The 57,091-nt window shown below is 65.8% G+C and carries 52 protein-coding genes (1 of these 52 cut by a window edge); 22 read left to right on the forward strand and 30 right to left on the reverse strand.

Annotation, left to right across the window (positions count from 1 at the left end):
* Nucleotides 1-115 precede the first annotated feature (115 nt).
* The gene (locus WS68_RS15505) at nucleotides 116-892 is read right to left on the reverse strand and encodes an enoyl-CoA hydratase (protein ID WP_059571654.1); all 777 of its coding nucleotides are present in this window, start codon (nucleotides 890-892) and stop codon (nucleotides 116-118) included.
* 129 nt (nucleotides 893-1,021) lie between these two features.
* On the opposite strand from WS68_RS15505, the gene paaN reads away from it, so the two are divergent.
* From paaN to paaK, 4 genes are all read left to right on the forward strand, one after another.
* Nucleotides 1,022-2,728 (forward strand): phenylacetic acid degradation protein PaaN, encoded by a 1,707-nt coding sequence (gene paaN, locus WS68_RS15510; RefSeq protein ID WP_059571655.1) that lies wholly within the window; start codon nucleotides 1,022-1,024, stop codon nucleotides 2,726-2,728.
* Nucleotides 2,729-2,825: 97 nt separating this feature from the next.
* Nucleotides 2,826-3,617 (forward strand): 2-(1,2-epoxy-1,2-dihydrophenyl)acetyl-CoA isomerase PaaG, encoded by a 792-nt coding sequence (gene paaG, locus WS68_RS15515; protein WP_059571656.1) that lies wholly within the window; start codon nucleotides 2,826-2,828, stop codon nucleotides 3,615-3,617.
* A gap of 67 nt (nucleotides 3,618-3,684) precedes the next feature.
* On the forward strand, nucleotides 3,685-4,077 hold the full coding sequence (paaI, locus tag WS68_RS15520; RefSeq protein WP_082710080.1) for a hydroxyphenylacetyl-CoA thioesterase PaaI: 393 nt from the start codon (nucleotides 3,685-3,687) through the stop codon (nucleotides 4,075-4,077).
* A 43-nt stretch (nucleotides 4,078-4,120) separates the two neighbouring features.
* The gene (paaK, locus tag WS68_RS15525; protein ID WP_059571658.1) at nucleotides 4,121-5,419 is read left to right on the forward strand and encodes a phenylacetate--CoA ligase PaaK; all 1,299 of its coding nucleotides are present in this window, start codon (nucleotides 4,121-4,123) and stop codon (nucleotides 5,417-5,419) included.
* A gap of 261 nt (nucleotides 5,420-5,680) precedes the next feature.
* On the opposite strand, the gene mltA is transcribed toward paaK, so the two are convergent.
* Nucleotides 5,681-6,796 carry a murein transglycosylase A gene (mltA, locus tag WS68_RS15530; RefSeq protein ID WP_059571659.1) on the reverse strand — a complete coding sequence of 372 codons (1,116 nt, stop codon included), beginning with the start codon at nucleotides 6,794-6,796 and terminating at the stop codon, nucleotides 5,681-5,683.
* A gap of 28 nt (nucleotides 6,797-6,824) precedes the next feature.
* On the opposite strand from mltA, the gene WS68_RS28970 reads away from it, so the two are divergent.
* Nucleotides 6,825-6,968 (forward strand): hypothetical protein, encoded by a 144-nt coding sequence (locus WS68_RS28970; RefSeq protein ID WP_231753033.1) that lies wholly within the window; start codon nucleotides 6,825-6,827, stop codon nucleotides 6,966-6,968.
* A 58-nt stretch (nucleotides 6,969-7,026) separates the two neighbouring features.
* On the opposite strand, the gene apaG is transcribed toward WS68_RS28970, so the two are convergent.
* Complete coding sequence (gene apaG, locus WS68_RS15535; RefSeq protein WP_059571712.1) at nucleotides 7,027-7,401, reverse strand: Co2+/Mg2+ efflux protein ApaG; 375 nt, start codon at nucleotides 7,399-7,401, stop codon at nucleotides 7,027-7,029.
* Between apaG and WS68_RS29380 the strand changes: the two genes are divergently transcribed.
* From WS68_RS29380 to trpE, 4 genes are all read left to right on the forward strand, one after another.
* Nucleotides 7,327-7,530: a hypothetical protein gene (locus tag WS68_RS29380; protein WP_082710081.1), complete on the forward strand. Its 204-nt coding sequence runs from the start codon at nucleotides 7,327-7,329 to the stop codon at nucleotides 7,528-7,530. The genes apaG and WS68_RS29380 overlap by 75 nt on opposite strands.
* 52 nt (nucleotides 7,531-7,582) lie before the next feature.
* Nucleotides 7,583-8,269 (forward strand): ribulose-phosphate 3-epimerase, encoded by a 687-nt coding sequence (rpe, locus tag WS68_RS15540; RefSeq protein ID WP_059571660.1) that lies wholly within the window; start codon nucleotides 7,583-7,585, stop codon nucleotides 8,267-8,269.
* Nucleotides 8,270-8,280: 11 nt separating this feature from the next.
* On the forward strand, nucleotides 8,281-8,994 hold the full coding sequence (locus WS68_RS15545) for a phosphoglycolate phosphatase (protein ID WP_156429525.1): 714 nt from the start codon (nucleotides 8,281-8,283) through the stop codon (nucleotides 8,992-8,994).
* Nucleotides 8,995-9,359: 365 nt separating this feature from the next.
* Nucleotides 9,360-10,853 (forward strand): anthranilate synthase component I, encoded by a 1,494-nt coding sequence (gene trpE, locus WS68_RS15550; RefSeq protein ID WP_059571662.1) that lies wholly within the window; start codon nucleotides 9,360-9,362, stop codon nucleotides 10,851-10,853.
* Between the two features lie 20 nt (nucleotides 10,854-10,873).
* On the opposite strand, the gene WS68_RS15555 is transcribed toward trpE, so the two are convergent.
* Genes WS68_RS15555 through WS68_RS15565 form a run of 3 tightly spaced genes read right to left on the reverse strand, consistent with a single transcriptional unit; the run spans nucleotide 10,874 to nucleotide 13,774 of the window.
* Complete coding sequence (locus tag WS68_RS15555) at nucleotides 10,874-11,692, reverse strand: class I SAM-dependent methyltransferase (protein WP_059571663.1); 819 nt, start codon at nucleotides 11,690-11,692, stop codon at nucleotides 10,874-10,876.
* The gene (locus WS68_RS15560; RefSeq protein WP_059571664.1) at nucleotides 11,689-12,855 is read right to left on the reverse strand and encodes a cysteine desulfurase family protein; all 1,167 of its coding nucleotides are present in this window, start codon (nucleotides 12,853-12,855) and stop codon (nucleotides 11,689-11,691) included. Before WS68_RS15560 ends, WS68_RS15555 begins: the two co-directional genes overlap by 4 nt.
* Before the next feature lie 16 nt (nucleotides 12,856-12,871).
* Complete coding sequence (locus WS68_RS15565; RefSeq protein WP_059571665.1) at nucleotides 12,872-13,774, reverse strand: LPD16 domain-containing protein; 903 nt, start codon at nucleotides 13,772-13,774, stop codon at nucleotides 12,872-12,874.
* A 436-nt stretch (nucleotides 13,775-14,210) separates the two neighbouring features.
* On the opposite strand from WS68_RS15565, the gene WS68_RS15570 reads away from it, so the two are divergent.
* The 5 genes from WS68_RS15570 (at nucleotide 14,211) to WS68_RS15590 (ending at nucleotide 18,241) form a co-directional block, all read left to right on the forward strand.
* Nucleotides 14,211-14,801 (forward strand): aminodeoxychorismate/anthranilate synthase component II, encoded by a 591-nt coding sequence (locus WS68_RS15570; protein WP_059520679.1) that lies wholly within the window; start codon nucleotides 14,211-14,213, stop codon nucleotides 14,799-14,801.
* A gap of 18 nt (nucleotides 14,802-14,819) precedes the next feature.
* On the forward strand, nucleotides 14,820-15,851 hold the full coding sequence (gene trpD, locus WS68_RS15575; protein ID WP_059571666.1) for an anthranilate phosphoribosyltransferase: 1,032 nt from the start codon (nucleotides 14,820-14,822) through the stop codon (nucleotides 15,849-15,851).
* 71 nt (nucleotides 15,852-15,922) lie between these two features.
* The gene (trpC, locus tag WS68_RS15580) at nucleotides 15,923-16,708 is read left to right on the forward strand and encodes an indole-3-glycerol phosphate synthase TrpC (protein WP_059571667.1); all 786 of its coding nucleotides are present in this window, start codon (nucleotides 15,923-15,925) and stop codon (nucleotides 16,706-16,708) included.
* Nucleotides 16,709-16,726: 18 nt separating this feature from the next.
* Nucleotides 16,727-17,368, forward strand: coding sequence for a CYTH domain-containing protein (locus tag WS68_RS15585; protein ID WP_059571668.1), 642 nt, complete (start codon nucleotides 16,727-16,729; stop codon nucleotides 17,366-17,368).
* A gap of 57 nt (nucleotides 17,369-17,425) precedes the next feature.
* Nucleotides 17,426-18,241, forward strand: coding sequence for a uracil-DNA glycosylase (locus WS68_RS15590; protein WP_059571669.1), 816 nt, complete (start codon nucleotides 17,426-17,428; stop codon nucleotides 18,239-18,241).
* A 246-nt stretch (nucleotides 18,242-18,487) separates the two neighbouring features.
* Here WS68_RS15590 and WS68_RS15595 read toward each other — a convergent pair whose 3' ends face one another.
* From WS68_RS15595 to WS68_RS15610, 4 genes are all read right to left on the reverse strand, one after another.
* Nucleotides 18,488-19,084: an FMN-dependent NADH-azoreductase gene (locus WS68_RS15595; RefSeq protein ID WP_059571670.1), complete on the reverse strand. Its 597-nt coding sequence runs from the start codon at nucleotides 19,082-19,084 to the stop codon at nucleotides 18,488-18,490.
* Between the two features lie 300 nt (nucleotides 19,085-19,384).
* The gene (locus WS68_RS15600) at nucleotides 19,385-21,190 is read right to left on the reverse strand and encodes a M61 family metallopeptidase (RefSeq protein ID WP_059571671.1); all 1,806 of its coding nucleotides are present in this window, start codon (nucleotides 21,188-21,190) and stop codon (nucleotides 19,385-19,387) included.
* 120 nt (nucleotides 21,191-21,310) lie between these two features.
* Entirely contained in the window at nucleotides 21,311-22,036 is a 726-nt protein-coding gene (locus WS68_RS15605; protein ID WP_059571672.1) for a DsbC family protein, read from the reverse strand.
* Nucleotides 22,037-22,148: 112 nt separating this feature from the next.
* A complete protein-coding gene (locus WS68_RS15610) occupies nucleotides 22,149-23,330 on the reverse strand; it encodes a UbiH/UbiF family hydroxylase (RefSeq protein ID WP_059571673.1) in 1,182 nt (393 codons plus the stop codon).
* Between the two features lie 235 nt (nucleotides 23,331-23,565).
* Here WS68_RS15610 and WS68_RS29275 point away from each other — a divergent pair, with 235 nt between their 5' ends.
* On the forward strand, nucleotides 23,566-23,691 hold the full coding sequence (locus WS68_RS29275; protein WP_082710082.1) for a hypothetical protein: 126 nt from the start codon (nucleotides 23,566-23,568) through the stop codon (nucleotides 23,689-23,691).
* 170 nt (nucleotides 23,692-23,861) lie between these two features.
* Entirely contained in the window at nucleotides 23,862-24,227 is a 366-nt protein-coding gene (locus WS68_RS15615; RefSeq protein WP_059571713.1) for a hypothetical protein, read from the forward strand.
* A gap of 367 nt (nucleotides 24,228-24,594) precedes the next feature.
* Here WS68_RS15615 and WS68_RS15620 read toward each other — a convergent pair whose 3' ends face one another.
* Both WS68_RS15620 and WS68_RS27695 read right to left on the reverse strand, forming a co-directional pair.
* Nucleotides 24,595-25,125, reverse strand: coding sequence for a lysophospholipid acyltransferase family protein (locus WS68_RS15620; RefSeq protein WP_059571674.1), 531 nt, complete (start codon nucleotides 25,123-25,125; stop codon nucleotides 24,595-24,597).
* Nucleotide 25,126: 1 nt separating this feature from the next.
* Nucleotides 25,127-25,402: a hypothetical protein gene (locus WS68_RS27695; protein ID WP_156429527.1), complete on the reverse strand. Its 276-nt coding sequence runs from the start codon at nucleotides 25,400-25,402 to the stop codon at nucleotides 25,127-25,129.
* A 204-nt stretch (nucleotides 25,403-25,606) separates the two neighbouring features.
* Between WS68_RS27695 and ychF the strand changes: the two genes are divergently transcribed.
* Nucleotides 25,607-26,701, forward strand: a complete 1,095-nt coding sequence (gene ychF / locus WS68_RS15625; protein ID WP_059571675.1) for a redox-regulated ATPase YchF — start codon at nucleotides 25,607-25,609, stop codon at nucleotides 26,699-26,701.
* 179 nt (nucleotides 26,702-26,880) lie between these two features.
* Here ychF and WS68_RS15630 read toward each other — a convergent pair whose 3' ends face one another.
* The 13 genes from WS68_RS15630 to WS68_RS15690 form a co-directional block, all read right to left on the reverse strand.
* Nucleotides 26,881-27,762: an SMP-30/gluconolactonase/LRE family protein gene (locus WS68_RS15630; RefSeq protein ID WP_059571676.1), complete on the reverse strand. Its 882-nt coding sequence runs from the start codon at nucleotides 27,760-27,762 to the stop codon at nucleotides 26,881-26,883.
* Nucleotides 27,763-28,032: 270 nt separating this feature from the next.
* A complete protein-coding gene (locus WS68_RS15635; protein ID WP_231753034.1) occupies nucleotides 28,033-28,311 on the reverse strand; it encodes a hypothetical protein in 279 nt (92 codons plus the stop codon).
* A 37-nt stretch (nucleotides 28,312-28,348) separates the two neighbouring features.
* Complete coding sequence (yjfF, locus tag WS68_RS15640) at nucleotides 28,349-29,425, reverse strand: galactofuranose ABC transporter, permease protein YjfF (RefSeq protein WP_059571677.1); 1,077 nt, start codon at nucleotides 29,423-29,425, stop codon at nucleotides 28,349-28,351.
* Nucleotides 29,422-30,480: an ABC transporter permease gene (locus tag WS68_RS15645; protein ID WP_059571715.1), complete on the reverse strand. Its 1,059-nt coding sequence runs from the start codon at nucleotides 30,478-30,480 to the stop codon at nucleotides 29,422-29,424. Before WS68_RS15645 ends, yjfF begins: the two co-directional genes overlap by 4 nt.
* Before the next feature lie 14 nt (nucleotides 30,481-30,494).
* Nucleotides 30,495-32,009: a sugar ABC transporter ATP-binding protein gene (locus WS68_RS15650; protein ID WP_059571678.1), complete on the reverse strand. Its 1,515-nt coding sequence runs from the start codon at nucleotides 32,007-32,009 to the stop codon at nucleotides 30,495-30,497.
* 92 nt (nucleotides 32,010-32,101) lie between these two features.
* Nucleotides 32,102-33,064 (reverse strand): ABC transporter substrate-binding protein, encoded by a 963-nt coding sequence (locus tag WS68_RS15655; protein ID WP_059571679.1) that lies wholly within the window; start codon nucleotides 33,062-33,064, stop codon nucleotides 32,102-32,104.
* A 100-nt stretch (nucleotides 33,065-33,164) separates the two neighbouring features.
* Nucleotides 33,165-34,163, reverse strand: a complete 999-nt coding sequence (gene araH, locus WS68_RS15660; protein WP_059571680.1) for an L-arabinose ABC transporter permease AraH — start codon at nucleotides 34,161-34,163, stop codon at nucleotides 33,165-33,167.
* Nucleotides 34,164-34,231: 68 nt separating this feature from the next.
* On the reverse strand, nucleotides 34,232-35,746 hold the full coding sequence (araG, locus tag WS68_RS15665) for an L-arabinose ABC transporter ATP-binding protein AraG (protein ID WP_059571716.1): 1,515 nt from the start codon (nucleotides 35,744-35,746) through the stop codon (nucleotides 34,232-34,234).
* A gap of 234 nt (nucleotides 35,747-35,980) precedes the next feature.
* The gene (locus tag WS68_RS15670; protein WP_059571681.1) at nucleotides 35,981-36,985 is read right to left on the reverse strand and encodes an arabinose ABC transporter substrate-binding protein; all 1,005 of its coding nucleotides are present in this window, start codon (nucleotides 36,983-36,985) and stop codon (nucleotides 35,981-35,983) included.
* Nucleotides 36,986-37,074: 89 nt separating this feature from the next.
* Nucleotides 37,075-38,067: a Gfo/Idh/MocA family protein gene (locus WS68_RS15675; RefSeq protein ID WP_082710083.1), complete on the reverse strand. Its 993-nt coding sequence runs from the start codon at nucleotides 38,065-38,067 to the stop codon at nucleotides 37,075-37,077.
* 20 nt (nucleotides 38,068-38,087) lie between these two features.
* Complete coding sequence (locus tag WS68_RS15680; protein WP_059571682.1) at nucleotides 38,088-39,017, reverse strand: dihydrodipicolinate synthase family protein; 930 nt, start codon at nucleotides 39,015-39,017, stop codon at nucleotides 38,088-38,090.
* Between the two features lie 394 nt (nucleotides 39,018-39,411).
* Complete coding sequence (locus WS68_RS15685; RefSeq protein ID WP_059571683.1) at nucleotides 39,412-40,989, reverse strand: aldehyde dehydrogenase (NADP(+)); 1,578 nt, start codon at nucleotides 40,987-40,989, stop codon at nucleotides 39,412-39,414.
* Nucleotides 40,990-41,027: 38 nt separating this feature from the next.
* Entirely contained in the window at nucleotides 41,028-42,776 is a 1,749-nt protein-coding gene (locus WS68_RS15690) for an IlvD/Edd family dehydratase (RefSeq protein WP_059571684.1), read from the reverse strand.
* Between the two features lie 140 nt (nucleotides 42,777-42,916).
* On the opposite strand from WS68_RS15690, the gene WS68_RS15695 reads away from it, so the two are divergent.
* Nucleotides 42,917-43,912 (forward strand): LysR substrate-binding domain-containing protein, encoded by a 996-nt coding sequence (locus WS68_RS15695; RefSeq protein ID WP_059571685.1) that lies wholly within the window; start codon nucleotides 42,917-42,919, stop codon nucleotides 43,910-43,912.
* 382 nt (nucleotides 43,913-44,294) lie between these two features.
* On the opposite strand, the gene WS68_RS15705 is transcribed toward WS68_RS15695, so the two are convergent.
* From WS68_RS15705 to xylA, 4 genes are all read right to left on the reverse strand, one after another.
* The gene (locus WS68_RS15705) at nucleotides 44,295-45,494 is read right to left on the reverse strand and encodes a sugar ABC transporter permease (RefSeq protein WP_059571687.1); all 1,200 of its coding nucleotides are present in this window, start codon (nucleotides 45,492-45,494) and stop codon (nucleotides 44,295-44,297) included.
* Entirely contained in the window at nucleotides 45,491-47,050 is a 1,560-nt protein-coding gene (gene xylG / locus WS68_RS15710; protein WP_059571688.1) for a D-xylose ABC transporter ATP-binding protein, read from the reverse strand. Before xylG ends, WS68_RS15705 begins: the two co-directional genes overlap by 4 nt.
* Nucleotides 47,051-47,362: 312 nt before the next feature.
* Nucleotides 47,363-48,391: a D-xylose ABC transporter substrate-binding protein gene (gene xylF / locus WS68_RS15715; RefSeq protein WP_059571689.1), complete on the reverse strand. Its 1,029-nt coding sequence runs from the start codon at nucleotides 48,389-48,391 to the stop codon at nucleotides 47,363-47,365.
* Nucleotides 48,392-48,517: 126 nt separating this feature from the next.
* Nucleotides 48,518-49,840, reverse strand: coding sequence for a xylose isomerase (gene xylA / locus WS68_RS15720; RefSeq protein WP_059571718.1), 1,323 nt, complete (start codon nucleotides 49,838-49,840; stop codon nucleotides 48,518-48,520).
* Between the two features lie 322 nt (nucleotides 49,841-50,162).
* Here xylA and WS68_RS15725 point away from each other — a divergent pair, with 322 nt between their 5' ends.
* A complete protein-coding gene (locus tag WS68_RS15725; RefSeq protein WP_059571690.1) occupies nucleotides 50,163-51,371 on the forward strand; it encodes a XylR family transcriptional regulator in 1,209 nt (402 codons plus the stop codon).
* A 595-nt stretch (nucleotides 51,372-51,966) separates the two neighbouring features.
* A complete protein-coding gene (locus WS68_RS15730) occupies nucleotides 51,967-53,058 on the forward strand; it encodes an aldose epimerase family protein (RefSeq protein ID WP_059571719.1) in 1,092 nt (363 codons plus the stop codon).
* A gap of 22 nt (nucleotides 53,059-53,080) precedes the next feature.
* Here WS68_RS15730 and gabP read toward each other — a convergent pair whose 3' ends face one another.
* Nucleotides 53,081-54,478: a GABA permease gene (gene gabP / locus WS68_RS15735; RefSeq protein ID WP_059571691.1), complete on the reverse strand. Its 1,398-nt coding sequence runs from the start codon at nucleotides 54,476-54,478 to the stop codon at nucleotides 53,081-53,083.
* A gap of 325 nt (nucleotides 54,479-54,803) precedes the next feature.
* Here gabP and WS68_RS15740 point away from each other — a divergent pair, with 325 nt between their 5' ends.
* Nucleotides 54,804-55,133, forward strand: coding sequence for a DUF3761 domain-containing protein (locus tag WS68_RS15740; protein ID WP_059571692.1), 330 nt, complete (start codon nucleotides 54,804-54,806; stop codon nucleotides 55,131-55,133).
* 383 nt (nucleotides 55,134-55,516) lie between these two features.
* A protein-coding gene (gene ettA / locus WS68_RS15745; protein ID WP_059571720.1) for an energy-dependent translational throttle protein EttA crosses the window boundary here: on the forward strand, nucleotides 55,517-57,091 show its 5' portion. 93 nt of this gene lie beyond the right edge of the window; only the first 1,575 of its 1,668 coding nucleotides appear in the window; its start codon is at nucleotides 55,517-55,519; the stop codon falls past the right edge of the window.

A 57,091-nucleotide genomic window follows, 5' to 3' on the forward strand; every position in this document is an offset into this window, starting at 1 on the left:
GCCTCGTTTCCGTTTCCGTGAAAGAGGCGTGATTCTAGTCAGCCCGCGCCCTTCGCGCAACCCCATATCGAAAAAAATTTCGTCGGCGGCTTTATGCACGCCGATATCCATGCAATCAACGATGCTTGAACGCCGGCTTGCGCTTTTCAACGAATGCGGCCATTCCTTCCTTCTGATCTTCGGTGGCAAACAGCGAATGGAATAAGCGTCGCTCGAAATGCACACCCTCGGCCAACGTCGTCTCGTAAGCTCGATTAACTGCTTCCTTCACCATCATCACGGCCGGCAGCGAAAACTCAGCAATCGTCGCGGCAGCGGCAATCGACTCATCAAGCAACTTGTCAGCGGGCAGGATCCGCGAAACCAACCCAGCGCGCTCCGCCTCCTCCGCATCCATGAAACGCGCGGTCAGACACATGTCCATCGCCTTCGCCTTCGATACCGCACGCGTCAGACGTTGCGTGCCGCCCGCCCCTGGCATCACGCCAAGCTTGATTTCCGGCTGGCCGAATTTCGCCGTGTCCGCTGCGAAAATGATGTCGCACATCATTGCCAACTCACAGCCGCCGCCCAGCGCAAATCCCGCGACAGCCGCGATGATCGGCTTGCGGATCTGCCGCACGGTCTCCCAGTTGCGCGTGATGTAATCGCCTTTGTATGCATCCATGTACGAGTACTTGGCCATCATGCCGATATCGGCGCCAGCAGCAAACGCCTTCTCACTGCCGGTGATGACGATCGCACCGATACCTTCATCAGCATCGAACGCCTTCAATGCCGCGCCCAGTTCGTCCATCAACGCATCATTCAGCGCGTTCAACGCCTTCGGGCGATTCAGCGTAATCAGCCCGACCCGGCCGCGCGTCTGCGTCAGGATATTTTCGTAAGCCATCTATTCCTCCTCGATCAAGGCAGCGCGAAACATCGCGCACACGCAAATAATTTGATGCTACCATTCATCGACCAACCGGTCGGTTAATTAATCGACATCGATCACTTCATCGCACATTAGGCTGCCGTCATGACACACTCCTTGTTCACAAAGCACGAAGCCACGCTGAAGCAAGCCCTTTCCGCGATCGAAACGCGCGGCTATTGGAGCCCGTTTGCCGAAATGCCGAGCCCCAAAGTGTACGGGGAAAGCGCGAACGCAGACGGTGAAGCCGCCTTCAAAACGCAGCTCAATCAGCCGTTCACACTCGACCAGCCCGCGTCGGGCGGCACGGTTGGCGCCGAGCAATCGCCATACGGCTTCGCACTCGGCATCCGATACCCGAAATCATCCCCCGACGAATTGATCGCCGCAGCCGCAAACGCGCAACCTGCGTGGCGCGCCGCCGGCCCGAGCGCCTGGGCAGGTGTCTGCCTCGAAATCCTTGCCCGCCTGAATCGCGCGAGTTTCGAAATCGCATACAGCGTGATGCATACCACCGGCCAAGCATTCATGATGGCGTTCCAGGCAGGTGGGCCGCACGCGCAGGACCGCGCACTCGAAGCCGTCGCCTACGCGTGGCAGGAACTGCAGCGCATTCCTGCCGATACGTACTGGGAAAAGCCGCAAGGCAAGAATCCGCCGCTTGCGATGCACAAGCGTTATATGGTCGTGCCCCGCGGCACGGGCCTTGTGCTCGGCTGCTCGACGTTCCCCACGTGGAACGGCTATCCCGGCATGTTCGCCGACCTCGCCACCGGCAACACGGTGATCGTCAAGCCACACCCCGGCGCAATCCTGCCGCTCGCAATCACCGTACGCATTGCGCGCGATACGCTACGCGACGCGGGCTTCGACCCGAATGTGGTCACGCTGCTCGCAACCGAAGGCGACGACGGCGCTCTCGTTCAAGCGCTCGCGCTGCGCCCCGAAATCAAATTGATCGACTTCACGGGCAGCACGCCGAACGGCAACTGGCTTGAACGAAACGCTCATCAAGCGCAGGTGTATACCGAGAAAGCGGGCGTCAATCAGATCGTGATCGATTCCGTTGACGATCTGAAAGCCGCCGCCAGGAACATCGCGTTCTCGCTGTCGCTCTACTCGGGCCAGATGTGTACTGCGCCACAAAATATCTACGTACCTCGCGACGGCATTCGCACTGCGGACGGGCACATCGGTTTCGACGAAGTCGCGCGGGCGATTGCCGATGCCGTGAAGAAGCTGACCGGCGATCCGGAACGTGCGGTCGAACTCATCGGCGCGCTCCAGAACGAAGGGGTCGCGACGCGCATCGACGCAGCGCGCAAGCTCGGCCCAGTGCTCATCGACAGTCAAGCACTCGTTCACCCGGCATTCGACACCGCCCGCGTGCGCACACCGCTGGTGTTACAGCTCGACGCAGCAGACCATGCGAAGTTCACGCAGGAATGGTTCGGCCCGATCTCGTTCGTCATCGCGACCGATTCGACTGCGCAATCGCTTGACCTCGCTGGTTCGATCGCAGCCGAACACGGCGCGCTCACGCTTTCCGTCTATAGCACGGATGACGCTGTCGTCGATGCGGCGCATGAAGCCGCCGTGCGCGGCGGCGTCGCGCTGTCGATCAACTTGACGAGCGGCGTGTTCGTCAACCAGTCCGCGGCTTTCTCGGATTTCCACGGGACCGGCGCCAATCCGGCCGCGAACGCATCGCTGTCCGACGCCGCATTTGTCGCGAATCGCTTTCGTGTCGTGCAAAGTCGACACCATATTGCGCCCAAGGCCGCTCCCGCGGAAGCCGGCCAAACGGCATAGCCCGTTCGGCCAGGCTGTCTATCACGCCGTCGTTCGCTACGATGCATGAATCCCCGAGGAGCCGTGCAAGCCTATCTCGACTGACAGGAGACATTCGATGTCCTATCAAGCGATTCGTGTCGAAATCGATCAGGCCGCACACGTTGCGACGATCGAACTCAATCGGCCCGACAAGCTCAATAGCTTTACGCGTGCGATGCATGGCGAACTCCAATCGGCATTAAACGATGTGCAAGCCGCGAACGCGCGCGCGTTGATTCTCACCGGCGCGGGACGCGGCTTCTGCGCTGGCCAGGATCTCGCCGACCTCGATTCCTCGCCCGACTCGGTAACCGATCTCGGCGCGCTGATCGAAGCGCAATTCAATCCGCTGATCCGCCGGCTACAGGCGCTGCCGCTGCCCGTCATCGCGGCCGTCAACGGCACTGCTGCGGGTGCGGGAGCCAATCTCGCATTGGCGTGCGACCTTGTGATCGCGGCTCAATCGAGCAGCTTCATCCAGTCGTTCGTGAAGATCGGCCTCGTTCCCGACTCGGGCGGTACGTGGTTTCTGCCGCAACGCATCGGCTTTGCGCGTGCGCTCGGCCTCGCGCTGACAGGTGAAAAACTCTCTGCCGAGCAGGCGCAGCGCTGGGGACTCATCTGGCGCGTCGTCGACGATGGCGAACTCATCGACACGGCCACCCAGCTTGCCCGTCAACTTGCCCAACAGCCGACGCGCGCCATTGCCGCCATCAAGCAGGCAATGCGCGCGGGCATGACCAACACGCTCGACCAGCAGCTCGACCTCGAACGAGACCTGCAACGCGAGCTTGGGCAATCGCACGACTATTCGGAAGGTGTCCGGGCATTCATCGAAAAGCGCGCGCCCCGATTCGAGGGGCGCTGAGATGCCCGAGTATTCCGCAACCGGCGCGCTGCCGGCCGAAGCGCTCGCCGAAACCGTCGCCCAGGCGATGTATGCCGCCGACACCTGCAGCCGGGCGCTCGGCATCGAACTGCTCGAGGTACGGCCCGGCTATGCGCGCATGCGCATGCCCGTTAGACCTGACTTTCTGAACGGCCACCAGATCTGCCATGGAGGGCTCATCTTCACGCTGGCGGACTCGGCGTTCGCGTTCGCATGTAATTCATACAACGTCAATACGGTAGCAGCCGGTTGTTCGATCGAATTCCTGCGGCCGGCAGCGGCAGGCGACACGCTTACCGCGGAAGCGAGAGAGCAGGCATTGAATGGGCGGCATGGCATCTATGACATTCAGGTAACGAATCAGGCCGGTGAAATTGTCGCAATGTTCCGCGGTAAATCAGCCCGAATTGCGGGAACCGTCGTCCCGCGAGATCGATAGCCTCGTTTTACGCGAACGGCCTATAAAAATATCGGAGACAACCATGCCCCCATCGCTTCCGCTAGAACCCATCGAACAAGCGAGCCGGGACGAATTGCTCGCACTTCAGCTCGAACGGCTCAAATGGTCGCTCGCGCATGCATACGAGCATTCGCCCGTCTACCGTCGCAAATTCGACGCGGCGGGGGTTCATCCGAACGATTTGAAAACGCTCGCCGATTTATCCCACTTCCCGTTTACGGCCAAGCAAGACTTGCGCGACAACTATCCGTTCGGCATGTTCGCCGTGCCACCCGAGCGGATCTCGCGCATTCACGCATCGTCGGGCATGACAGGCAAGCCGACCGTGGTCGGCTACACGGCGCGCGACATCGACACGTGGGCCGGCGTCGTCGCGCGGTCTATCCGCGCGGCAGGCGCGCGGCCCGGCGACAAGGTCCATGTCAGTTACGGCTACGGTCTCTTCACAGGCGGCCTCGGCGCGCACTACGGCGCGGAGCGCGCCGGGCTCACCGTCATCCCGTTCGGCGGCGGCCAGACGGAAAAACAGGTGCAGCTCATTCAGGATTTCCGGCCCGATATCATCATGGTGACGCCGAGCTACATGCTGTCGATCGTCGATGAGATGGAGCGGCAGCATCTCGATCCTGCCCAGTGCTCGCTGCGCATTGGCATCTTTGGTGCGGAACCATGGACCAACGATATGCGGCAGGCGATCGAGCGCCGGGTTGGAATCGACGCCGTCGACATTTATGGGCTGTCTGAAGTGATCGGTCCGGGCGTCGCGTCGGAATGCGTCGAAACGAAGGACGGCCCGACGATCTGGGAAGATCATTTCTATCCGGAGATCATCGATCCGGATACCGGCGAAGCGCTGCCTGATGGTGAATTCGGCGAGCTGGTGTTTACTTCGCTCACCAAGGAGGCAATGCCGATCATTCGTTACCGCACGCGTGATCTGACGCGGCTATTGCCAGGCACAGCGCGCACGATGCGACGGATGGACAAAATTACCGGCCGTTGCGATGACATGATGATCGTGCGCGGCGTCAATGTGTTTCCGACTCAGCTCGAAGAACAGCTATTCAAGCAGCACGTATTTGCGCCGCACTATCAGATCGTGCTGACAAAGGACGGGCCGCTCGACGTGCTGACGCTCAATATCGAGCCCAATTCGGACATTTCGCCAGACGCGGCCGCGATCGAAGCGGGCCGCCGGGCGCTTGCACATGACATCAAGGCGATGGTCGGCGTGACGGCGATCATCGACGTGCTGCCTGTCGGCGGTATCGAGCGCTCCGTGGGTAAAGCACGCCGAATCGTCGACAAGCGTCGGCCGTGAAGCGAGATTCGTCTTTTTGACGAACCGCGAACCGCGAACCGCGAACCGCGAACCGCGAACCGCGAACGCAAAAAATAATGGAGTATTGGACGCATGAGTCAATAACCGCCGGCTCGCGCCGGCAACGCACGCCATCACGCATCGCATCCAATCAGGCAAACCAACCGGCCCCGGCCGGACGAAACCTCACGCGAAAAACGAGTCGCGTGCCTCTGCCCGCCCAGCCGGCGGGCCGCTCGCGCCAGCCCCCAACGTCATCGCTTACGAATTCGGGAAAAGCAGCCACATCCGGCCGACCTGCTTCATCCGCCCAGCCTGATCGCCCGCGTCGTCGCCGAGCCCCCAAAAATAGTCGGCACGCACGCCGCCCTTGATCGCGGTTCCCGTATCCTGCGCGAACACGAGCCGGTTGAGCGGTGCGTTCGTCATCGGCCGCGTCGTCTGCAGGAATACCGGCGTGCCGAGCGGAATCGACGACGGATCGACCGCGATCGACCGCTCAGGCGTGAGCGGCACGCCAAGCGCGCCGACCGGACCGTCCGCGCCGCCTTGCGGAACGGCTTCCTGCGACGGCATTTCACGGAAAAACACGAAGCGCGGATTGGTGTCGAGCAGCGCATCGACCCTGGCCGGATTCGCGCGCGCCCACGCCTTGATCCCCTGCATCGTCGCCTGTCCGGCGCTGAGTTCGCCACGATCGAGCAGCCATTTGCCGATCGAGCGGTACGGCTGATTGTTCGTGCCGCCATAGCCGACGCGCATCACTGTGCCGTCGTCGAGCACGACCCGCCCAGAACCCTGCACTTGCAGGAAAAACGCTTCGATCGGATCGTCGACCCACACGAGTTCGTTGCCATTCAGTACGCCGGAGCGCATGAGCTGCGCGCGCGCTGGCAGCGGCGCGCCCGCCCGGTAGCCGGCGGGCCAGCGATAGAGCGCGTACTGGTACGCGCCGCGCCTCACCCGCGAGCCGCGCAGCAGCGGCTCGTAGTAGCCGGTCACGAGACCGTCGAGCGTGCCGTCGTTATTCGCGAACTGGAACGGCGTGAAATACGTCTCGAAGAACGTGCGTGCGCTGCCGACGTCGAGATCGTCGAGCCGCGCGGCCGCGGCGCACGCACGCCGCCAGTTCGGCTGGCGCTCGAGACGCACGCAATTTTGCCGCAGCGCGATCGTCGCGCCGACCAGGCTGTCGTCCTGCCAGCCCGGCACCTGCTGCCATGCCACCGGCGTCAGCCGAGCGGCGGCGATCTGCCCCGGCACGATCGCGGCGCCTGTCGGCGGCTTCGTGCGCACCGGCGAGCCGCCGCATGCGGCCAGAAGCACGGCGGCCACCGCAGCAGCAGCCCACCCGGCAAACCGCCGGCTAAAACTCATACAATGTCTGTTGTTGATGGAAACTGCCATGTCCGATCTGCTCGACCAATACCCAATGCTCATCTTCGCGCTGGAATCTTTGCTGGCGCTCGCGCTACTCGTCTTCATCGTCTTCTGGACGACCTCGGGCAAAAAGAAATCGTCCAACCAGCCCGACAAGCCCCAGCGCTGAACGCGCCCCCTCCCGACATTCATCCTGCCGCTAGCCGGCGCGGCCGCCGCGGCACGCTTCAATGCAGCGTACGCGGCATATGCAGCGCAAACTCTTCGACAGGCGCCTCGAAACGCTCGCCGTCCTCCGCGACACAAAAGTACGCGCCGCGCATCGTACCCACCGGCGTCGCGATCACGGCCCAACTCGTATACTCGAACTGCTCGCCCGGCTGCAAAAGCGGCTGATGGCCGACTACGCCGAGCCCCTTGACCTCCTGCACGTCATTCTCGCTGTCCGTAATGATCCAGTGCCGCGCAATCAGCTGCGCGGCGACCTGCCCGGTATTCCGTATCGTCAGCGTGTACGCGAATGCGTATTGACGGCGCTCGGGGTCGGATTGTTCCGGCAAATAGCACGTCTTCACCGACACGCTGAATTGGTACTGGCTCATGATGGTCTCGTCAGGGTCGCCGCACGCGTCCGGCGCGGGCTTGCGCACGCGCCGCCGTCGCCGCATTGGTCGGCATTCTGCTTGATGAGGCTCTGGCCCGCAACCGGGCGGCACGCGCATGGGCGGTAAAATGGCGTCTTTCGTCGCATCGCGGCGCTCCCCACGCACGCTCCTGAAAGCCATGACGCAATTTCGCATCGCCCCCAGCATCCTGTCAGCCGACTTCGCGCGGCTCGGCGAAGAAGTCCGCAACGTGATCGCCGCCGGCGCAGACTGGATCCATTTCGACGTGATGGACAACCATTATGTGCCGAACCTGACGATCGGCCCGCTCGTTTGCGAAGCGATCCGCCCGCACGTGCAGGCGCCGATCGACGTGCATCTGATGGTTCGGCCGGTCGACCGGATCGTGCCGGATTTCACGAAGGCGGGCGCGAACGTGATCAGCTTTCACCCGGAGGCGTCGGACCATATCGATCGCACGCTCGGCCTGATCCGCGACCACGGCTGCAAGGCGGGCCTCGTGTTCAATCCGGCGACGCCGCTCAATTACCTCGATCACGTGATGGATCGCGTGGATCTCGTGCTGATCATGTCGGTGAACCCTGGCTTCGGCGGCCAATCGTTCATTCCGCACGCGCTCGAGAAGCTGCGCGAAGCGCGCGCGCGGATCGACGCATATACCGAGCGCACCGGCCGCGAGATCCATCTCGAGATCGACGGCGGCGTGAAGGTGGACAACATCGCCGAGATTGCCGCGGCAGGCGCGGACACGTTCGTCGCGGGCTCGGCGATCTTCGGCAAGCCTGACTATCGGCAGGTCATCGGCGAGATGCGCGACGCGCTCGCCGCCGTCAAGCGCGCGTGACGGCGATGGCAATGCTCCCTCGCCTTGCCGCCGCGCCGCGGATCGACGCGGCGCTGATCGATCTCGACGGCACGATGGTCGACACTGCTGACGATTTCACGGCCAGCTTGAATGCAATGCTTGCCCGCCTCGGCGCGCCGGCGGCAACGCGCGACGAAGTGATGCACTACGTCGGCAAAGGCTCGGAGAACCTGATCCAGCGCGTCCTGGCGCCGCGCTTTGCGCAGCCCGAGGCGCAAGCGCGCTTCGCCGAGGCGCTTGCGCTCTATCAGGACGAGTACGCGAAGATCAACGGCCGCCACACGCGGCTTTATCCGGATGTCGCCGCAGGCTTGCAAGCGATGCACGATGCGGGCCTGAAACTCGCGTGCGTGACGAACAAGCCGCACCGCTTCGCGGCTGAGCTGCTCGCGCAATATCGGCTGGTCGGCTATTTTTCAGCGGTGCTCGGCGGCGACAGCCTGCCGCGCAAAAAGCCCGACCCGGCGCCGATGCTCGCCGCGTGCGATGCGCTCGGCGTCGCGCCGCATGCGGCGGTCGCGATCGGCGACTCGGAAAACGACGCGCTCGCCGGCCGCGCGGCCGGCATGGCGACGCTGACCGTACCGTATGGCTACAACCATGGCAAAGCTATACAAATGATCGAATCGGATGGTATAGTCGATTCACTTCTGGCCGCCGCGCAAGCAATTGCCGCACACAATTCGGCCAGTTCAGCCGTTTGATCATTTTTCTTCCATCCGCATGTTTCTGAACAAAAAACGGAGTCTGAGCAGCATCGACCGGGGAGCCTGGCCCTGGCGTCGCTGGTCGCGCTAACCTCAATGAGGTACGCTGAAGCTCGTCTTCAGCCCCGTTTTTTGTTTCGCTGCGCACCAAGCGCCCCGATCGTCGTCCAACCCGTTGGCTCACCGCATTCGAATGCTTGCCGTTCGTGCGTAGGGCCGATGCACGGCGTGCGATCGCCGGGCCCTCATCCACCGGTTCGTCCTCCGCTCGTCGACGATCCCAAGAGACAGTGCCCGGGTCACGCGCAGCCCTACCCGATTCCCGGCGCGCCGCGCCGATCGTCCCGACGAAGGACCGGAACATGACTGAACTCGAATTTCAATCGCTCGCCAACGCCGGCTACAACCGCATTCCGCTGATCGCCGAAGCGCTCGCCGACCTTGAAACGCCGTTATCGCTATACCTGAAGCTCGCGCAGCCCGAACGCGGCGGCGCGAACTCGTTCCTGCTGGAATCCGTCGTCGGCGGCGAGCGCTTCGGACGCTATTCGTTCATCGGTCTGCCCGCCCGCACGCGGTTGCGCGTGAAAAACGGCATATCGGAAGTCGTGACGGACGGGCAAGTCGTCGAAACGAACGACGGCGATCCGTTCGCATTCATCGCGGCATTCCAGAGCCGCTTCAAAGTTGCGCAGCGCGCCGGCCTGCCACGCTTTTGCGGCGGCCTCGCAGGCTATTTCGGCTACGACGCGGTGCGCTATATCGAAAAGAAGCTCGCGCACACCGCACCGCACGACGATCTCGGCCTGCCCGACATCCAGTTGTTGCTGACCGAGGAAGTCGCCGTCATCGACAACCTCGCGGGCAAGCTCTACCTGATCGTCTATGCCGACCCGGCAACGCCCGAGGCGTACACGAAGGCAAAGCACCGGCTGCGCGAGCTGAAGCAGCGGCTGCGCGCGAGCGTCGAGCCGCCCGTCACGTCGGCGAGCGTGCGCACCGAGATCTACCGCGAGTTCAAGAAGGACGACTATCTCGCCGCGGTCCGGCGTGCGAAGGAATACATCGCGGAAGGCGAACTGATGCAGATCCAGGTGGGCCAGCGCCTGTCGAAGCCGTACCGCGACAATCCGTTGTCGCTGTACCGCGCGCTGCGCTCGCTGAATCCGTCGCCGTACATGTATTACTACAACTTCGGCGATTGCCATGTGGTCGGCGCGTCGCCGGAAATTCTCGTGCGCCAGGAAAAGCGCGGCGACGACGAAATCGTCACGATCCGCCCGCTCGCGGGCACGCGCGCCCGAGGCAACACGCCCGAGCGCGACGCCGAACTCGCGACCGAGTTGCTGAACGACCCGAAGGAAATCGCCGAGCATGTGATGCTGATCGATCTGGCGCGCAACGACATCGGCCGGATTGCGCAAATCGGCTCGGTTGCCGTCACCGACAAGATGGTGATCGAAAAGTATTCGCATGTGCAGCACATCGTCAGTTCGGTCGAGGGCAAGCTCAAACCCGGCATGACGAATTTCGACGTGCTGCGCGCGACATTCCCGGCCGGCACGCTGTCCGGCGCGCCGAAGGTGCGCGCGATGGAACTGATCGACCAGCTCGAGCCGGTGAAGCGCGGCCTCTATGGCGGCGCGGTCGGCTATCTGTCGTTCTCGGGCGAAATGGATCTCGCGATTGCGATCCGCACCGGCCTCATCCACAACGGCAATCTATACGTGCAGGCAGCGGCGGGCGTCGTCGCGGACTCGGTGCCCGAATCCGAATGGCAGGAAACCGAGAACAAGGCGCGCGCGGTACTGCGCGCGGCCGAGCAAGTGCAAGACGGCCTCGATTCCGATTTCTGACCGGAGATTGACCACGCGGCTCACAAGCGGTGTCCGATAAAGGCAGCGCGGGAAAGCCTGCCTTCGACCGACACCAGCCGGGTGGTCGCCAGGAAACGCTGCATGCGATCGAATGCCTCCTCGCCCTCGATCGCGACAAGTTGCGCGCGCCGCTTCTCGCGCGCAGCATGCCAGCGTTCGCTGAGTTTCACCACATTTGCCGTGAGATCGACTTGGTGCTCCAGTTTCAGCCCCGCTTCGGCGATCTGGCATTCATTCAAACCGACGGGCGTATATAGAAAATAACCTGGTGTACCACGCTCCACGACCTCGTCCTTGCTGACGATACCCGTAACCAACGTGGGGTCGGTATAGACGAACCGTCCGCCAGGTTTCAGCAGCCGCCGCCATTCGTTCAGCAGCGCCTGCCGATCGCGCAGATGAACGATCGAATCGACGCACAGCAACGCATCGAAGCTGCCATCCGGAAACGGCAGCGGCTGACGCACGTCGCAGTCGACGAACTGGCTGCGATCTTGCAGCCCCTGCTCCCGCGCAAGCCGTCGCGCAGTTTGCAGGCCGTCCGGCTGAATATCGACACCCGTGACCCGGCATCCGCTCTGCTTGGCAACGAATAGCGCCGGCCCGCCTGAGCCGCTGCAAACGTCGAGCAGATGGGAATTGGCGGACAGGCCCAGCCACTGCCCAAACGCACGGAAGTCATCGGCGGTCGACCAGTCGTTCTGCCCCAGATCCTCTCCATAAGTTTCCGAGCGTACCTCCTCGATTGCCTGGACCGTGAAGCCGCCAAATGCGCGTTCGTAGAAACCGGCGTGAAGATGGGTGGGCTCGTGGGTCATCTGCGGGGCCCCTGACGAAGAGCATTGATCTTGTGGACAAGATGCTCGAGCGCCGTATCCAGCGTGGCCTCGTCGAGATCATGCGCGAAGCAGAACCGAACGGATGCCCGGGCCTGCTCGCCGCTCAGGCCGATCGCGGTAAGCACGGGCGAAGGCAGCAGTTCCGCGGAATTGCAGGCCGAGCCCGACGAAATAGCGACCTGATGCATCCCGGATACCAGCGCCTCCGATGCGATGCCTTCGAAACGAACATTCACGACATATGGCGAGCTGCATGAGAGATCGGTGTTCAACACGGCATCCGATACACGTTGAAAGAGACGCTCGATGAAATAGTTCCGCAATGTCACGACTCTCGTGTGACGCTGGGCGAGCGAGGACTGCGCCATTTCGCACGCGAGACCGAATCCGGCAATGAGCGGGGTCGGCAGTGTCCCGCTACGCAGGCGGCTCTGGCCGCCACCGTAAATAAAGGGCCGCAGCTTTGAGGCCACGCGCGTATCGACGAAAAGTGCGCCGATGCCTTTGGGCCCCTGTATCTTGTGAGCGGAAATCGACAGCATGCCGATACCGGTTTCCTTGACATTCAGCCCAATCTTTCCCGCCGACTGAACCGCGTCTATATGCAGCCATGCGCCCGAACGGCGAGTGATCGACGCGATTTCGTCCACGGGCTGAATCGTGCCGAGTTCGGAGTTCACGTGACCGATGCTGACAATGCGTGTGTCGGCCGACAGTCGCGCCTCGACCTCCGACGGCTGCACGCGTCCGCTGGACGTGACGCGCAGGGTGTCGACCGCGAGCCCCCGGCGCCTCAGTTCCCGGCCGACGGACAATACGGATTTGTGATCGATCGGGCAAAGCAGCGCGCCGGCAGGCGCGCGTTCATCATGCTCGAAGCTCGAGAACAGCGCGATGTTGTTCGCCTCCGTCGCCCCCGACGTGAAGACGATCTCGTCAGCGCGCGCGCCGATCAGCAACGCGACTTGCCGGGCCGCGGTCTCGACCGCATGCTGCGCACGGCGCCCCATCGCATAGGCGGATGCGGGATTGCCGAACTCCCGCTCCATGTAAAACCGCACGATGTCGACCACTTCCGGCGAACATCGCGACGTGGCGCAGTGATCGAGATAGATCGCGTCACGGGAACTGTTGGCGTTCACGACATCGCTCCCCCGCTCAGGATGTAATGACCTCGACGTTGACAAGCTTCGAGAAGATTTCGTCCGGCTGCATCTCGCCGCTCCCGCCTGGATCCGCGATGATGACCTTCATGCCGGTCAGCCCGTATAGGGACAGTGCGACCGATACTCCCGTTTTGACGGGCTGAAAGCACTCGCCAGGAGCAAACATCAGGAGCAAGCGGTGCCCGCTCTTGTAAATCTCCGAGATCATCTCGGTGATCTCTCCCGCGCATCCGGTTACGCCGCAAGTAATGAGCGGTTTATAGTCGCCGTTCTCGTCGATGAGAGAAATTTCGGTTCCGGCATCTGGGCCGTCATCGAGCACGCGGCGGTCGAGACGCCCCGCCTTGACCAGCTTGTCGGCGCTTTTCTGGAAGCGGTATTTAAGCCAGGTTTCCGGAAAAGCGATCGGGTGCTTGCGGCTGGCAAGCACATTGTCCGCGGAAAATTTCCCGCTGCGCTCAAGAGCCGCACGATACGACGCCGGGAGCCTGTCGAACTGCTCATAAAAAACGCGCCGCAGCTCGGACGCGGGGCCGCTGGAAGTCGAAACGTATTGCCAGTCATTGATGAGCAGCAGGAATCGGATCGAGTCGAAGCGCTGCTCGAACGCTTGCGCAATACGAACGCCAAGTTCCCATGTATAGCCGGGAAATATGCCAACCCGCCGCGCAATCCTTTCGCGCATGGGCGATTCGTTTTCTTCGATTACGCCGGGTACGAGGCATCCCCGAGACTCGTCGAGGAAAAGCATGAAGTGCCCGGCCATGATAATGAGTTCCCGATTCGACGCAGCCGATATTTCCGTCTGGAGCAGGCCGAGCAGTTCCTCTTCGGATTGCACAAGGCGATGGTGATGGGAGTAGCTGGCGAGTCGGGGCTGGTCGAGAGCAGGCATAGCAGTTTTGCAGATATCCTTATGACTATATTGATAAAGTAGTCTCGCCTACTCCCCATCGGGTACCTATCAAGGTTGATAGGGAAACCGCGTTTCCGGTAGCGACTCCGCACGCTCGAGCATTGCGCATTTCGACGAACGAGGGCCGGCACCGCCCGCCGGATGCAAACCATTGCCCCCAATTCACCGCCAGGGCACGCGCGCCGCCGTTCCTTTTGTGCTGTTAGAATGCCGTTCATGCGACACAGCGCTCGATTCCCCTCCGTACTCCTCTTTTTTGGTTGGCGTTAAGCCTGCCAAGTTCTTTGCACGGCCCCGCAGCGGGCGGCCCCATTTCCAGTCTGGCGAATTGGGGCGAATTTTGGGGTGGGCATCCCTTGAACGCCCCTGAATCCCAATCGAAAAATTGAGTATTTTCAAAGAATTAGGAGGAATCATGCTGCTCATGATCGACAACTACGATTCGTTCACCTACAACCTGGTCCAGTACTTCGGCGAACTCGGCGAAGACGTGCGCACCTATCGCAACGACGAAATCACAACGGCCGAGATCGCGGCGCTCGCACCGGCCGCGATCTGCCTGTCGCCCGGCCCGAGCAACCCGCAGCACGCGGGCATCACGCTCGACGTGCTGCGCGAATTCGCCGGCAAGACGCCGATCCTCGGCGTGTGCCTCGGCCATCAGGCGATCGGCGAGGCGTTCGGCGGGCGCGTCGTGCGCGCGAAAACCATCATGCACGGCAAGGTCAGCCGGATCGAAACCGATGGGCGCGGCGTGTTCGCCGATCTACCGAAGCATTTCGACGTGACGCGCTACCACTCGCTCGCGATCGAGCGCGAATCGTTGCCCGATTGCCTCGAAATCTCCGCGTGGACCGACGACGGCGAAATCATGGGCGTGCGCCACAAGACGCTGCCGATCGAGGGCGTGCAGTTCCATCCGGAATCGATCCTGTCCGAGCACGGGCACGCGTTGCTCAAGAATTTCCTGAAGGAAACGCGGCAGGCGGCCGCTTATCCGGCATAACGACGGCAGCCCGACACCATGACCATCACCCCTCAGGAAGCGCTGCAGCGCACGATCGAGCACCGCGAGATCTTCCACGACGAGATGCTGCACCTGATGCGGCTCATCATGCGCGGCGACATGTCGCCCGTGATGGCGGCCGCGATCATCACCGGCCTGCGCGTGAAGAAGGAGACGATCGGCGAGATCGCCGCCGCCGCGACCGTGATGCGCGAGTTCGCGCACCATGTCGAGGTGCCTGACAACGCGCATTTCGTCGACATCGTCGGCACCGGCGGCGACGGCTCGCATACGTTCAATATCTCGACCGCGACGATGTTCGTCGCGGCGGCAGCGGGCGCGAAGGTCGCGAAGCATGGCAATCGCGGCGTGTCGAGTAAATCCGGCAGCGCTGACGTGCTGGAGGCGCTCGGCGTCAACATCGACCTGCCGCCCGAGCAGGTGGCCGCATCGATCGCCGAGACGGGCATGGGCTTCATGTTCGCGCCGAACCATCATCCGGCGATGAAGAACATCGCGCCGGTGCGCCGCGAACTCGGCGTGCGCACAATCTTCAACATCCTCGGGCCGCTCACCAATCCGGCCGGCGCGCCCAACCAGTTGATGGGCGTGTTCCATCCGGATCTCGTCGGCATCCAGGTGCGCGTGATGCAGCGGCTTGGCGCTTCGCACGTGCTCGTCGTCTACGGCAAGGACGGGATGGACGAGGTGTCGCTCGGCGCGGCGACGCTCGTCGGCGAACTCGTCGACGGCGACGTGCGAGAATACGAAATCCATCCGGAAGACTTCGGCCTGCAAATGGTGTCGAACCGCACGCTGAAGGTGGAAAACGCCGACGAATCGCGCGTGATGCTGCTCGGCGCGCTGGACAACAAACCGGGCGTCGCGCGCGAGATCGTCACGCTGAACGCGGGTACCGCGCTTTACGCAGCGAACGTCGTGGACTCGATCGCGCATGGCATCGAGCTTGCGCGCGACGCCATCGCAAGCGGGCGCGCGCGCGCGAAGGTTGACGAACTGGTGCGCTTCACGCAGCAGTTCAAGCGCTGAACGCCGGGTGCCGGCTGCGCGCCGGCGCGCATCGCCCCCGTCTGAACCGATTCAAATCAGCAGGAATACCGATGAGCGATATCCTCGACAAAATCATCGCGGTAAAACGCGAAGAAATCGCCGCCGCGCAAAAAAACACGCCGCTCGACGCGCTGAAGCAGCAAGCGTCGTCGCGCGACGCGCGCGACTTTGTCGGCGCGCTGCTCAAGCAGCATGCGGCGGGCCATGCGGCCGTCATCGCCGAGGTGAAGAAGGCGAGCCCGTCGAAAGGCGTGCTGCGCGAGCATTTCGTGCCCGCCGACATCGCCCGCTCGTATGAGCGGCACGGCGCTGCATGCCTGTCGGTGTTGACCGACGAGCAGTTTTTCCAAGGCAGCGCGCGTTACCTCGAACAAGCGCGCGCCGCGTGCAGTCTGCCCGTACTGCGCAAGGACTTCATCGTCGACGCCTACCAAGTGCTCGAAGCCCGCGCGATGGGCGCGGATGCGATCCTGCTGATCGCCGCCGCGCTCGACACGCCGCTGATGCAGGATCTCGAAGCCTATGCGCATTCGCTCGGCTTGGCGGTGCTCGTCGAAGTGCACAATCGCGACGAGCTGCGCGAGGCGCTCACGCTGAAGACCCCGCTCGTGGGCATCAACAACCGCAATCTGCGCACGTTCGAAACGACGATCGACACGACGATCGGAATGCTCGACGCGATCCCGGACGACCGGATCGTCGTGACCGAATCGGGCATCCTGTCGCGCGCGGACGTCGAGCGCATGGAGGCGGCAGGCGTGCACACGTTCCTCGTCGGCGAGGCGTTCATGCGTGCCGACGATCCGGGCGCGGCGCTCGCGCAGATGTTTTTCTAACCCGCGGCGTATTCGACGATGGCGATCGAACAGGAAATCAAACTCGCGCTGCCCTCCGCGCAGGCCGACGCGGCACGGCGCCTGCTCGATGCGCGCGCCGGCGCGCCCGGCCGTGACATCGCGCTCGCAAACATCTATTTCGATACGCCGTCGCTCGCGCTCGCACGCGCAAAAAGCGCGCTGCGGCTTAGGCGCGCGCCGCAAGGCTGGTTGCAGACGTTCAAAACGGCCGGCACCGCCGAAGGCGGGCTGCATCGCCGGCATGAATGGGAAATGCCCGTCGCGGGCGAGGCGCTCGACCTCGACGCGCTGATCGGCGCCTGTGACGTCGCCGCCGCCGCCGACGCGCTGCGCGCCGCCGCGCCCGAACTCGTCGCGCTCTTTCGCACCGATTTCTCGCGCACGCTCTGGCAAATCCCGCACGCGGGCGCGACGATCGAAGCCGCGCTCGATCGCGGCGAAATCGTCGCACAAGTCGGCAGCGATGCGCGGCGCGAGCCGATCTGCGAGATCGAACTCGAACTCGTCGACGGCGACGCATCGGCGCTCGTCGCGCTGGCCGACGAGCTGAGCGCCAAGTTGCCGGGCATCGCGCCGGACAACCTGAGCAAGGCGCAGCGCGGTTACCGGCTGCGCGGCGGCACGCCGCACGCCGGCTGACGCGCCCGCTGCACCCGCCTTCTCATGACTCAGCCCAAGCCCCCAACATCCCGCCCGATGCAACAGACTTCGCTGTTCGACGATCCGTCGCCCGAATCGCCCGCTTCCGCGCCCACTTCGTGCGCCGTTCCCGCAACGGCAAACGCCGCCGCCGTGCCGTCTCTCGCCGCGCAATTCGACGCGCTGCCGCCCGACTGGCGCGCGCTCGTCGAACCGTTCATCGCAAGCAGCGCGTACGAACCGCTTTGCCACTTCGTCGACGGCGAGCGCGCGGCGGGCAAGCCGGTTTATCCGACCGACGTGTTTCGCGCGCTGCGGCTTACGCGCCCGGACGACGTGAAAGTCGTGATCCTCGGCCAGGACCCGTATCACGGTGAAGATCACGGCACGCCGCAAGCGCACGGGCTCGCATTTTCAGTGCCGCCCGGCGTGAAGCCGCCGCCGTCGCTGCGCAACATCTTCAAGGAAATCTCGTCCGACTTCGGCTATGCGATCCCCCGTCACGGCTGTCTCGATTCATGGGCCCGGCAAGGCGTGCTGCTGCTCAATACGGTGCTGACCGTCGAGCGTTCGCGCGCCGCAAGCCATGCGAAGCGCGGCTGGGAACCCTGCACCGATACACTGATCCGCGAGCTTGCGAAGCGCGATCGGCATCTCGTTTTCATGCTATGGGGCGCACACGCGCAGGCCAAGCGCGCGCTCTTCGATGCGAGCGAGCATTGCGTGCTCGAAGCGCCGCATCCGTCGCCGCTGTCCGCGCATCGCGGGTTTCTCGGCTGCCGGCATTTCGCGCTCGCGAACGCGTACCTGGAACAACACGGCCGCGCGCCGATCGATTGGCGGCTGCCGGACGACGCTCAAACGCTCGCGTAATTTCCGCGCCAGCCGCGCCGGACAGAGTGCGTTGGGCTCGGCGGCGGCCTGGCGCTCCAACGCGCAAACGGCGGCAGACTCAAGCCGCTGCCCCGCATACAAAAAAGCGCTCGCGACGCTGGCCGGCCTCGTCTTCGCTCCCCGCTTGCGTCGATGAAATACAAACGCCGCTCTCCTTTTCCGGGCAAGCGGCGTTTTTACATCGGAACGAATCACTGAACGGACGCGTCGCGCCCGTGCACGGCGTCACGCGGCGGCAATCGCCTCGCGCGCCGTGGCCAGGCCCGCGCTCTGCGCATCCGGGCCCATGTTCAAGCCTTCCGCGAAGATAAATTGCACATCGGTCATGCCGAGGAAGCCGAGGAAGGTTTTCAGGTAAGGCGTTTGCGAATCGTTCGGCGTGCCGGCATATTTGCCGCCGCGCGCGGATACCACATACACCTTCTTGCCGGTGACCAGGCCTTCGGGCCCGTTCGCCGTGTAGCGGAACGTCACCCCGGCGCGCGCGATCCAGTCGAAGTAAGTCTTCAGTTGCGACGAGATACCGAAGTTGTACAACGGCGCGCCGATCACGATCACGTCGGCGGCTTGCAGTTCGGCGATCAGCGTATCGCTCTTCGCGACGATCGCGTTCTGCTCCGCGCTGCGCTTGTCGGCCGGAGTGAAGAATGCGCCGAGCACGGCGTCGTCGAGGTGCGGCAGCGGATCGGCCTGCAGGTTGCGCAGCGTCACTTGTGCGCCAGGATTCGATTGTTGCAGCTTTGCCGTCAGCTCATCGGCCAACAGCGTCGATTGCGCGCCTTGCGAGCGTGCGGCGGAATTGATTTGCAGAATGGTCGTCATGTCGAACTCCGATGAATTAGCGCACAAGCTGCGCGAGTGACGCCATTGTGCGTGGCCGCTTTGCATCGAAAAAGCTGAATTCCGGCGACGCATTGTTGCGACAGAGGAACAATCAAGCAGCCCCAATTTTTTATTCGTCGTGCTGCAGGTGCTTCCTTCCCTCAATCCAACGGCGCCGGCCCCTTCCTCTTTGGGCCGGTGGTTTCTAGCTTCTATCCAGAGCCATTGCGGCCGTCCGCGTTCGGCCGGCGGCCACCGCCACGCGCGCCGGCGTGATCCGCCGCCCCCCGGCTCAACCGATCAACCCGCCAACCAGCCCGCCAGCGCCCGGCGGTGCGCCGGCGACGCAGCTTGCGCAGCCAGCTTGTAACGCGCGATCTCCGGGCCGTCGAGCTTGAGTTTCGTCACACGCAGTTCATCGCGTCTGAATGCATGGACCTCGACCTTGTCGCCCGGCCGGTAGCGCGCGAGCAACGCATCGAGATTCGAGCCCGTCACGCGCAGCCCATCGATCGCCACGAGCACATCGCCCGCCGACAGCCCCGCGCGATGCGCGGCGCTGCCCTCGTGGACAGCCGCGAGCGTGCACTCCGCGCCGCCGCGCGTGCGCGCGCCAAGTGCAGGCTTAGGCGGCTGCGCGCCGTTTGCCCCGGTATCGGGCGTGAGCGTCACGCCAAACGGCTCGAACAGCTCGGCCAGCGGCAGATCGCGCGTGCCAGACACCGCATCGTCGAACAACCGTCCCAGATCGACGCCGGTGGCCTCGGCGATCAGCGCCTTCACATCGTCCTCGCCAACGCCGCGCGGCGCGCCGCCGCGATAGAAATCGCGCCCGAACCGCTGCCACAACGCGCGCATCACGTCATCGAGCGATTTGCGCTGACGGCTTTGCGCGCGAATCGCCAAATCGAACGCCAACGCGACGAGCGAGCCCTTCGTGTAATAGCTGACGATCGCATTCGACGCATTCTCGTCCTGCCGGTAATACTTGATCCATGCGTCGAACGAGCTTTCGGCGACGCTCTGCCTGAGCCGGCCGGCACCGCGCAGCACGCCGCCGATCGTGCGGCCGAGCGCGCCGAAGTAGTCGTCCTGAGAAATCAGGCCGCTGCGCACGAGCATCAGGTCGTCGTAATACGACGTGAACCCCTCGAAAAGCCACAGCAGCGACGTATAGTTTTCGCGCGACAAGTCATACGGCACGAACGCGGCCGGTTTGATCCGCTTGACGTTCCACGTATGGAAGTATTCGTGGCTGCACAGGCCGAGATAGGTCCGGTAGCCTTCCGTCGTGTCGGCGCGGCCCTTTACCGGCAGATCGGTGCGGCTGCAAATCAGCGCGGTCGACGCGCGGTGCTCGAGTCCGCCATAGCCGTCGCTCACCGCCTGCGTCATGAACACGTAGCGCTGCATCGGCGCGCGCTTCGTCTTCGGCTCGAACAGCGCGATCTGCGCTTCGCACACGCGCTTCAGATCCGCCGCGATCCGCTCGAGATCCAGGCCGATCACGCGGCCCGAAATCACGATGTCGTGCGGCACGCCATGCGCTTTGAACGAGGTCAGCGCGAATTCGCCGAGCGTGACCGGATGATCAACCAGTTCGTCGTAATTGTCCGCACGATACGTGCCGAAGCCGTAACGCTTGGTGCCGCGCGCCTCCGTCAGCGAAGTCGCGACGCGCCAGCGCCGGTACGCGCCGCCCGCCGGGCGCTCGATGGTCACCTCGCACGGCTCGCCCTCACGCCCGAGCGCGGCGACAAATACGCTGGTGCCGTTGAAGAAGCCGCCGCTGTCATCGAGATGCGCCGCACGCACCGACAGATCCCACGCATAGACGTCATAGCGCAGCGTGATCGGCCCGTGCGCGGGCGCGGCTTGCCACGTGTGCTTGTCGATCTTGTCGATCCGCAGCTTGCGCCCCGCGTCGTTGAACGCGCGCAGCGTCACGATATGGCGTGCGAATTCGCGCACCATGTAGCTGCCAGGAATCCACACGGGCAGCATGAAACGCTGGCCGGCCGGATCGGGATCGGCGAGCGTGAGCGTGACTTCGAACAAATGGGCAGCGGGATCTTTCGGAACGATCGTGTAGCGAATGGGCTTCATCGTCGGAGTCGGTCGGGGCAGTCGGAAACGGATATGAAAAGAGGCGCCGGCTTGCCGCCGACGCCTCCGCTGCAGCGAAGAATCTGCGTCACGCCGCTCGGTGACGCACGTGACGCCGCGTCACTTCACGCCGGCAAGCGCCTGATTCAGCTCGTCGGCGGACACGGCACCCGGCAGACGCGTGCCGTCGGCGAGAAACACGGTCGGCGTGCCCGTCACGTTCATCCCGCGTCCGAGCGCGAGGTTCTTGTCGAGCGCGGCCGTATCGCACGTTGCGGCGGCGGGTGCGCGATGCTCGAGCATCCACGCCTGCCATGCCTTCGCGCGGTCGCTCGCGCACCAGATCGACTTCGATTTCACCGTCGAATCCGGCGACAGCACCGGATACAGGAACGTGTAGACCGTCACGTTGTCGATCGACTGCAGCGTCGTCTCGAATTTCTTGCAATACGGGCAATTCGGATCGGAAAACACCGCGATCTTGCGCGCGCCATTGCCCTTGACGACCTTGATCGCATTCGCAAGCGGCAGGCTCGCGAAATCGATCTTGTTGATCTCGGCCATGCGCGCGGCCGTGAGATTCTTGTGCGTCTTCGTGTCGATGAGTTCGCCGAGCAGCACGTAGTCGCCCGTCGCGTCGCTATAGATGATTTGCGAGCCGAGATTGACCTCGTACAGCCCCGCAACCGGCGATTTCGTCACGCTCTTGACCGGCGCATCGGCGCCGAAGCGCGACTGCAGCGCGGCCTTCAGCTTATCGGTGGTCTGGTCTGCCTGCGCGGTACAGCCAAGCGTCGCCGCCGCAACGGCGAGCGCCAGCGAGGCGATGCGAATCGTTTTTTTCATGCTGGATATTCCTTCAGAACATGCGTCGTGCGTCGCCACAGTGTACGACGGCAGCGACGCAGTGTCGGACCGCCACGCCGCGCGAAGGTTCGCCCGGCCGCATATCGCCCGCTCAACCGAGCGCCGATGCGACCAGCCAGCGCTTGACGAGCGGCTGCGCGCCGACGAGCGCCATGCCCGTGTTGCGCACGACGCGCGCGAGCGTGCCGGGCAGCGCGAAGAGCCGCTGCAAGCCGTCGGTGGCGATCATCAGCGCGCGGATGTCCTCGCGGCGCGCGCGCTCGTAGCGGCGCAGCAGCACGGTATCACCGAGGCCGCGGAACGCTTCGCGCTGCGTGATCGTGTCGACAAGTGCCGCGACGTCGCGCAGGCCCAGATTCATCCCCTGGCCGGCGAGCGGGTGGATCAGATGCGCGGCATCGCCGACGAGCGCGACGCGCGGCGCGATCAGCCGCTCGAGCGTCTGCAGCGCGAGCGGGAAGCCTTGCGCGGGCGTCACGCAGTCAAGCGCGCCGAGCTGGCCGGACGTGACGCGCTCGACTTCGGCCACCAGGCGCGCGGGATCGAGTGCGAGCAGCGCGTCGGCATGCGCGGTATGCGCGGACCAGACGAGCGACACATGACCGTCCGGCAGCGGCAGCAGCGCGATGATCTCGCCGTCGCGGAACCACTGATACGCGGTCTCGCGATGCGGCTGCGACGCCTTGAAGTTCGCGACCACGCCGGTTTGCCGGTAATCGCGCCGTTCGACCTTCGAGCCGATCTGCGCGCGCACCCACGAATGCGCGCCATCGGCGCCGACTACGAGATCCGCCGCGATCACCTCGCCGCTCGACAGCGTGAGCACCGCCTCGTCCGGCTTCACGTCGAAGCCCTGCGCGCGCGCATCGAGCCACGTGAGGTTGGGCTGGAAGCGTAGCGCGGCATCGAGCGCGGCATCGATCAGCGACGATTCGCCGATCCACGCGAGTTGCGGCACCGACGCCTGGAACGCGGAGAAATGCAGCTCGGCGTGCGCATCGCCGTAGACGCGCATGTCGTAGACGGGCGCGAGCCGGCTATGGTCGAGCGCCTGCCAGACGCGCAGCCGCTCGAGGAGCGCCTGCGAACTCGCCGACAATGCGTAGATGCGCGCATCGAACGCGCCATCGGCGGGACGCGGCGCGGCCGGCCGCGCGAGCAGCGCCGTCTTGTGGCCCGCCTGCGTCAGCGCGAGCGCGGCGGTCTTGCCGACGAGGCCGCCGCCGACGACAGCGACGTCGAAGGTCTGATGGTAGACAGTCATGGCGCGCATTATAGCCGGGCCTGCCGCACCGGCTCGCGCGCCGGTTTGCGCTCCGTCAGGCTCCCGCGAACTCGCGCGCGCGATCCGTCGATTACCGGCCGATGCTGATGTAACCGGCGCGCGTGGCGCAGCCGGCGCAGCCAGGCCGCCGCATTACGCGCCGCACGTTTTCTTACAAACGCACACCGCCTGTCATACGGCCGGCCGCTACAGTGAACCGGCGTTATCCCGATAGGAGATGTCGATGAAACGGATCGCCGCATTCGCCGCGCTCGCGCTCGCGCTGGGCAGCCTGCTCGGCGGTTGCATCGTGGTGCCGGACGGCGGATACCACCATCACCGCGACTATTACTACGACCGCTACCGATAGGCGTGCCGCGCGGCGCGAGCCGCCGGCGCGCCGGCCGCGCTCAGCGCTTTAAGTATTCCCCCCCACTGAACGGCCCCCTGATCCGGCCTGCCGCGTGCTATCGTTTCTATGACGGCGCGTGGATTGCGCGCGTCGGAAAACCGGTCTCGACCACCATCGTGAGCACGGCCATGAGCGACTTAAGCCACCATCTCAATCAACAGGACCGAGTGGAGTTGCTCTGCTGGCTTTGCGTCGGCAACCTCGGTGCGTATTACCTGAACGAAAGCTGGCCCGGCGCGGCGTTCCAAGTGCAGTCGGCGCACAAATGGCTCGATCGGCACGCGCGCGAAGCCGATTGGTTGTCGCTCGCGAAATTGTCGCTCATCGCGCTCGATATCGCGAAGCGGCATGCGGATTTCGTCAACGCGTCGTGGGCACGCGATGCGGTCGAGGAAATTATCGATACCGACGATCTGAATTTCGAATCGCGCCTCGCGCTGCTCGTGCTGGACGATTGCCGCGCGGCGCTCGCCGACCGGCGGATCGCTGATTAGCGTTGCGTTGATGGGCGCCGATTGGTACCGGTTGATGCCGATAGCGCCGGTCAGCATGGGCTAAAGGCGGGTCATGGCGGGTCACGGCGGCGGCCGGCGCGATCCGCTCGGCGGGCAGCGCACACTGCGAGCGGTGCGCTGCCCGCCATCGCCGGCCGGCGGTCAGCAATCGGAACCGTGCCGCGCGGCGGCGCCACTTCGGCCGGCCCCATTCGATGACCGCGGCGATCGGATATCGCTTGGAGCCGCTCCCGCCCGTAGCCCGCTCCCGTCCGTCCACGCGCCACCCGCCCGCCGCCCCGTTGCGCCCGTCACGCAGCAGCGCACCTCCACCGGGCTTAGCGCGAATCAGCCCGCGCGGCACCCGTCATCCTTCGATCCGGATGGGCGGAAACCACTTGTCGCCGTTCTTGCCGAAAATCCGGCAGCGATGCGCGCCGTCGATATGCAGGCGAATGATGTCGACGCCGGATTGCTTCGCGAGCCATTCCACGCCGGGACGCTCGACGAGCGCATTGCCGTCCGGGCTGATACGGCCCTCCGGAAAGACCATGACGCTGTTGCCGTTCTTGAGTTCGCGCAGCAAACGGCGCATGCCGTAGGGCGAACCGGAATCGACGGAAACCATGCGGCCGAGCCCCAGCGCCTGCCCGAGCAGAAGTGCCCAGCGGGTGCGCCTGAGGCGGCGCGAATGCAGCGTATCGATGCAAAAAACGAGCCGCACCGGACTCGCGAAAGCGACGAGCAAACCATCGTGATAGGAAACGTGATTCGCGCAAACGATATGAGGCGACGCTTTCAGGCGCGCCACGGTCTCGTCCGACAAAGAAACGCGGGTTCGAAACAGCCGCAGACCGGCCAAACTCAGCCAGCGCGTGAGAATAAATGTCGATTTCATTTCAGCCTCGTTGCTGAACGCCTAGGCGATCGACTTCCGGCGCAGATCGATTTGGATAACTGAGCGTCAATGACTGAACGATGACGCCGGCAATGCTTCCTGCTGTTGATCTTCGGTGCCGTGCATCGCGGCCGCGAGCCGGCTGCAACGCCATGGAGAGGATGCGGCCACGCTGCGCAGCCGCTACTTTATATTTTTTCCCTGTTTTTTTCACCGTTTTCGGCGATGTTTTAACATTATTAATAAAGTTCGGATTAAATTTTCGGCGGTTAATCATGCTGCAACGCGGAAATTCGATGAATCGGCCGCACGTTTTTCATACCGAAAGAAATTTACCGTCTTCGTGAATACACCCGGTTCGCACGGATTTGATTTGCCGCCGCCGCGCCTCGTCTTTTAGGGCTGGATCGCGGACGAAAGCGGACGGCCGAAAGCGTTACAATCGCTGCTTCACCGAATCTCCGAAATCCCGAAGGAACCCATGAGCCTCAAATGCGGCATCGTCGGCTTGCCTAACGTCGGCAAGTCCACCCTGTTCAACGCGCTGACGAAGGCCGGCATCGCCGCCGAGAACTATCCGTTCTGCACGATCGAGCCGAACGTCGGCGTCGTCGAAGTGCCCGATGCGCGCCTGAAGGCGCTCGCCGACATCATTCAGCCCGAGCGCGTGGTGCCTGCTGTCGTCGAGTTCGTCGACATCGCGGGCCTCGTCGCCGGCGCGAGCAAGGGCGAGGGCCTCGGCAACCAGTTTCTCGCGAACATCCGCGAAACCGACGCGATCACGCACGTCGTGCGCTGCTTCGAGGACGACAACGTGATCCACGTCGCAGGCAAGGTGAGCCCGCTCGACGACATCGAGGTGATCAACACCGAACTCGCGCTCGCGGACCTCGGCACCGTCGAGAAGGCGCTCGCCCGCTACTCGAAGGCGGCGAAGTCGGGCAACGACAAGGAGGCCGCGAAGCTCGTCGCGGTGCTCGACAAGGCGCGCGCGCATCTCGACCAGGGCCGCGCCGTGCGCGGGCTCGATCTGTCGGAGGACGAAAAGGCGCTGCTCAAGCCGTTTTGCCTGATCACCGCTAAACCGGCAATGTACGTGGCGAACGTGAAGGAAGACGGCTTCGAGAACAATCCGCACCTCGACGCGGTGCGCCGGTACGCGGAGGCGGAAAAATCGCCGGTTGTCGCGGTGTGCGCGGCGATCGAGGCGGAAATCGCCGATCTCGACGACGCCGACAAGGAAGCCTTCCTCGCCGATATGGGCATGGACGAGCCGGGCCTGGACCGCGTGATCCGCGCGGGCTTCAAGCTGCTCGGGCTGCAAACGTATTTCACCGCGGGCGTGAAGGAGGTCCGCGCGTGGACGATCCATATCGGCGATACCGCGCCGCAGGCGGCGGGCGTGATCCATACGGATTTCGAGCGCGGCTTCATCCGCGCGCAGACGATCGCGTATGACGATTTCATCGCGTACAAGGGCGAGCAAGGCGCGAAGGAAGCGGGCAAGATGCGCGCGGAAGGCAAGGAGTACGTCGTGCACGACGGCGACGTGATGAACTTCCTGTTCAACGTCTGACACCACGCGCCCAAGCCCGAAGCAAGCCCACCAGCATTCCGGCCTGCTGCGATTCGCATGAAAAAGCCCGCGTAAAGCGGGCTTTTTCGTTTCGTCGCACGTCATCAACGCCTGCAGGTTCGAACCGCGCTGCCACTGCCGCACGCAAGCGCGTGCGTGCGCGGCCGTCCGCCTCTGCATCACCCGCCGACACCAAACACCGGCTCCGCCAGCCCGTACACGCCGGGCTGCGCGGCAAACACACCGCCCGCATGCGGATCGGCCCGGCGCGCGGCATCGGTAAGGTCAACGGCGGCGCTCGTCACATAAAGCGTGCCGAGCCGCGGCCCGCCGAACGCGACGCAGCTCGGCTGACAGGTCGGCACGGCGATGCGCGCGGCCTCGCTGCCGTCATGCGCATATCGCACCACGCGCGATGCGCCCCATTGCGCATTCCACAAATAGCCGTCGCGGTCGACGGTCGAGCCGTCGGGCACGCCGTCGGCGCCGTCCAGCTCGACAAACACCCGGTTGGACGCGAACGTGGGGTAGTCGCACGCATGAATCCGCCGGGTGGGCGAATCGCAGTAATACATCGTCCGGCCGTCCGGCGCGAACGCGATGCTGTTCGAAATCGCGCAGTTCGGCAACGGCAAGCGCTCGAGCGTTAGATCGGCGTTCAGCCGATAGAAGCCGCCGATCGGCTCCGGCTCGTCGACATCATGCTTGGTGCCGAATACGAAACGGCCCTGCCGGTCGCAGCGGCCGTCGTTCAGACGTGTCGGCAAGCCGGGTTCGACATCGACGATCGCCGTCATCGCGGCGTGTTCCGTATCGAAATAGGCCAGATGCGTCGCCAGCCCGAGCAGCAGGTAACGCGGGTTGGTGCACAGCGCGAAGCACGCAAGCCGTTCGGGCATCGGAAACGATACGCTTGTGTTCGTGCTGGGATCGTGGCGCCACAGTTGCCGGCCTTCGATGTCGGTCCAATACAGCAGGCCGCTGCGCCAGCACCAGGTCGCGCCCTCTCCCAGCGCGCACCGGCTGTCGATCAGCAAATCGGCGCGTATCTCGTTCGTCATGCGTTTGTCTCCATCGATGCAACAATCGTTATTCTTGATTCCTGGCCGCCGTAGCGCCGCGGTCCGGCTCCGGCATATCGCGGCCTGTCGAGTCGCGCATCGGCACGATCCGGGTATCTATCGGAGAAGAGCCGGGCGTCTCGCGCCCGGCGCGGTGTCTCGGTGCTCCGGCGCTCAGGCATCCTCCGACGTCTCGGCGCCCCTTCAGCCCGGCGCGGCCGCGCGCGTCACCTCCAAGCCCACCCGGCGCATCCGATGCGCGCCGCTCGATCAATCCGGCACGTCAACCCGCTCCACCGTGCGCAGCAGCCGCAGGATATCGCTCAGCCCGAAGCCGCCGGGGTCGGGCCGCGGCTGGCCATGTTCGGCGGCGATGCGCATCGCGAAATTCAGCGCGTCCGAGCGCTCGCGCAGCAGCAGGCGCAGTGCATCGGCGACGATGCGTCTGTCCGGCGCGCTGCTCAGGTCGAGGACGAATTGTGTCACCAGCGGGGCGGCCGATTCCACGGCGTCCACGGCATCGATGTCGAATCCGGTTTCCGGTTGCATGTTTTTTTCCTCGTTGTCAGGTGGCTCTGAACCCACATCATCTCATCGATACGAGGCCGGCATCATCATCGGCGCCGTTGGGCCGCGACGCCGTGCCGCCCGGCGGCTGCGGCGCGGCGTCGAATCCGCCGCCGGCCGGGCGCCGCGCGGCATGCCGCTCGATGATCCGTTGCAGCAGGCAGAAAGCGCAGAGCAGCGCGCCAATCACGATGCGGGTCCACCACGAGCTGAGCGTGCCGTCGAACGTAATCAGTGTCTGGATCGTGCCGAGTATGCCGACGCCGAACACCGAACCGATCACGTAGCCGACGCCGCCCGTCAGCAGCGTGCCGCCGATCACGGTCGCCGCGATGGCGTCGAGTTCCATGCCTTGCGCCTGCAAGCCGTAGCCCGACAACACGTAAAGCGTGAACACCACGCCGCCGAGCGCCGAGCACAGGCCGCTCAGCGCATACACGCCGATCTTGGTTCGCGCGACCGGCAGCCCCATCAGCAACGCCGAGCGCTCGTTGCCGCCGATCGCGTAGACGTTGCGTCCGAAATGCGTGAAATGCGCGACGTAGATCGCCGCCGCGAGCACCGCGAGCGCGATCAGCGCGCCCGCATTCAGCGCGCCGCCGCCGAGCGGCACGCTCAGGCCAGCGACCGCATGAAACGTCGGCTCGTTGATCGTGATCGACTGCGTGGTGATCAGAAAGCACGCGCCGCGCGCGAGGAACATGCCCGCCAGCGTGACGATGAAAGGCTGCAGGCGGAAATAATGGATCAGCGCGCCCATCGCCGCGCCATACAGCGTGCCCATCGCGAGCACGACCGGCACGACCGCCCAAATGGGCCAGCGCAGCCATTCAGCGCCGAGCGCGCAGAGAATCGTCGTCAGCGCGACGACCGAGCCGACCGACAGATCGATCCCGCCCGATACGATCACGAACGTCATGCCGATCGCCACGATCAGCAGGAACGCATTGTCGACGATGAGCCCCGACAGCACCTGCAGCGAAAAGAACCCGGTGTACATCACGCAGCCGAAGCCGAACAGCACGGCGAACAACGCGATCGTCACGGCGATCGGCAGGACTCGGGGGTCGGCCAGCCGGCCGGTCAGCTTGCTCATGGCGTGCGTGCTCCTGTTTCGGTGGCGGTGCGCGGCCGCGCGAAGCGCAGGTAACGCGCCGCCGCCCGCACGAGCAGCGCGCGCGCCGATTCGGACTGGATCACGCTCACCGCGATCACGACGATCGCCTTGACCACGAGCGTCGCCTCCGGCGGCACGCCGATCGAATAGGTCGTGTAGGTCAGGGTCTGGATGATCAGCGCGCCGAGCACCGTGCCGGCGAGGCTGAAGCGCCCGCCCGCGAGCGACGTGCCGCCGAGCGTCACCGCGAGAATCGCGTCGAGTTCGAGCAGCAGCCCCGCGTGATTGCCGTCGGCGCTGCGCACGTTCGAGCTGGCGATGATGCCGGCGAGCGCGGCCATCAAGCCGCAGAACACGTAGACGCCGAACACGATCGCGCCGGATCGCAGGCCCACCAACCGGGCGGCGACCGGATTCACGCCGATCGACCGGATAAACAGGCCGAGCGCCGTGCGATTCGCGAGCCACGCGGTCACGGCCGTCGCGCCGGCCGCGATCCATATCGCGCACGGCACGGCCGCGAGGTAGCCGCCGCCGAGCGACAGGTAGCCTGGCGCTTCGATCGGAATGATTTGGCCACCCGTGAGCAATTGGGCAATGCCGCGCCCGGCAACCATCAGGATCAATGTGGCGACGATCGGCTGCATTCCGACGAACGCGACCAGCACGCCGTTCCATACGCCCGCCAGCAACCCGACACCCGCCGCCGCGAGCAGCGCCGCGCCGATATCCGCGCGATGCGCCAACGGATGCGCTTCGAGAACCACTGCGGCGGCGGCCCCGGCGATCGCGACCACTGCGCCGACCGAAATGTCGATGCCGCGCGTGGCGATCACGAGTGTCATGCCGAGCGAGACGATCGCGAGCGGCGCCGCGCGGTTCAGGATATCGATCGGCGCGCCGAACAGGTGGCCGTCGAGCAACGTGATCGACAGGAAGTCGGCGCGGTGCGCGACGTCGATCGCGAGCAGCAGCGCAAGCGTCAGCGACGGCCAGGCGAGCGGATGGCGCAACAGCGCGCGCATGAACGTCACAGGTGCCGTGGATGTCATGCGTCGTCTCCTGCAATGAGCCGATACACGCGGTCCTCCGCGATCGCGCCGCCCGACAGCTCGGCAACCTTGCGCCGGTCGCGCAGCACGGCGATCCGATGGCTCACGCGCACCACCTCGGCGATTTCGGACGAAATGAAGAGGATCGCAAGCCCCTTGGCGCACAGCGCCAGCACGCGCTCCATGATGTCGAACTTCGCGGCGATATCGATGCCGCGCGTCGGTTCGTCGAGAATCAGCAGCTTCGGCTCGATGACCAGCCAGCGCGCGAGCAGCACCTTCTGCTGGTTACCGCCCGACAGCAGGCCGACCGGCTGCTCGGCGTCGCGTGCGCTGATGCCGAGCCGCGCAATCCACTCGTCGGCGATCTGGCGCTGGCGCGCGCGGCCGATCATGCGCCACCAGCCGCGCCGCGCCTGCAGCGCGAGAATGATGTTCTCGCGAATCGACAGCGTGGCGACGATCCCCTCTTTCTTGCGATCCTCCGGGCAATACGCGATGCCGTGCCGCACCGCGTCGCGCGGCGACGCCAGTTTCACGGGCCGGCCGTCGATGTGTATCGCGCCCGCGTCGGCGCGCTCGGCGGCGAATGCGAGCCGCGCGGTCTCGGTGCGCCCGGAGCCGAGCAGCCCGGCGAGCCCGAGAATCCGGCCCGCGCGCACGTCGAGATCGACGGGAGGCAGCATGCCGCGCCGCGCCACGCCGCGCATCGACAAGAACGGCTCGGCCGAATCGCCGCCGCGTGCGGCGGCGGGCACGCCGCCGTCGAGCCGCGCGCCCGCCGGCTCGCGGCCCGTCATTTTCGCGACGAGCTGCTCGACGCTCAGCTCGCTGGCCGGATAGTCGCCCTCGCGCTCGCCGTTGCGCAGCACCGTAATGCGATCGGAGATGGCGTAGGTCTGTTCGAGAAAATGCGTGACGAACAGAATCGCGAGCCCCGCCTGCTTCAACCGGCGCAGCACGTCGAAGAGCCGCGCGACCTCGCCGTCGTCGAGGCTCGATGTCGGCTCGTCGAGGATCAGCACGCGCGCGTCGACCGACACCGCCCGCGCGATCGCCACCATCTGCTGGACGGCGATCGGATAGGCGTCGAGCGAGCGCGTGACGTCGATCGACAGCTTCAGATTCGCGAGCGCCTCGCGTGCGCGCGCGTGAATCGTGCGCCAATCGATCGCGCCGCGCCTGGTCGGCTGCCGGCCGGCGAAGATGTTCTCCGCGACAGACAAATTCGGGCACAGATTCACTTCCTGGTAGATCGTCTGGATACCCGCCGCCTCGGCCTCGCGCGGCGTGGCGAAGCGCACCGGTCGGCCGTCGAGGCGAATCTCGCCGGCATCGTGCGCGCATACGCCCGTCAGCACGTTGATGAGCGTCGACTTGCCAGCGCCGTTCTGCCCCATCAACGCATGAATCTCACCCGGCGCGAGGCGCAAGCTCACGCGCCGCAGCGCGCTCACGCCGGGGAAGGTTTTGTCGATGCCGGTCATCTCGAGCACAGGAGCATGCGTCATGTCGGAGCAAACCTCGAGGGTGAAGAAGCCGGCCGTCCTGGCCAGGCAAGCGCGCCGGCGCCCGGCGCGCGCGCGACGCCGCCGTTTCGGCTTCAATACTTGCGGGTCGGCAGCACTTGCGCGGCCACGTTCATCGGGAACACCGTCTCGTTCGTCACGATGCGCTTGGGCAACGGCTTGCCCGCGACCACGTCCTTCACCGCGCTCATCAATTGCGGGCCGAGCAGCGGGCTGCACTCGACATCGACGTTGATCTTGCCGGCGACCATCGCCTGGAAGCCGGCCTTCGTCGCATCGAACGACACGACGCTCACGTCCTTGCCCGGCTTGATGCCCGCCTCCTCCATCGCCTGAATCGCACCGAGCGCCATGTCGTCGTTGTGCGCGTAGACGACGTTGATCTGCTTGCCGTAGCTCTTCGCGAATGCTTCCATCACCTGCTTGCCGCCCGCGAGCGTGAAATCGCCGCTTTGCGACGCGACGATCTTGAACTTCGGATCGTTGCGGATCACTTCCATCAGGCCCGCGTGACGATCGTTGGCGGGCGCCGAGCCGACGGTGCCTTGCAACTCGACGATATTGACAGGCCCCGCGTCGGCCTTGTAGCGCTCCTCGAGCCAGCGGCCCGCCCGCCGCCCTTCCTCGAGGAAATCGGAGCCGATCATCGTCACGTACAGCGATTTGTCTTTCACGTCGATCGCGCGGTCGGTCAGAATCACCGGAATGCGCGCCGCCTTCGCCTCGGTCAGCACCGGCTCCCAGCCGGATTCGACAACGGGCGAAAACGCGATCACGTCGACCTTCTGCGCGATGAACGAGCGGATCGCGCGGATCTGGTTCTCCTGCTTTTGCTGCGCGTCGGAGAATTTGAGCGTGATGCCGGCGTCCTTCGCCGCGTTTTTCACCGACACCGTATTGGCCGTGCGCCACGCGCTCTCGACGCCCACCTGCGAAAACCCAACGGTGATCGGCTTGTCCTGCGCCGATGCCGCGGCACTCACCGCCAGCGCCGAACCGACCAGCGCGCCGAACACGAGCTGCTTGATGGATTTCATGATCTGTCTCCTATGTAGTCGTTATCCAGCAGGGCCGCGCCGCCCGCACCCCGGCGCGGCCTGTTCTTGCACACGCCGCCTGGGTTTCGCGCCGCGCGGATCAGACCGCCCGCCGGCTGCGGCGAAACCGGTCGAACAGCACGGCGAGCAGCAGAATGCCGCCGCGAATCAGGTACTGATAGAACGTCGGCACGTTCATCAAGCTCATCGCGTCCTGCACCGCCCCCATGATGAGCACCCCCACCAGCACGCCCGAGATGGTCGCGACGCCGCCCGTGAGCGACACGCCGCCCAGCACGCACGCGGAAATCACGCCGAGTTCGAGCCCGACCGACGTCTTCGGATCGCCCAAGCTCATGCGCGACGCGAGCATCACGCCGGAGAAGCCCGTCACGAGCCCCTGCAACACGAACACGGCAATCTTGATCCGCGTGACCGGCAGCCCCGCGAGCCGCGCGGCCTCGCTATTGCCGCCGACCGCCAGCACGTTCTTGCCGAACACGGTCTTCTTCAGCAGGAAGCCGAACACGGCAAAGCCGACGATATTGCTCCAAATCGGATACGAGATGCCGAGGAACGAGCCGCCGCCGAGCTCGAAGAAGCGTTCCTCGGAAATCATCACGGCGTCGCCGTTCGACGTCAGAAACGCGAGGCCGCGCACGGCTTCCATCATCGCGAGCGTCGCGATCAGCGAATTGATCTCGAAGCGCGCGATCAGCACGCCGTTCACGAAGCCCACCGCGCCACCCGCGAGCACGCCCGCGGCCACGCCGAGCAGCACGCTGTGCGACTGCGTGATGACCGTGGAGGCGACGACGCCGGAGAACGCGACGATCGACGCGACAGACAAATCGACCTCGCCGAGCGCGAGCACGAACATCATCGTGACGGCGATCGAGCCGATCAGCGTGACCGACAGCAGCAATCCCTGGATGTTGCGCACGGTGAGGAAATCGGGCACCACGGCGCAGAGCACCGCGAACAGCACGACGAACACCACGACGATGCCCGACCGGTTGATCGCGTCCCACACACGCACACGCGGCGCGGCGGTTTCGGTAACAGAGGAGGTGCGCTGAGGTTGCATCGCTTGGCTCATTTCAGGTTCATCCATTCATTCAGGGTTCGGTCCGGCCGCGCGGCGCGGCGCAGCGGCCACGGCGTGCGTCATTGCGGCAACGCGAGCCGGATCAGTTCGTCGGGGCTCGCCTGCGCTTTCGGCACGCAGCCGGCAATGCGCCCCTCGCGCATCACGACGATGCGATCGGACACGCCGATCACTTCGGCAAGATCGCTCGACACCATCACCACCGCGCGCCCCGCTTGCGCGAGTTCATACAGCAGGTTGTAGATCTCGGCGCGCGCGCCCACGTCGATGCCGCGCGTGGGCTCGTCCATCAGGAACACGTCGATGCGCTCGGCGAGCCAGCGCGACAGAATCACTTTCTGCTGGTTGCCGCCCGACAGCGTGCCGATCGGCGTATCGCCGTCGCGCGTCTTGATCGCGAGCTTCGCGATGTAGTCGCGCGCGAGCGCGCGCTCGCGGCGCGTGTCGAGCAGCACGCGCGCGGGGCTGAAATGGCGCCGCACGCTGATGTTCAGGTTGTCGGCAACCGACGCGATCGCGACAATCCCCTCCTGCTTGCGGTCCTCCGGGCACAGCGCGACGCCGGCGCGCACCGCGTCGCGCGGGCTCGCGAACGTGACGCGCTTGCCGTTCAACTCGATGTGGCCCGCGCTCGCGCGCGTCGCGCCGTACAGCAGCTTCATCAGCTCGGAGCGCCCCGCGCCCACCAGCCCGAAAAAACCGACGATCTCGCCGCGCCGTGCGGCGAACGACACCGGCTCGGCCAGCCCCGGGCCGAGCAGCCCCTTGGCTTCGATCAACACGTCGCCGGCCGCGCGCGGGCGATAGCCGTACACGTCATGGATCGAGCGGCCCACCATCGCGCTGATCAGCCGGCGGCGGTCGAGCGTCGCGATCGAGTCGAACGTGTCGATACGCCGTCCGTCGCGGAACACCGTCACGCGGTCGCACAGCGCGTCGACTTCGTCCATCCGGTGCGTGACGTAGATAATCGCGCGGCCTTCGTCGCGCAGCGTGCCGATGATCCGGAACAGGCGCTCGGTTTCGCGCGCGGACAGCGAACTGGTGGGCTCGTCGAACGCGATCACGCGCGCATCGCGCATCAGCGCCTTGCCGATCTCGATCATCTGGCGCTGGCCGATCGACAGCGCCTTGACCGGCGTGCGCGGATCGATACGCTCGCCGAGGCGCTCCAGCTCGCCGAGCGCGCGCGCGACCAGCGCTTTCTCGTCGAGCACGCCGAAGCGGCTCGGCAACTGCCCGAGCATCAGGTTTTCGGCGACGGTCAACTCGGGCACGAGATGCAATTCCTGATAGATGATCGCGATGCCCGCGTCGAGCGCTGCGCGCGTGCTCGCAAAGCGCCGCTCGACGCCCGCCACGCGCAGCGTGCCTTCCCTCGGCTGATTCACGCCGGAGAGCACCTTGAGCAGCGTCGATTTGCCCGCGCCGTTCTCGCCCATCAGGCCGTGCACTTCGCCCGCGCGCACGTCGAGCGAAACCCGGTCGAGCGCGCGCACGCCCGGAAAGCTGACGGTGATGCCGTCGAGTTCGAGATACGCGGCGCGCGCCGCGCTGGTCGTCGTTTCAGTCATCGCGTTTTTCGTTTCATCGCCCACGCTGTTTCATTGCTACGCTGTTTCATCGCCGTATGCTTGCGTCGCTGCGCCGCCTCATGCACCTACATCGATCCATCGCCGCGCCGCTTCATTGCAGTGCCGCTTCATCGCCGCACGCTGCCATCGCCGCGCCGCTCCATGCGCCCACGCCAATCCGCCACCGCGCCGCGCCCGCGCTCACCCGCCTGCGCGGCGCCGGCAAGCCGCCGCTCAGATGCCAAGTTCGGTCCGCACCGCCTTCCAGTTCTCGCGCGTCATCAGCTTGCCGGTGGTTTGCGTGTCGGCGGGCGGCTGCTTGCCGGTGCGAATCCAGTCCACCAGGTTCTGCGCGCTCGCCTTGCCGTGGTTCGTCGAGCTGACCGCAATCGTGCCGAAAAAGCCTGTCGGCTCCTTTTTCTGGAATTCGGCGAACGCCTCGCCCGCGCCGTTGATCCCCACACCGATCACGCTCGCCGCCGGAATATGCAGTTGCTCGGTCGCACGCACGGCGCCGAGCACGGTCTCCTCGTTGAGCGCGAAGATCACCCACTGCTTGATGTTCGGATGCTGCGCGAGCACGGGCGACGCCGCATTGAAGCCGCCTTCGTCGTCCGTGGTCTTTTGCGGCGCGTCGAAGATGTTTTCCTTCTTGAAGCCGCGCGCGAGCAGTGCCTGCGTCGCGCCGTCGGTGCGCAGCTTCGCCGTGGGCAGCTCGTAATCGGTGATGCGCAGCGCGCCGACCTCCTCCGGCTTCCAGCCGCGCTTTTTCATCTCGTCCGAGATCGCGTCGCCCACCTGGTTGCCGATCTTGAATGCCGACATCCCGAGATGCGGCACGCCCGCGAGCGGCTTGCCGGCCGAATCGACCAACTGGTCGTCGACCGTGACGAACTTCATGTTGTAGCGCTTCGCGCGCGCGGCGATCGCCGGCCCGAGCCGCACGTCGGGCGCGCAGATCACGAAGCCCTGCGCGCCTTGCGCGCCGAGATTGTCGATGGCGGCGAGCACCTTCTCGCCGTCGGGCGTGCCGATATTCACGACCGAGAAGCTGGCCTGCTTGCCGAGCGCGGTCGCCGCCTTCTGCTCGTTGATGAACCACGCCTGCTCCGGCATCTTCACCAGAAAGCCAATCTTGACGGGCGCATCCGCCCTCGCCGCCACCTGCATGCCGAGCGGCACCACGCACGCGGCGGCGAGAGCGGCGCGAAGCGTGAGCCGGCGAAATTTGCTGATCATCGTGTGTCTCCAAGGTTTGTGGTTGAAATATCGAATTCATTGCCGGTGCGCGAGCGGCGCAGGCACCCGCGCTCGCGCGCCGGCTCGCATCAGCGGCCGAACGCGTCGGTTTCGACGCGCACGCCAAGCAAAAACGCATCGGCGACGATGCGCAGCGGCCGCACGTCGACATCTTCGCCGCGCCCCGCGATCAATTGCCGGAAATGTTCGTAGAGCGCCGGATACTCGCGCTGCGGCCCGAGTTCCACCGGCCGGCCGGCGATCGAAAGACACTGGCCGCCTTCGCTGATCGACAGCCGTGCATCGCCGGTGTCCACGTCGATTTCCCACTGTTCGACGGGACCGTGGCGCCAATCGAATTCGGCATGCACAGGTACGCCGTCGGTGTCGACGCAGTCGAGCTGCGCGGCGATCGGCGTCGAGCAATCGGCGGGCACGAGCAGCGTGGCTGCGCGCAGCACGAGTTCGCGCGGCAAAATGCGCGTGACGATCGACAACGCATTAATGCCAGGATCGAACACGCCGAGCCCGCCCGGCTCCCAGATCCATTGCTGGCCCGGGTGCCAGCGCCGCACATCTTCCTTCCAGCGCACGCGCACCGCGCGGATCGCGCGTTGCGACAACCATTCGCGCGCCGGCTCGACGGCGCTCGCGAAGCGCGAATGCCAAGTCGCAAAAAGCGTGCGGCCTTGCGCGCGCGCCAGCTCGCGCAGCGCTTCAACCTCGCTCAGCCCCGCGCCCGGCGGCTTTTCCAGCATCACATGCTTGCCGGCGAGCAGCGCCGCGCGCGCCTGCGCGTAACGCACCTGCGGCGGCGTGCACAGCGATACGGCATCCAGCTCCGGCTCGGCGGCGAGCAACGCGTCGAGGTCGGGGTAGTGACGCACGCCGTCGATGCGCGCATGGCGGCTCGCGGCGGCGACAAGCGTAAAGCCGGCGTTGCCGGCGATCGCGGGCAGATGCTGATCGCGCGCGATCTTGCCGACGCCGACGATCGCGATCTTGCAACGCGGCGGCGAGGCGTCGTGGCTATCGCGTGGGCTTGCGGCGCCGACTCCGGCCGGACGTTCGTTCGCATTCATCGCATGGACCCTTTCGGCATTCATTGCGCCCAGCGCAATACGAGCGGGTCAAGCCGCCGCGCGATCGCGATCAGCTCGGCGCGCGTGTGCGGCGACAGCGTCGGCATCGGATGACGCGGCAGCTCGCACGCGATCACGCCGCCCTCCTTCATCAACGCCTTCGCCGCCAGCAGGCCCGCTTGGCGATTCTCGTGATTGATGAGCGGCAACCAGTATTGATAGAGCGTGAACGCATCGTCGGCGCGGCCGTCGCGGTGCGCGTCGACGATCTGGCGGATTCCGTCCGGAAAGCCGCCGCCCGTCATCGCACCGGTCGCGCCGGCGTTCAGATCGGCAAGCAGCGTGATGCCCTCTTCGCCGTCCCACGGCCCCTCGACGGCTTCGCCGCCCAGCCGGATCAGCTCGCGCAGCTTGTTCGCCGCGCCGGGCGTCTCGATCTTGAAATACGCGACGTGCTCGATCTCGCAAGCCATCCGCGCAAGCAGCGGCGCGGACAGCGCGGTGCCAGCGGCGGGCGCGTCCTGAATCATGATCGGGATGTCGATCGCGTCGGACACATGCGCGTAGAACGTGTGAATCTGCGCGTCGGGCACGCGAAACGTCGCGCCGTGATAAGGCGGCATCACCATCACCATGGCCGCGCCGAGCGTCTGCGCGCGACGGCTGCGCTGCGCACAGACCCGCGAGCTATAGTGGGACGTCGTGACGATCACGGGCACGCGGCCCGCGACGTATTCGAGCACGGTACGCGTGAGCACGTCGCGCTCGTCGTCGGCAAGCGAGAACTGCTCGGAAAAATTCGCGAGAATGCACAGGCCGTCGGAGCCGGCGTCGATCATGAAATCGACGGCGCGCTTTTGGCTGACGAGATCCAGTGCGCCGGTCTCGGTAAACGTGGTCGGCACGACGGGAAACACGCCGCGGTAGCGGGGGGAGCGGCTTGCCGTCATCGCGCGGCTCCCGTGACGAGCGCTGGTGATTGCGCTTGGGTTTGCGGGCGCCGCGCCGCAGGGCGGCCGGTCAGCCGGCCGGCCGCGGCTCGCGCGCCGGATGCGAGATCGCCGTCGAATCGGTCACGGTGCGCAGACGGCCGCGAAACGGCAATCCACGCACGGGATGCATCGGATACTCCGGCCGCGCGGAACGCACCGGAACAGGGAAGACGCCGGCATCGCGTCCGACGCTGCATTTTCGTCATGTCGTCTCCTTGGGCTGCGCCGCCTGCCGACTCGCCCGCTTTTTCATCTGCTCTTGTAACTGCGCTTTTGACGGTTTCCTGTCCGTCCGCCGCCTGCGCCCGCGTCTGCCCGATCGCCCGATGCCCGCGGCGCGCTCGGCATCCGGTCATTCTCCCGATTCCGGCCTGCCGCCGCGACGGCGGTGCAAGCCTAGCGGATTCGCTTCGCGCAATGCCGGCGGCAGCAGCACGTCCGGCAGATCCTGGTAACACACCGGGCGCAAAAAGCGCTCGATCGCAGCCGTGCCGACCGACGTGCTGCGCCCATCGGACGTCGCCGGATAAGGGCCGCCGTGGACCATCGCGTCGCACACCTCGACGCCGGTCGGAAATCCGTTCGCGAGCACCCGGCCGGCCTTGCGCTCGGCAAGCGGCAACAACACGCGCGCAAGTTCGGTGTCGCTTTCGTCCAGATGCAGCGTGATCGTCAGCTGCCCCTCCAGCCCGCGCAGCGCCGCGTGCAGCTCGTCGGCGCTGACGCATTCGACGAGCAGGCTGCTCGGCCCGAACACCTCGTCACCGAGCGTGCGATCGGCAAGCAAATCGCGCGCGCCGACGCGCATCAGCACCGCCTGCGCGCGCCCCGGCGACGCGCCGCCGCGCGCGAGCGTCGTCACGGCCGGATGCCGCGCGAGGCGCTCGACGCCGCGCTCATACGCGCGCAGGATACCGGGGCTCAGCATCACGCCGGCCGGCACTTCGCCGATTGCCTGCGCGGCGGCACGGGCGAACCGCTCGAACCCGTCGCTCGCGATGCCGAGCATCAAACCAGGATTCGTGCAGAATTGCCCGCAGCCGAGCGTCGCCGATGTGACGAACTCGCGCGCGAGCGTCTCGGCGCGCGCGGCAAGCGCGCCGGGCAGCAGCAGATTCGGATTCACGCTGCTCATCTCGGCGTAGACGGGAATCGGTTCGGCGCGCGCCGCCGCAAGCTCGACCAGCGCGAGGCCGCCCGAGCGCGAGCCGGTAAAGCCGACCGCGCGAATCGCCGGATGCCGGACGAGCGCGCGCCCCACGTCGTGGCCGGCGTCGTGCAGCAGCGCGAACACGCCGGGCGGCAGGCCAGCGGCCGCGGCCGCCTGCTGAATCGCGCGTCCGACCAGCTCGGAGGTGCCGGGATGCGCCGGATGCGCCTTGACGATCACCGGGCAGCCCGCCGCCAGCGCGGACGCCGTATCGCCGCCCGCCACCGAGAACGCGAGCGGAAAATTGCTTGCGCCGAACACGGCCACCGGCCCGACGCCGATCCGCCAAAAGCGCAGATCGGCGCGCGGCGGCTGGCGCTCGGGCAGCGCGGGTTCGATTCGCGGGTCGAGCGCATTGCCGCTGCGCACGAGCGCGGCGAACATCCGCAATTGATTCGCGGTGCGTGCGCGCTCGCCTTCAAGACGCGCGCGCGGCAAGCCGGTCTCGGCCATCGCGCGCTCGATCAGCGCGCCGCCGAGCGCTTCGATGCGCGCGGCGCAGTCTTCGAGAAAGCGCGCACGCGTCTCGGCGGGCTGCGCGCGGTACGGATCGAACGCCGCGTCGGCGAGCTGGCACGCGTCGTCGACGTCGCGCGGCTGCGCGCCATGAAAGGCCGGCTGCGCGATCGGCTGGCCCGTCGCTGCATCGAGCGCGTGGAACAGCTCGCCTTCGCCGCGCCGCGCGACGCCCGCGATCAGTAAATCTCCGCTCGGTTGCATCATGATGTTTCTCCGTGCTGGCGCGCTTGCCGCGCGCTTCAATGCGAGTGACGCGGCACGGCGGCGCCGCGCATGCCGACGAGGAAATCGAGATCGCAGCCTTCGTCGGCCTGCAACACGTGGTCGACATAAAGACGCGCATAGCCGCCGTCGCCCACGCCGTTGTGCTGCGCCACGGCCTGCGGGACGGCCTCGGCCAGACGCCGGCGCAGTTCGTCTTCGCTGACATCGAGATGCAGCCTGCCGGCCTCGCAATCGAGTTCGATCCAGTCGCCGTTGCGCACCGCGGCGAGCGGGCCGCCCGCCGCGGCCTCCGGCGCGACGTGCAGTACCACCGTGCCGTATGCGGTGCCGCTCATCCGCGCATCCGAGATCCGCACCATGTCCTTCACGCCCTGACGCAGCAGCTTCGGCGGCAGGCCCATGTTGCCGACCTCGGCCATCCCCGGATAGCCGCGCGGCCCACAGTTCTTCATCACGAGCACGGAGTTCGCGTCGACGTCGAGCGATTCGTCGGCGATCGTCGCCTTGTAGTGATCGAAGTTCTCGAACACCACGGCGCGGCCGCGATGCTTGAGCAGCGCGGGCGTGGCCGCCGACGGCTTGAGCACCGCGCCGCGCGGCGCGAGATTGCCGCGCAGGATGCAGATGCCGCCGTCGCGCACCAGCGGCCGTTCGAGCGGGCGGATCACCTCGTCGTTGTGGATCGGCGCATCGCGCACGTTGTCCCACAGCGTCTTGCCGTTCACGGTGAGCGCATCCGGATGCGCAAGCAGCCCGCCTTCGCCGAGGCGGCGCAGCACCGCGGGCAGCCCGCCAGCGTAATAGAACTCCTCCATCAGGAAACGGCCCGACGGCATCAGATCGACGAGCGTCGGCGTATTGCGGCCGATGCGCACCCAATCTTCGAGCGCGAGCGGCACGCCGATGCGCCCGGCGATCGCCTTCAGGTGGATCACCGCGTTGGTCGAGCCGCCGATCGCCGCATTGACACGGATCGCGTTCTCGAACGCGTCGCGCGTCAGAACCTTCGACAGCTTCAGATCCTCGAGCGCCATCTGCACGATGCGGATGCCCGACATGTGCGCGAGCACGTAGCGGCGCGAATCGACGGCCGGAATCGCCGCATTGTGCGGCAGCGTGACGCCGAGCGCCTCGGCCATGCAGGCCATCGTCGACGCGGTGCCCATCGTGTTGCAGGTGCCGGCCGAGCGCGACATGCCCGCCTCGGCCGACAAAAAACGGTGCAGATCGATCTCGCCCGCCTTCAGCGCTTCGTGCAGTTGCCACACGGCCGTGCCCGAGCCGATGTCCTTGCCGTCGAGCTTGCCGTTCAGCATCGGGCCGCCGGAGACGACGATCGCCGGTACGTCGCAACTCGCCGCGCCCATCAGCAGCGCGGGCGTGGTCTTGTCGCAGCCGCACAGCAGCACGACGGCGTCGATCGGATTGCCGCGGATCGCCTCCTCGACATCCATCGACGCGAGGTTGCGCGTGAGCATCGCCGACGGCCGCAGGTTCGACTCGCCGTTCGAGAACACCGGAAATTCGACCGGAAAACCGCCCGCCTCGTAAATGCCGCGCTTCACGTGCTCGGCGAGCTTGCGAAAGTGCGCGTTGCACGGCGTCAGCTCGGACCACGTGTTGCAGATGCCGATAACCGGCCGGCCGTCGAACTCGTGATCGGGAATGCCTTGATTCTTCATCCAGCTCCGGTACATGAAGCCATTTTTGTCCGTGGTGCCGAACCACTGTTGGGAGCGCAGCTTGGGTTTTGTCTCCGACATCGTCTCGCCTGATTCATCTCAATATTCGGCCCAGTCTAAGGACAAGTCTGATAACCTTCCAATGAAAAATTGGACGCAATCGATATCGCTATCGGCATTGGTATAAACACTTAGCCTGCGCGTTCGGCGCGCATCGAATCATGTTGGATACGAGCCCCTGGTATGTGCGCACCCGTCTGAAAACGCGGCAATTGCTGCTCGTCGTCGCGCTTGCCGAGGAAGGCAACATCCATCGCGCGGCGGCGGCGCTCAACATCACGCAGCCCGCCGCGTCGAAGCTGCTGCGCGAGCTGGAGGACACGCTAGGCGCGGTGCTGTTCGAGCGGCTGCCGCGCGGCATGCGGCCCACGCTGTATGGCGACGCGCTGATCCGCCACGCGCGCGCGGTGCTCGGCAGCCTGGATCAGGCGCAGGAAGAATTGAGCGCGCTCAAGGCGGGGCGCCTCGGCCATGTGGCGGTGGGCGCGATCACGTCGCCCGGCGTGCGCGTGCTGCCCGCGGCGGTCGCGGCGGTCAAGCACACACACGCGAACCTGCGCGTCGCCGTGGAGATCGACGCGAGCAACGCGCTGCTGGAGCGGCTCGGACAGGACAAGCTCGATATCGTGATCGCCCGGCTGTCCGCCGAGCACGACAAGGTGCAGTTGCGCTACGAACCGCTCGCGAGCGAGCCGGTGTGCGCGGCGGTGCGGCCCGGCCATCCGCTCGCGGGCGGCGCGCCGATCCCGCTTGCCGATGCGCAGCGCGCGACATGGCTCGTGCCGCCCGTGGGCAGCGTGCTGCGGCACCGGTTCGAGCTGATGTTCCAGCGCGCGAGTCTCGCGCCGCCATCGAACCTGGTGGAGACGGCGGCGCTCCTTTTCATCACGCGCGTGCTCGAGCAAAGCGACATGATCGCGGTGCTCACCGACGATGTCGCGCGCTACTACGCCGCGCACGGAATGATCGAGATCCTGCCGCTCGCGATGGACTGCCAGATGGACGACTTCGGCCTGATCACCCGCGCCGACCGGCTGCCGTCGCCCGCCGTGAGCCTGATGATCGATGCGCTGCGCGACGCGAGCCGCGCTAGTTACGGCCAGCCCCACGGCGGGGGGGCCTGGCCACAGCGCGCACGTTCCGGGCGGTTCGCGTAGGGCGCGTAGGCGCGGACACGGGTGAGTACGCGGGCCGGGCGATCGTTAGCTGAATTGCGAATGCGTGAGCCGTTCCCATCATCACCGGTGCCGCCTATCCAACCGCCGCGCCGATCGCCATTAATACCGCCGTTAGCCAGTTGCGGCCACCGCCGATATCGCCCATTCGACAACCGCTCCCGCCATCACCGGCGCCGCGCATCCAACCGCCGCGCCGATCGCCGCTGACGCCGCCCTGTCAGCCGTTGCGGCCAAAGCCGGCGTCACCGCCCGCATCGCCGATTCAACCGCCGCCCCGTCACGCCCGGCGCCGCCAATCCGACAACCGCGCCACGCCCCGACGGCACCGCTGCGCCGAACCGCCGCGCCCATGCCCCGCGCGTCACCGCCGGTTCGACCCCGACACCACGTCGATCCACACCGCGAGCACGAGCACGCCGCCTTTCACGATCATTTGCCAGTACGCATCGACATCGAGCATCGACATTCCGTTGTCGAGGCTGGCCATCACGAGCGCGCCAATCAGCGCGCCGTGGACGGTGCCCGAGCCGCCGCGCATCGACGTGCCGCCGATGAAGCACGCGGCGATCGCGTCGAGCTCGCCCATCGTGCCCGCCGAAGGCGAGCCGGCCGCGAGCCGCGCGGTATTGACGAGACCGGCGAATCCGCACATCAGCCCCATCAGCGCGAAGATCGCGAGCTTCACGCGATCCGTGTTGACGCCCGACAGCCGCGTCGCCTCCAGATTCGAGCCGACCGCATAGATACGCCGGCCGAATACGGTCTGCGTCGCGATCCACGAGAATGCGCCGAGCAGCGCGAGCAGCAGCAGCACGGGCACGGGAATGCCGCCGTAGCGGTCCAGCATCGCGACGAACGCGAACAGCACCACCCCCGCGCCGGCCACCTTCGCGGCATCCTGCCAGAGCGGCGCGAGCGCGAGATGATAGCGCCGCTGGTTGCCGCGCTGCCGGACCACGAGCGATACGGCAAGCGCGAACAGCAGCACGGCGAGCGCGTCGCCCGCGGCACGCGGCAGATAACCCTGCCCGATGAACACGAACGGCTCCGACACCGGCGCGATCGTCGAGCCGCCCGTCACGCCGAGCAGGCAGCCGCGAAACGCGAGCATGCCGCCCAGCCCGACGATGAACGACGGCACGCGCCGATACGTCGACCACCAGCCGTTGAAAAGGCCGATCAGCACGCCGAGCGCGAGCACCGCCGGCACGGTCGCGGCGACCGGCCAGTGCCGGTTCGCATCGAGGATCGCCGCGACGCCGCCCAGCAGGCCGAGCAGCGAGCCGACCGACAGATCGATCTCGCCGGCGATGATGACGAACACCATCCCGCACGCGAGCATCCCGGTGATCGACATCTGCCGCAACAGGTTCGACACGTTGCGCGGCGTGATGAACGCACCCTGCGTCAGCACCGAGAAGAACAGCCAGATCGCCGCGACGGCGAACAGCAGCGCGACGATCTTGTAGCGCGCGAACCATTGCCTGAAGCGCTGCGCGCCGGCCAGGCGGCCATCCGCGCGAGAGTGGCCGGCCGGCCGGGAAGTGATGTCGGGTGTCATGCTGCGCTCGCTGCGGTGGAGTTCGGGGCGGGCCGCGCGCGCTGCAGCGCGGCGCCGAGGAGATGTTCCTGCGTGAGGCCATCGTTGACGAAATCGCCGCGCAGCTCGCCTTCGCCCATCACGAGCACGCGATCGGCCAGCCCGAGCACTTCGGGCAGCTCCGACGACACGACGACGATCGCGACGCCGCGCTGCGCCAGCGCGAACACGAGCTTGTAGATCTCGTACTTCGCGCCGACGTCGACGCCACGCGTCGGCTCGTCGAGAATCAGCACCTGCGGATCGGTCAACAGCATCTTCGTGAGCACCGCCTTTTGCTGATTGCCGCCCGACAGGCTCGCGATCGGCAGCAACGGATGCGCGGCGCGCACCGACAGCCGCTGCATCTCGGTGCGGATCACGTCGAGTTCGGCGGCCGCGTCGATGCGCCCGCGCTTGGCGAAGCGCTGCAGCACCGACAGCGTGATGTTGTGGCCGACGCCAAGCTGCGGCACGATCCCGTGCCGCTTGCGGTCCTCAGGCACCATCGCGATGCCCGCGCGGATCGCATCCTCGGGCGAGCGGATCGCCAACGCGCGGCCGTTCATCCGCACGCTCGCCGTGCTCGCGCCCGGATACGCGCCGAACACCGCCTGCATCAGCTCGGTGCGCCCCGCGCCGACCAGCCCCGCGACGCCGAGAATCTCGCCGCGCCGCACCTGGAACGACACGTCGTCGACGCGCTTGCGGCGCGGGTTCGTCACGTCCAAGCAGGTTACGTTGCGCACGTCGAGCACGACGTCGCCGATCTCGTGCGGCTCGCGCGCAAACAGATTGCGGATCTCGCGGCCAACCATCATCGCGATGATCTGCTGCGTCGTCAGTGCGCGCATCGGCTCGGTCGCGACGTGGCGGCCGTCGCGGATCACGGTGACGGTGTCGCACACCGCCCGCACCTCGTCGAGCTTGTGCGAGATATACACGCACGCGACGCCGCGCCGCTTCAGGCCGCGCACGATATCGAGCAGGATGCGCGTTTCCGCGCCGGTGAGCGACGACGACGGCTCGTCGAGAATCAGAAGCATCGCGCGCTTGTTCAGCGCCTTCGCGATCTCGATCAACTGTTGATGGCCGCCGCCGTAGTGCAACACCGGCTGCGCGACGTTGATCCCGTCGATGCGCAACTCGCGCAGCAATTCGTCCGCGCGCGCATACATCGCCGCGTAATGCATCCGGCCGCCCGGCAGCGTGATCTCGTTGCCGAGAAAGATGTTCTCCGCAACCGACAGCTCGGGCACCAGCATCAGCTCCTGGTGAATGATCACGATGCCCGCACGCTCGGTGTCGCGCACGCCGGAGGCGACGAGCGGCGCGCCTTCCCAGCGGATTTCGCCGCTCCAGGTGCCGTGCGGATACACCCCCGAGAGCACCTTCATCAGCGTCGACTTGCCGGCGCCGTTCTCGCCGCACAGCCCGACGCACTCGCCCGGATACACGCTCAGATCGATGCCGTCGAGCGCTTTCACGCCGGAGAAGTCCTTGACGATGCCGCGCATCGTCAGCAATGGTTCGGTCATAGGCTCGTGTCTCGCTGCACGCGCGCGGCGCGCCGCATCATGCCGGCGGCCGGCCGCGCGCTGCCGGTTGTCGCGTTGCTGCTCCAGTGCTTGGCTGCCCGAGCGGCGGTCAGCGTCGAATTGCGCCGGATGCGCGCCGGCCGTCGGCCATACGCGGCGCGTTGCCGGTAGCGGCTCATGGCGGCCCGTGGGCCACTACCTGCGGCAGCCCGCGCCGGCGTCGACCGGTTCTTGCGATGGTCCGCGCCGGCGTCGACCGGCTCATCGGCATTGGCCGGCCCGCCGCTTGCGCCGGCCCGCGCCCGCCATCCGTCACTGACTCGCCAATTGCGCCTGCGTGTAGAAGCCATCCTTGACGACCAGATCGACATTGCGCTTGGTCAGCAGCGTCGGCTGCAACAGCACCGTGTCCACCTTCTTTTTCCCGTTGTCGTATTGCGCGTTGTACGCAGGCTTCGCGCCCTTCGCGAGATCCACCGCGAGCTTCGCGGCCTCGCCGGCGATCAACTTCAGCGGCTTGTAGACCGTCATCGTCTGCGTGCCCGTGATCACGCGCTTGACCGCGGCGAGATCCGCATCCTGCCCCGACACCGGCACCTTGCCCGCGAGATGCTGCGCGGCAAGCGCCTGGATCGCGCCGCCCGCGGTGCCGTCGTTGGACGCGACGATCGCGTCGATCCGGTTGTTGTTCGCGGTCAACGCATCCTCGACGATGCGCAGCGCCGTCGAAGCACTCCACTCCGGCACCCACTGCTGGCCGACGACCTTGATGTCGCCGCGCTCGATCGCCGGCTTGAGCACCTTCATCTGACCTTCGCGCAGCATCTTCGCGTTGTTGTCGGTCGGCGCGCCGCCGAGCAGGAAGTAGTTGCCCTTCGGCTTCACGTCGTAGACGCCCCGCGCCTGAAGTTCGCCGACCTTCTCATTGTCGAACGAGATATACGCGTCGACGTCGGCATCGAGGATCAGCCGGTCGTATGACACGATCTTGATGCCCGCCTTCTTCGCATCGGCGACTACATTGCCGAGCGTCTTCGAGTTGAACGGGACGATCACGATCACATCGACGCCGCGCGCGATCAGATTCTCGATCTGCGCGATCTGGCGCTCCTCGCTTGCGTCCGCCGACTGCACGGACACCTTCGCGCCGAGCTTCGTCGCGGCGGCAACGAAATAGTCCCGGTCGCGCGACCAGCGCTCGACGCGCAGATCATCGATGCAAAAGCCGATCTCCGGCTTGTCCTTGCTCGCGTGCGCGAGCGGCGCGGCAAGCGGCAGGCTGCCGAGCGCCGCGCTCCAGAGCAGCGCTTTCAATGCGGTACGACGCGTGACGGATTTCATGTCTCCACTCCTCTCTTTATTGGCTCTCTATTGGCGGTCCATCCACTGCCGATCAGCTGCCATCGACGCCCGGCGGGCCTCATCGCGCACCGCCCGCCGCCGCGCCGCGTGCAAACCCGCGCCGCGTCAGCGCAGCGCGTAAATTGCCTGGTTCACGATGTTCTCGAACCGCTCCTGCGCGCCGCTCGCATGCTGTGGATTCACGCCGCGCGCGAGCGCGTCGGCCGCGAGCGACGACAGAGAGTAGCCGCCCGCGAGGATCTTGCGTCCGAACTCGGTATCCCATCCGGCGTAGCGCGCGCGGCGCAATGCGCCGAGCCGGTCGTTCTCGACGAGCACCGCCGCGCGCTCGAGCGCGAGCGCGAGCACGTCGATCGCGCCGATATGTCCGTAGAACAAATCTTCGAGATCGACGCTCTGGCGCCGCACCTTCGCATCGAAGTTCATCCCGCCCGTCGTGAAGCCGCCGTGGCGCAGGATTTCGTAGAACGCGAGCGTCAGTTCCTCGACGCTGTTCGGAAACTGATCGGTATCCCAGCCGTTTTGCGGATCGCCACGATTCGCGTCGATGCTGCCGAACACGCCGAGCGCAAACGCGTTCGCGATCTCGTGATGAAACGAATGGCCGGCGAGCGTCGCGTGATTGGCTTCGATGTTCACGCGGATCTCGTCCTGCAACCCATACTGCGTGAGAAAGCCGTGCACGGTCGCCACGTCGTAGTCGTACTGATGCTTGGTCGGCTCCTGCGGCTTCGGCTCGATCAGCAGCGCACCGGTGAAGCCGGTGCGATGCTTGTGCTCGACCACCATCGACAGAAAACGCGCAAACTGCTCGCGCTCGCGCACGAGATCGGTGTTCAGCAGGGTTTCGTAGCCTTCGCGGCCGCCCCACAGCACGTAGTTTTCGCCGCCGAGCCGGCGCGTCGCGTCGAGCGCGTGGCACACCTGCGTGGCCGCCCACGCGAACACGTCGGGATTCGGGTTCGTCGCCGCGCCCGCCGCGTAGCGCGGATGCGAGAACAGATTCGCGGTGCCCCACAGCAGGCGCACGCCGCTTTGCTGCTGGCGCTCGCCGAGATAATCGGTCATCCGCGCGAAGTTCTCGACATACTCGTGCAGGCTCGCGCCTTCTGGCGCGACGTCGGTATCGTGAAACGTATAGAACGGCGCGCCCAGCTTCGTGAAGAATTCGAACGCCGCGTCGGCCTTCTGCCGCGCGCGCTCGAGCGGCTCGCCCGCCTGCTGCCACGGCCGCTGGAATGCGCCGTGACCGAACATGTCATGTCCTGGCCAGACGAATGTATGCCAATAGCACACCGCAATGCGCAAATGCGCTTCGAGCGTCTTGCCAAGCACCTGCTTCGTGCGATCGTAGTGACGATACGCGAACGGATTATCCGACTGCGGGCCTTCGTAACGGATCGCGGGAATATGTTCGAAATACGGCATGGCGTCTCCATCCAGTGTCTTGTTGCGGCGCAGCGGCGCGGCGCTGACGCCGTGCCCGCCGCGCGCCCGGCGGCCCGCGCTTGCCGCGCGGTGCGGCGGCGCATGCCGGTGGCATGACCGGTCAGGCGCCATACTGCTCGCGTCGCGCAGGCGCCGGCAATTGCGAAATTGCGCAGCGCCCATAACGTTTCTTGCCAGTCGCACACACGGCGCACGCGATCGAGCGAATCACGTCCTAAAATACGCTCGACCCAACCACCGCGCGGCACGGCGCGCCAACCAGGAGACACCGGCACCGGCGCCGCCCGCGGCCGTCACCGACATGAACCGCGCCCCCTTCGCCCAGACGCCGCACCGCATCGCGCTGCTGTTCAACGCGAACAAGGTCTACGATCGCGAGATCATCAGCGGCATCGGCCACTACCTGCGCTCGACGCGCGTCGCGTGGGATCTGTTCCTCGAAGACGATTTCCGCTGCCGGCTCGCCGGTATCGAGCGCTTCGGCGGTGACGGCATCATCGCCGATTTCGACGATCCGGCCGTCGCCGATGCGCTCGCCGGCTCGCCGCTGCCGGTCGTCGCGGTCGGCTCGTCATACGAAAACCCGGCGCACTATCCGCCGGAGTTGCCGTACATCGCCACCGACAACCCGAAGCTCGTGTCGCTCGCCTATACGCACCTGATCGGTGCGGGGCTCGAGCGCTTCGCGATGTACAGCCTGCCCGCCGCGCAGCAGAACCGCTGGGCGCAGCAGCGCGAACTGGCATTCGAGCAGCTCGCGCGCGCCGACGGGCTCGATGCGCCCGTCTATCGCGGGCTGCCGACGAGCGCGTCGGCATGGAATCACGCGATCGAACAGTTGATCGACTGGCTGCACGGGCTGCCCAAGCCCGTCGGCGTGATCGCGGTAACCGATGCGCGCGCGCGGCATCTGCTGCAGGCGTGCCTGATCGCGGGGATTCCCGTGCCCGAGCAGGTCGCGATCATCGGCATCGATAACGATCCGCTGACGCGCACGCTCACGCGCATTCCGCTGTCGTCGGTCATCCAGGGCACCGAGGAGATGGGCTACACAGCCGCGCACCTGCTGCACCAGATGCTGCGCGGCGCGCGCTTTCCCGGCCGGCGCATTCTCGTGCCGCCGGTCGGAATCAACGTGCTCGAATCCACGCACCATCAGCCGCTCGCGAGCCCGCATGTGATGCGCGCGCGGCATTTCATCCGGCAGTACGCATGTCAGGGCATCAAGACCGAGCAAGTCGCCGATTACGTCGGCGTGTCGCGCTCGCTGCTCGAAGAGCACTTCCGCCGCGAGCTGCAATGCACGGTCCATCAGGAAATCCTGCGCCACAAGCTCGACGCGGCGAAAACGCTGCTGGCCAGCCGCGACGCATCGAGCGCCGAAGTGGCGATCCGCTGCGGCTTCACGTCGCTGCAATATATGTACGCGGTATTTCGGCGCGAACTCGGTTGCACGCCGCGCGAATACCAAGCGCGAGTCGCGCCGGTGAACGCGCCGGTGAACGGATGACTGGTGCGCATTCGGATGCCTTGCGGTGCAGCAGCCAGGCGAGCCGTTGATGAACCGGGGCGGGGGCGGGCGCCCGCCGGCACGGACTGCCGGCAATCGGCGATGCCGATTGCCGGCTGGCACAGGTCCGCGAACCGGCGCCGCCGACGGCCTGCGCCGGTCACGCGCGAACCGTCACGCATGAACCGCTTGTGGACGGCTGTTGTGGATCGTCGTTATGGACCACCGTTGCGAGAACCGCCGTTACGGACCGCCGTTACGGACCGCTGTTATGGGCTGCTGTTATGGGCTGCTGTTGTGAACCGCCGTTATGGACCGCTGTTATGAGAACCGCCGTTACGGACCGCTGTTATGGACTGCCGTTGTGAACGCCGTTGCGGATCGCCGTTGTGAACCTCTGTTGTAAACCACCATTACCAACGATTTGCACGAACCGCCCATACCACGGCCACCGCCCAAACCCGACGTCAATCGCCCATCCACCGACGCCGCGAATAACCGAAGCCAATCATTTTCGCCAACACCCGCCCCTCATTCTCGCCCGACGATATCGCCGATGACCGCCGCCCCGACCGCCCACGAGCCGACACCGCCCATGCATCCCGCCACCGGCACCCCCCGCCCGACGCTCAACACCGCCCGCCTCTCATGCGAGCCGTGGGGCACGCTGCCGGACGGCGACCCGGTGCAGCGCTTCACGCTGCGCAACGCGCGCGGCACGAAAATCGCGATCAGCAATCTCGGCGCGGCGATCGTATCGTGGCTCGCGCCCGACCGCGCGGGACGCCTGGCCGAGGTCGTGCTCGCGCATGACACGCCCGCCGAATACCTCGCGTCGCCCGCCTACCTGGGCGCGACCATCGGCCGTTGGGCGAACCGGATCGCGGGCGCCCGCTTCACGCTCGGCGGCATCGATTACACGCTCGATCGCAACGAGCGCGACAACCTGCTGCACGGCGGCGCGAGCGGCTTTCACCGAGCGCTGTGGAACACGCGCGACGAAGACGGCGCGCTGGTGCTGCGGCTCGATTCTCCAGAAGGCGACGCGGGTTTTCCGGGCAACGTGAGCGTGCAGGTGCGCTACTCGCTCGACGAAGACGATACGCTGACGATCGAATACGAAGGCATCACCGATGCGCCCACGCCGCTCAATCTGACCAACCACGCATACTTCAACCTGACCGGCCAGCCTGCGGCCGACGTGCGCGGCCATATGCTGACGATCGACGCCGACGCGTTCCTCGAAGTCGATGACGCGTTGATCCCGCTGCGAGAAGCCGACGTGAGCGGCACGGCGTTCGACTTCCGGCACGGCGCGCCGCTCGGCGCCCGGCTCGACTGGCCGCACGCGCAACTCGCGCGCGCGGGCGGCTTCGATCACTGCTACGTGCTGCGCGACGGCGACGCGCGCCGGTTGCGGCGCGTCGCCCGTGTCTACGATCCGGGCAGCGGCCGGGAGCTGAGCGTCTCGACTGATCAGCGCGGGCTGCAATGCTATACGGGCAATCATCTGGAAGGGCTGCGCGTGCGAAACGGCACGCGCTGCATGCGGCACGCGGCGCTGTGCCTCGAGGCCGGAGCGTTTCCGAATCAGATCAACATGCGCAACCGATGCGACGAAGTCGTGCTGATGCCCGGCGCGACATACCGGCAAGTCACGCAGTATCGAATCAGCCCGTCGGCCTGACGCGCGCGCCGCCTCGCGTCGATCAGCGCACGCGCGCCGGTGCCCGCTGCGCCGGCGCGGCGCTGCCGCCCGCGCGCCGGCCGAGCCGCGACGCGGCAACCACGATCACCGCCAGCACCGCGGTTGCCGCCACCTCCATCCGGTGATCTTCGCGCAGCAGCATCGTCACGAGCACACCGCAGATGAACAAGATCACCGCCCACGTCAGCCACGGAAAGCACCACATCCGCAGCGGCGGGCGAATGCCGTTCGCATCGAGCACCGCGCGCATCCGCAATTGCGACACCGCGATCACCAGATAAACGAGCAGCGCGATCGCGCCCGACGTCGCGAGCAAAAAGCTGAACACCTGCTCGGGCATCGCGTAGTTCGCAATCACCGTCAGAAAGCCGAACGCGGTCGACGCGAGCACGGCCGCGCGCGGCGTGCCCGTCGCATCGGTGCGGCTCAGCGATGCGGGCGCGTCGCCGCGCGTGGACAGCGAAAAGATCATCCGCGACGCGGTATAGAGCGCCGAATTCAGGCAGCTCGCCACCGACACCAGCACGATCACGTCGATGATTCCCTTCGCGTGCGGCACGCCGATCAGCTCCATCGCGCGCTGATACGAGCCGTGCGCGGGCAGCAGCGCGTCGTTCCACGGCACGAGCGCCGCGACGACGAAAATCGAGCCCAGATAAAAGAGCGAGATCCGCCAGATCACCGAGTTCGTCGCACGGACAATTTGGCGCTCAGGGTGCTCGGATTCGGCGGCGGCGATCGTGACGATCTCCGTGCCGAGGAACGAGAACATCGTCGTCAGCATCGCGGCGAGCACCGCGCCGATTCCGTTCGGCATGAAGCCGCCCGCGTTGAAGAGCCGCGCCGCGCCGGACACGTTCGAGCCCGGCAGCACACCGACGATCGCCGCGCCGCCGATCACGAGGAACACGACGATCGCCACCACCTTGATGAGCGCGAACCAGAATTCGAATTCGCCGTAGTGCTTGACCGAAAACAGATTGGTCAGCGTGAGCACCGACGTGATGCCGAGCGCGAACACCCATGTCGCGATGCCGGGGAACCACGCATTGAGGATCGTCGCGGCAGCCGTCGCCTCGATCGGAATCACCAGCACCCAGAACCACCAGTAGAGCCAGCCGATCGTGAAGCCCGCCCAATGGCCGATCGCGCGGTCTGCGTAGGTCGAGAACGAGCCGCTGTCCGGCTGCGCGACCGCCATTTCGCCAAGCATGCGCATCACGAGCACGACGAGCAACCCCGCGATCGCATACGCGATCAGCGCGGCGGGCCCGGCCTCCGCGATCGCATGACCGGAGCCGACGAACAACCCCGCGCCGATCACCCCCGCGATCGACAACATCGTCACGTGGCGTTGCTTCAAGCCGGTGCCGAGGCCCGTGCCGCTATTTGCTTTCATGTCTCCTCCAAAAACGGATGCTTTGGGCGCCGATACCGGCACGCCTATGCGTTCGGCTGCCCATCGGTGCAGCGCGGTGCAGTTTACGCAGCCAGTGGTCCGATCAATTAGAGCCAATCGAATTTTTTTAATAGAGCCATTTTTGACGTGCGCCGCGCCCGTGTACTGTTCGGCGGCACCAGTCTGCGCGCCACGGCGAACGTCCGGAATCGGCACGGCGGAGCGCCCGCTCAGCAGGCCGGTTATGATCCGCTGCGGCCGGCGCGGCGCGCCAGCCTAGATACAACCAATAAAGAATTCGACTCATCATCGAACGAGAGAGACCATGCCCGATCGAACACCCGTCGTTCGCGCGTGGCGCGCCGTCGCGCCGCACGTGCTCGCGCTCAGCCTCGTCGCGGCGACATTGCCGCTTGGCGCCCCCAGCGCGCATGCGTATTCGTCGTCAACATCCCGTCATGCCGACCCAAGCGAACTCGACAATCACCGCAGCTACCGCAATCGCGACGGCGACACCATCCACGCGCCCGCGCATTCTAAGTCGAACTCTCCCCCCGCAGGGGCAACGGCCCGCTGCCGGGACGGCGCGTACAGTTTCAGCCGCCATCGACGCGGCACGTGTTCGGGGCACGGCGGCGTCGATGCGTGGCTTTGACGCCGCGGCAGCGTAGCAGCGGCGCGATTTGCCGGGAGCCGCGGCGCGCGCAACGGTTTCGAATGCGCCGAGGCGTCGATGCCGGCGTGAGCGCCGATCCGCGCGCGCCGATTGCGTCGCGATACACGAATGCGAAACACGCTAACGCGCGCCGCCGCGCTTTTCAAATTCCCGGCCGCGCGTGGCAGCCGCCTCGCGCGGCGCCACCCCGCTTGCGCCGCCGGCCGACGCAGTACAATGACGGTTCGCGCCGCTTTCGCGCGGCAAGCCGCCCGCCATCGCCGCGCCGGCCTGCGATCAGACAAGCCGAATCGCGCGCCATCTCACCGCGCCCCGCGTGCCGGACCTACGCGGCGCTCATTTTGACTCTCTCACTGACACACATGGCCCAATACGTTTTCACGATGAACCGGGTCGGCAAGATCGTGCCGCCCAAGCGCCAGATCCTGAAAGACATTTCGCTGTCGTTCTTCCCCGGCGCGAAGATCGGCGTGCTCGGGCTGAACGGCTCGGGCAAATCGACGCTGATCCGCATCATGGCAGGCGCCGACAAGGACATCGAAGGCGAAGCCACGCCGATGCCGAACCTGAACATCGGCTATCTGCCGCAGGAGCCGCAGCTCGATGCGCAGAAAACAGTGCGCGAAGCCGTCGAGGAAGGTCTCGGCGATATTTTTCAGGCGCAAAAAAAGCTCGATGAAATCTACGCCGCCTATGCGGAGCCGGACGCCGATTTCGACGCGCTCGCCGCCGAGCAGGCGAAGTACGAGGCCATCCTCGCCGCGAGCGACGGCGGCAGCCCCGAGCAGCAGCTCGAAGTCGCGGCCGACGCGCTGCGCCTGCCGCCGTGGGATGCGAAGATCGAGCATCTGTCGGGCGGCGAGAAGCGCCGCGTCGCGCTATGCAAGCTGCTGCTCGAAAAGCCCGACATGCTGCTGCTCGACGAGCCGACCAACCACCTCGACGCCGAATCGGTCGACTGGCTCGAACAATTCCTCGTGCGCTTCCCCGGCACGGTCGTCGCGGTTACGCACGACCGCTACTTCCTCGACAACGCGGCCGAGTGGATTCTCGAGCTCGACCGCGGCCACGGCATTCCGTGGAAAGGCAACTACAGCAGTTGGCTCGACCAGAAGGAAGCGCGCCTGAAGCAGGAAGAAGCGGCCGAATCCGCACGCCAGAAGGCGATCAAGAAGGAACTGGAGTGGGTGCGTCAGAACCCGAAGGGCCGCCAGGCGAAGTCGAAGGCGCGTATCGCGCGCTTCGAGGAACTGAGCAGCCAGGAATACCAGAAGCGCAACGAGACGCAGGAGATCTTCATTCCAGTCGGCGAGCGCCTCGGCAATGAAGTGATCGAGTTCAAGAACGTCAGCAAGTCTTACGGCGACCGCCTGCTGATCGACAACCTCAGCTTCAAGATTCCGGCCGGCGCGATCGTCGGCATCATCGGTCCGAACGGCGCCGGCAAATCGACGCTGTTCCGAATGATCACCGGCAACGAGCAGCCGGATTCGGGCGAGATCGTGATGGGCCCGACCGTGAAGCTCGCCTACGTCGACCAGAGCCGCGACGCGCTCGACGGCTCGAAAACCGTGTTCGACGAAATCTCGGGCGGCGCGGACGTGCTGACGGTCGGCAAGTACGAAACGCCGTCGCGCGCGTACATCGGCCGCTTCAATTTCAAGGGCGGCGATCAGCAAAAAATCGTCGGCAACCTGTCGGGCGGCGAGCGGGGCCGGCTGCATCTGGCGAAGACGCTGATCGCGGGCGGCAACGTGCTGCTACTCGACGAGCCGTCGAATGACCTCGACGTCGAGACGCTGCGCGCGCTCGAAGACGCGCTGCTCGAATTCGCCGGCTCGGTGATGGTGATCTCGCACGACCGCTGGTTCCTCGACCGGATCGCAACGCACATCCTCGCGTTCGAAGGGGATTCGCAGGTTGTCTTCTTCGACGGC

Source organism: Burkholderia sp. TSV86 (genome assembly GCF_001522865.1).
Classification (GTDB): Bacteria; Pseudomonadota; Gammaproteobacteria; order Burkholderiales; family Burkholderiaceae; genus Burkholderia.

Coding starts and splice junctions, on each gene's coding strand:
- gabP (WP_059571691.1), bottom strand. CDS start 54,478: ATGAAAGCAAATAGCGGCACGGGCCTCGGCACCGGCTTGAAGCAACGC.
- WS68_RS15545 (WP_156429525.1), top strand. CDS start 8,281: ATGCTCCCTCGCCTTGCCGCCGCGCCGCGGATCGACGCGGCGCTGATC.
- mltA (WP_059571659.1), bottom strand. CDS start 6,796: ATGAGTTTTAGCCGGCGGTTTGCCGGGTGGGCTGCTGCTGCGGTGGCC.
- WS68_RS15680 (WP_059571682.1), bottom strand. CDS start 39,017: ATGACGGCAAGCCGCTCCCCCCGCTACCGCGGCGTGTTTCCCGTCGTG.
- xylG (WP_059571688.1), bottom strand. CDS start 47,050: ATGACCGAACCATTGCTGACGATGCGCGGCATCGTCAAGGACTTCTCC.
- WS68_RS15555 (WP_059571663.1), bottom strand. CDS start 11,692: ATGACCCACGAGCCCACCCATCTTCACGCCGGTTTCTACGAACGCGCA.
- WS68_RS28970 (WP_231753033.1), top strand. CDS start 6,825: ATGTCCGATCTGCTCGACCAATACCCAATGCTCATCTTCGCGCTGGAA.
- trpD (WP_059571666.1), top strand. CDS start 14,820: ATGACCATCACCCCTCAGGAAGCGCTGCAGCGCACGATCGAGCACCGC.
- WS68_RS15685 (WP_059571683.1), bottom strand. CDS start 40,989: ATGCAACCGAGCGGAGATTTACTGATCGCGGGCGTCGCGCGGCGCGGC.
- WS68_RS29275 (WP_082710082.1), top strand. CDS start 23,566: ATGAAACGGATCGCCGCATTCGCCGCGCTCGCGCTCGCGCTGGGCAGC.
- paaI (WP_082710080.1), top strand. CDS start 3,685: ATGTATGCCGCCGACACCTGCAGCCGGGCGCTCGGCATCGAACTGCTC.
- yjfF (WP_059571677.1), bottom strand. CDS start 29,425: ATGAGCAAGCTGACCGGCCGGCTGGCCGACCCCCGAGTCCTGCCGATC.
- WS68_RS15610 (WP_059571673.1), bottom strand. CDS start 23,330: ATGCGCGCCATGACTGTCTACCATCAGACCTTCGACGTCGCTGTCGTC.
- WS68_RS15620 (WP_059571674.1), bottom strand. CDS start 25,125: ATGAAATCGACATTTATTCTCACGCGCTGGCTGAGTTTGGCCGGTCTG.
- paaK (WP_059571658.1), top strand. CDS start 4,121: ATGCCCCCATCGCTTCCGCTAGAACCCATCGAACAAGCGAGCCGGGAC.
- paaN (WP_059571655.1), top strand. CDS start 1,022: ATGACACACTCCTTGTTCACAAAGCACGAAGCCACGCTGAAGCAAGCC.
- WS68_RS15570 (WP_059520679.1), top strand. CDS start 14,211: ATGCTGCTCATGATCGACAACTACGATTCGTTCACCTACAACCTGGTC.
- WS68_RS15705 (WP_059571687.1), bottom strand. CDS start 45,494: ATGACACCCGACATCACTTCCCGGCCGGCCGGCCACTCTCGCGCGGAT.
- WS68_RS15595 (WP_059571670.1), bottom strand. CDS start 19,084: ATGACGACCATTCTGCAAATCAATTCCGCCGCACGCTCGCAAGGCGCG.
- WS68_RS15655 (WP_059571679.1), bottom strand. CDS start 33,064: ATGAAATCCATCAAGCAGCTCGTGTTCGGCGCGCTGGTCGGTTCGGCG.
- WS68_RS15670 (WP_059571681.1), bottom strand. CDS start 36,985: ATGATCAGCAAATTTCGCCGGCTCACGCTTCGCGCCGCTCTCGCCGCC.
- xylF (WP_059571689.1), bottom strand. CDS start 48,391: ATGAAATCCGTCACGCGTCGTACCGCATTGAAAGCGCTGCTCTGGAGC.
- xylA (WP_059571718.1), bottom strand. CDS start 49,840: ATGCCGTATTTCGAACATATTCCCGCGATCCGTTACGAAGGCCCGCAG.
- WS68_RS15505 (WP_059571654.1), bottom strand. CDS start 892: ATGGCTTACGAAAATATCCTGACGCAGACGCGCGGCCGGGTCGGGCTG.
- WS68_RS15725 (WP_059571690.1), top strand. CDS start 50,163: ATGAACCGCGCCCCCTTCGCCCAGACGCCGCACCGCATCGCGCTGCTG.
- WS68_RS15565 (WP_059571665.1), bottom strand. CDS start 13,774: ATGCCTGCTCTCGACCAGCCCCGACTCGCCAGCTACTCCCATCACCAT.
- WS68_RS15615 (WP_059571713.1), top strand. CDS start 23,862: ATGAGCGACTTAAGCCACCATCTCAATCAACAGGACCGAGTGGAGTTG.
- WS68_RS15635 (WP_231753034.1), bottom strand. CDS start 28,311: ATGCAACCGGAAACCGGATTCGACATCGATGCCGTGGACGCCGTGGAA.
- WS68_RS15630 (WP_059571676.1), bottom strand. CDS start 27,762: ATGACGAACGAGATACGCGCCGATTTGCTGATCGACAGCCGGTGCGCG.
- WS68_RS27695 (WP_156429527.1), bottom strand. CDS start 25,402: ATGATTAACCGCCGAAAATTTAATCCGAACTTTATTAATAATGTTAAA.
- WS68_RS15740 (WP_059571692.1), top strand. CDS start 54,804: ATGCCCGATCGAACACCCGTCGTTCGCGCGTGGCGCGCCGTCGCGCCG.
- rpe (WP_059571660.1), top strand. CDS start 7,583: ATGACGCAATTTCGCATCGCCCCCAGCATCCTGTCAGCCGACTTCGCG.
- WS68_RS15585 (WP_059571668.1), top strand. CDS start 16,727: ATGGCGATCGAACAGGAAATCAAACTCGCGCTGCCCTCCGCGCAGGCC.
- apaG (WP_059571712.1), bottom strand. CDS start 7,401: ATGAGCCAGTACCAATTCAGCGTGTCGGTGAAGACGTGCTATTTGCCG.
- trpE (WP_059571662.1), top strand. CDS start 9,360: ATGACTGAACTCGAATTTCAATCGCTCGCCAACGCCGGCTACAACCGC.
- WS68_RS15650 (WP_059571678.1), bottom strand. CDS start 32,009: ATGACGCATGCTCCTGTGCTCGAGATGACCGGCATCGACAAAACCTTC.
- WS68_RS15600 (WP_059571671.1), bottom strand. CDS start 21,190: ATGAAGCCCATTCGCTACACGATCGTTCCGAAAGATCCCGCTGCCCAT.
- araG (WP_059571716.1), bottom strand. CDS start 35,746: ATGACTGAAACGACGACCAGCGCGGCGCGCGCCGCGTATCTCGAACTC.
- araH (WP_059571680.1), bottom strand. CDS start 34,163: ATGAGCCAAGCGATGCAACCTCAGCGCACCTCCTCTGTTACCGAAACC.
- WS68_RS15590 (WP_059571669.1), top strand. CDS start 17,426: ATGCAACAGACTTCGCTGTTCGACGATCCGTCGCCCGAATCGCCCGCT.
- WS68_RS15730 (WP_059571719.1), top strand. CDS start 51,967: ATGCATCCCGCCACCGGCACCCCCCGCCCGACGCTCAACACCGCCCGC.
- WS68_RS15695 (WP_059571685.1), top strand. CDS start 42,917: ATGTTGGATACGAGCCCCTGGTATGTGCGCACCCGTCTGAAAACGCGG.
- WS68_RS15675 (WP_082710083.1), bottom strand. CDS start 38,067: ATGAATGCGAACGAACGTCCGGCCGGAGTCGGCGCCGCAAGCCCACGC.
- WS68_RS15605 (WP_059571672.1), bottom strand. CDS start 22,036: ATGAAAAAAACGATTCGCATCGCCTCGCTGGCGCTCGCCGTTGCGGCG.
- WS68_RS15690 (WP_059571684.1), bottom strand. CDS start 42,776: ATGTCGGAGACAAAACCCAAGCTGCGCTCCCAACAGTGGTTCGGCACC.
- trpC (WP_059571667.1), top strand. CDS start 15,923: ATGAGCGATATCCTCGACAAAATCATCGCGGTAAAACGCGAAGAAATC.
- ychF (WP_059571675.1), top strand. CDS start 25,607: ATGAGCCTCAAATGCGGCATCGTCGGCTTGCCTAACGTCGGCAAGTCC.
- paaG (WP_059571656.1), top strand. CDS start 2,826: ATGTCCTATCAAGCGATTCGTGTCGAAATCGATCAGGCCGCACACGTT.